The organism is Acinetobacter sp. NRRL B-65365, from assembly GCF_001605865.1.
Classification (GTDB): Bacteria; Pseudomonadota; Gammaproteobacteria; order Pseudomonadales; family Moraxellaceae; genus Acinetobacter; species Acinetobacter vivianii.
This window is the reverse complement of record NZ_LRPD01000015.1, coordinates 1-57,671: the sequence shown is the minus strand read 5'-3', so window position 1 is coordinate 57,671 and position 57,671 is coordinate 1. Positions and strand designations below refer to the sequence as shown.

Annotated in this window: 43 protein-coding genes and 2 pseudogenes (1 of these 45 running past the window's edge); 25 read left to right on the top strand and 20 right to left on the bottom strand. The window is 41.8% G+C overall.

Going from position 1 to position 57,671, the window contains the following annotated elements; genetic code table 11:
• Together ilvC and AWW72_RS08150 are read left to right on the top strand one after the other, a co-directional pair.
• A protein-coding gene (gene ilvC, locus AWW72_RS08155) for a ketol-acid reductoisomerase (RefSeq protein WP_004774488.1) crosses the window boundary here: on the top strand, window positions 1-61 show its 3' end. 956 nt of this gene lie to the left of the window's left edge; only the last 61 of its 1,017 coding nucleotides appear in the window; its start codon lies beyond the left edge, outside the window; the stop codon is at window positions 59-61.
• Between the two features lie 936 nt (window positions 62-997).
• Complete coding sequence (locus AWW72_RS08150) at window positions 998-3,064, top strand: putative bifunctional diguanylate cyclase/phosphodiesterase (protein WP_005255210.1); 2,067 nt, start codon at window positions 998-1,000, stop codon at window positions 3,062-3,064.
• Window positions 3,065-3,123: 59 nt separating this feature from the next.
• Here the strand turns inward: AWW72_RS08150 and AWW72_RS08145 are convergent, their stop codons facing one another.
• A complete protein-coding gene (locus AWW72_RS08145) occupies window positions 3,124-4,266 on the bottom strand; it encodes an alpha/beta fold hydrolase (protein WP_062847024.1) in 1,143 nt (380 codons plus the stop codon).
• Between the two features lie 243 nt (window positions 4,267-4,509).
• On the opposite strand from AWW72_RS08145, the gene arsC reads away from it, so the two are divergent.
• From arsC to AWW72_RS08120, 5 genes are all read left to right on the top strand, one after another.
• Window positions 4,510-4,935 carry an arsenate reductase (glutaredoxin) gene (gene arsC / locus AWW72_RS08140; protein ID WP_062847023.1) on the top strand — a complete coding sequence of 142 codons (426 nt, stop codon included), beginning with the start codon at window positions 4,510-4,512 and terminating at the stop codon, window positions 4,933-4,935.
• A 41-nt stretch (window positions 4,936-4,976) separates the two neighbouring features.
• On the top strand, window positions 4,977-5,297 hold the full coding sequence (locus tag AWW72_RS08135; protein ID WP_062847022.1) for a metalloregulator ArsR/SmtB family transcription factor: 321 nt from the start codon (window positions 4,977-4,979) through the stop codon (window positions 5,295-5,297).
• Window positions 5,298-5,302: 5 nt separating this feature from the next.
• Window positions 5,303-6,343, top strand: a complete 1,041-nt coding sequence (gene arsB / locus AWW72_RS08130) for an ACR3 family arsenite efflux transporter (protein WP_062847021.1) — start codon at window positions 5,303-5,305, stop codon at window positions 6,341-6,343.
• Between the two features lie 192 nt (window positions 6,344-6,535).
• Window positions 6,536-7,930, top strand: a complete 1,395-nt coding sequence (locus AWW72_RS08125; protein WP_062847020.1) for a hypothetical protein — start codon at window positions 6,536-6,538, stop codon at window positions 7,928-7,930.
• A 109-nt stretch (window positions 7,931-8,039) separates the two neighbouring features.
• On the top strand, window positions 8,040-8,654 hold the full coding sequence (locus tag AWW72_RS08120; RefSeq protein WP_062847019.1) for a TetR/AcrR family transcriptional regulator: 615 nt from the start codon (window positions 8,040-8,042) through the stop codon (window positions 8,652-8,654).
• A gap of 566 nt (window positions 8,655-9,220) precedes the next feature.
• On the opposite strand, the gene AWW72_RS08115 is transcribed toward AWW72_RS08120, so the two are convergent.
• On the bottom strand, window positions 9,221-10,309 hold the full coding sequence (locus tag AWW72_RS08115; protein ID WP_004774506.1) for an AraC family transcriptional regulator: 1,089 nt from the start codon (window positions 10,307-10,309) through the stop codon (window positions 9,221-9,223).
• A gap of 252 nt (window positions 10,310-10,561) precedes the next feature.
• On the opposite strand from AWW72_RS08115, the gene AWW72_RS08110 reads away from it, so the two are divergent.
• The 4 genes and pseudogenes from AWW72_RS08110 (at window position 10,562) to AWW72_RS08095 (ending at window position 22,757) form a co-directional block, all read left to right on the top strand.
• The gene (locus tag AWW72_RS08110; protein ID WP_062847018.1) at window positions 10,562-20,356 is read left to right on the top strand and encodes an ESPR-type extended signal peptide-containing protein; all 9,795 of its coding nucleotides are present in this window, start codon (window positions 10,562-10,564) and stop codon (window positions 20,354-20,356) included.
• Between the two features lie 72 nt (window positions 20,357-20,428).
• A pseudogene (locus AWW72_RS08105) lies at window positions 20,429-20,821 on the top strand (outer membrane protein assembly factor BamE); the annotation flags it as partial.
• A gap of 296 nt (window positions 20,822-21,117) precedes the next feature.
• On the top strand, window positions 21,118-21,843 hold the full coding sequence (locus AWW72_RS08100) for a helix-turn-helix domain-containing protein (protein ID WP_004774577.1): 726 nt from the start codon (window positions 21,118-21,120) through the stop codon (window positions 21,841-21,843).
• Between the two features lie 20 nt (window positions 21,844-21,863).
• Complete coding sequence (locus tag AWW72_RS08095; protein WP_004774579.1) at window positions 21,864-22,757, top strand: LysR family transcriptional regulator; 894 nt, start codon at window positions 21,864-21,866, stop codon at window positions 22,755-22,757.
• 179 nt (window positions 22,758-22,936) lie between these two features.
• Here AWW72_RS08095 and AWW72_RS08090 read toward each other — a convergent pair whose 3' ends face one another.
• The 4 genes from AWW72_RS08090 to AWW72_RS08075 form a co-directional block, all read right to left on the bottom strand.
• The gene (locus AWW72_RS08090; protein WP_004774581.1) at window positions 22,937-23,323 is read right to left on the bottom strand and encodes a carboxymuconolactone decarboxylase family protein; all 387 of its coding nucleotides are present in this window, start codon (window positions 23,321-23,323) and stop codon (window positions 22,937-22,939) included.
• 266 nt (window positions 23,324-23,589) lie between these two features.
• Entirely contained in the window at window positions 23,590-24,081 is a 492-nt protein-coding gene (locus AWW72_RS08085; protein WP_062847043.1) for a flavin reductase, read from the bottom strand.
• Between the two features lie 87 nt (window positions 24,082-24,168).
• On the bottom strand, window positions 24,169-25,197 hold the full coding sequence (locus AWW72_RS08080) for a methionine synthase (protein WP_062847017.1): 1,029 nt from the start codon (window positions 25,195-25,197) through the stop codon (window positions 24,169-24,171).
• A gap of 36 nt (window positions 25,198-25,233) precedes the next feature.
• The gene (locus AWW72_RS08075; RefSeq protein ID WP_032810990.1) at window positions 25,234-26,202 is read right to left on the bottom strand and encodes a DUF1852 domain-containing protein; all 969 of its coding nucleotides are present in this window, start codon (window positions 26,200-26,202) and stop codon (window positions 25,234-25,236) included.
• 408 nt (window positions 26,203-26,610) lie between these two features.
• On the opposite strand from AWW72_RS08075, the gene AWW72_RS08070 reads away from it, so the two are divergent.
• The gene (locus tag AWW72_RS08070; RefSeq protein WP_081410371.1) at window positions 26,611-28,020 is read left to right on the top strand and encodes a methylenetetrahydrofolate reductase C-terminal domain-containing protein; all 1,410 of its coding nucleotides are present in this window, start codon (window positions 26,611-26,613) and stop codon (window positions 28,018-28,020) included.
• A gap of 16 nt (window positions 28,021-28,036) precedes the next feature.
• Here AWW72_RS08070 and AWW72_RS08065 read toward each other — a convergent pair whose 3' ends face one another.
• Window positions 28,037-28,729: an alpha/beta fold hydrolase gene (locus AWW72_RS08065; protein WP_062847015.1), complete on the bottom strand. Its 693-nt coding sequence runs from the start codon at window positions 28,727-28,729 to the stop codon at window positions 28,037-28,039.
• Window positions 28,730-28,851: 122 nt separating this feature from the next.
• Window positions 28,852-29,085: a hypothetical protein gene (locus AWW72_RS19550; protein ID WP_016542013.1), complete on the bottom strand. Its 234-nt coding sequence runs from the start codon at window positions 29,083-29,085 to the stop codon at window positions 28,852-28,854.
• 273 nt (window positions 29,086-29,358) lie between these two features.
• Between AWW72_RS19550 and AWW72_RS08055 the strand changes: the two genes are divergently transcribed.
• The 5 genes from AWW72_RS08055 (at window position 29,359) to acnA (ending at window position 36,565) form a co-directional block, all read left to right on the top strand.
• A complete protein-coding gene (locus tag AWW72_RS08055) occupies window positions 29,359-30,948 on the top strand; it encodes a peptide chain release factor 3 (RefSeq protein WP_005255155.1) in 1,590 nt (529 codons plus the stop codon).
• 69 nt (window positions 30,949-31,017) lie between these two features.
• Window positions 31,018-31,842 carry a hypothetical protein gene (locus AWW72_RS08050; protein WP_171254698.1) on the top strand — a complete coding sequence of 275 codons (825 nt, stop codon included), beginning with the start codon at window positions 31,018-31,020 and terminating at the stop codon, window positions 31,840-31,842.
• A 119-nt stretch (window positions 31,843-31,961) separates the two neighbouring features.
• Window positions 31,962-32,870: an RsiV family protein gene (locus AWW72_RS08045; RefSeq protein WP_062847013.1), complete on the top strand. Its 909-nt coding sequence runs from the start codon at window positions 31,962-31,964 to the stop codon at window positions 32,868-32,870.
• A 6-nt stretch (window positions 32,871-32,876) separates the two neighbouring features.
• Entirely contained in the window at window positions 32,877-33,695 is an 819-nt protein-coding gene (locus tag AWW72_RS08040) for a TatD family hydrolase (protein ID WP_005255151.1), read from the top strand.
• 113 nt (window positions 33,696-33,808) lie between these two features.
• Window positions 33,809-36,565, top strand: a complete 2,757-nt coding sequence (gene acnA, locus AWW72_RS08035) for an aconitate hydratase AcnA (RefSeq protein WP_062847012.1) — start codon at window positions 33,809-33,811, stop codon at window positions 36,563-36,565.
• A 47-nt stretch (window positions 36,566-36,612) separates the two neighbouring features.
• On the opposite strand, the gene AWW72_RS08030 is transcribed toward acnA, so the two are convergent.
• Window positions 36,613-37,368: a DUF4261 domain-containing protein gene (locus AWW72_RS08030; protein WP_062847042.1), complete on the bottom strand. Its 756-nt coding sequence runs from the start codon at window positions 37,366-37,368 to the stop codon at window positions 36,613-36,615.
• A gap of 231 nt (window positions 37,369-37,599) precedes the next feature.
• On the opposite strand from AWW72_RS08030, the gene AWW72_RS08025 reads away from it, so the two are divergent.
• Window positions 37,600-38,793: an MFS transporter gene (locus AWW72_RS08025; protein ID WP_062847011.1), complete on the top strand. Its 1,194-nt coding sequence runs from the start codon at window positions 37,600-37,602 to the stop codon at window positions 38,791-38,793.
• 61 nt (window positions 38,794-38,854) lie between these two features.
• Entirely contained in the window at window positions 38,855-39,619 is a 765-nt protein-coding gene (locus AWW72_RS08020; protein ID WP_004774601.1) for a tRNA threonylcarbamoyladenosine dehydratase, read from the top strand.
• Window positions 39,620-39,632: 13 nt separating this feature from the next.
• On the opposite strand, the gene AWW72_RS08015 is transcribed toward AWW72_RS08020, so the two are convergent.
• The 4 genes from AWW72_RS08015 to AWW72_RS08000 all read right to left on the bottom strand — a co-directional run bounded on the left by AWW72_RS08015 (window position 39,633) and on the right by AWW72_RS08000 (window position 43,126).
• A complete protein-coding gene (locus tag AWW72_RS08015; RefSeq protein ID WP_004774602.1) occupies window positions 39,633-40,112 on the bottom strand; it encodes a CHAP domain-containing protein in 480 nt (159 codons plus the stop codon).
• A gap of 261 nt (window positions 40,113-40,373) precedes the next feature.
• Window positions 40,374-41,378, bottom strand: coding sequence for a tRNA dihydrouridine(20/20a) synthase DusA (gene dusA / locus AWW72_RS08010; RefSeq protein ID WP_062847010.1), 1,005 nt, complete (start codon window positions 41,376-41,378; stop codon window positions 40,374-40,376).
• Window positions 41,379-41,491: 113 nt separating this feature from the next.
• A complete protein-coding gene (locus AWW72_RS08005) occupies window positions 41,492-42,688 on the bottom strand; it encodes an MFS transporter (RefSeq protein ID WP_062847009.1) in 1,197 nt (398 codons plus the stop codon).
• Between the two features lie 18 nt (window positions 42,689-42,706).
• On the bottom strand, window positions 42,707-43,126 hold the full coding sequence (locus AWW72_RS08000; protein ID WP_062847008.1) for a RidA family protein: 420 nt from the start codon (window positions 43,124-43,126) through the stop codon (window positions 42,707-42,709).
• 68 nt (window positions 43,127-43,194) lie between these two features.
• Here AWW72_RS08000 and soxR point away from each other — a divergent pair, with 68 nt between their 5' ends.
• From soxR to AWW72_RS07980, 4 genes are all read left to right on the top strand, one after another.
• Entirely contained in the window at window positions 43,195-43,689 is a 495-nt protein-coding gene (gene soxR, locus AWW72_RS07995) for a redox-sensitive transcriptional activator SoxR (protein ID WP_155757784.1), read from the top strand.
• Window positions 43,690-44,387: 698 nt separating this feature from the next.
• Window positions 44,388-45,515: a Re/Si-specific NAD(P)(+) transhydrogenase subunit alpha gene (locus tag AWW72_RS07990; protein ID WP_004774655.1), complete on the top strand. Its 1,128-nt coding sequence runs from the start codon at window positions 44,388-44,390 to the stop codon at window positions 45,513-45,515.
• Between the two features lie 11 nt (window positions 45,516-45,526).
• Window positions 45,527-45,850, top strand: a complete 324-nt coding sequence (locus tag AWW72_RS07985; RefSeq protein ID WP_004774657.1) for a proton-translocating transhydrogenase family protein — start codon at window positions 45,527-45,529, stop codon at window positions 45,848-45,850.
• Window positions 45,851-45,853: 3 nt separating this feature from the next.
• The gene (locus AWW72_RS07980; protein ID WP_009509823.1) at window positions 45,854-47,308 is read left to right on the top strand and encodes an NAD(P)(+) transhydrogenase (Re/Si-specific) subunit beta; all 1,455 of its coding nucleotides are present in this window, start codon (window positions 45,854-45,856) and stop codon (window positions 47,306-47,308) included.
• Between the two features lie 67 nt (window positions 47,309-47,375).
• Here AWW72_RS07980 and AWW72_RS07975 read toward each other — a convergent pair whose 3' ends face one another.
• Both AWW72_RS07975 and AWW72_RS07970 read right to left on the bottom strand, forming a co-directional pair.
• On the bottom strand, window positions 47,376-48,197 hold the full coding sequence (locus tag AWW72_RS07975; RefSeq protein ID WP_062847007.1) for an SDR family NAD(P)-dependent oxidoreductase: 822 nt from the start codon (window positions 48,195-48,197) through the stop codon (window positions 47,376-47,378).
• 181 nt (window positions 48,198-48,378) lie between these two features.
• Window positions 48,379-48,999, bottom strand: a pseudogene (locus tag AWW72_RS07970) (NUDIX hydrolase).
• Between the two features lie 348 nt (window positions 49,000-49,347).
• Here AWW72_RS07970 and AWW72_RS07960 point away from each other — a divergent pair.
• On the top strand, window positions 49,348-50,619 hold the full coding sequence (locus AWW72_RS07960) for a hypothetical protein (RefSeq protein WP_062847005.1): 1,272 nt from the start codon (window positions 49,348-49,350) through the stop codon (window positions 50,617-50,619).
• Window positions 50,620-50,660: 41 nt separating this feature from the next.
• Here the strand turns inward: AWW72_RS07960 and rsfS are convergent, their stop codons facing one another.
• The 5 genes from rsfS to AWW72_RS07935 all read right to left on the bottom strand — a co-directional run bounded on the left by rsfS (window position 50,661) and on the right by AWW72_RS07935 (window position 56,528).
• Entirely contained in the window at window positions 50,661-51,059 is a 399-nt protein-coding gene (rsfS, locus tag AWW72_RS07955; protein WP_004774663.1) for a ribosome silencing factor, read from the bottom strand.
• A gap of 81 nt (window positions 51,060-51,140) precedes the next feature.
• A complete protein-coding gene (locus AWW72_RS07950; RefSeq protein ID WP_062847004.1) occupies window positions 51,141-51,935 on the bottom strand; it encodes a hydroxypyruvate isomerase family protein in 795 nt (264 codons plus the stop codon).
• Between the two features lie 30 nt (window positions 51,936-51,965).
• Window positions 51,966-52,832, bottom strand: coding sequence for an NAD(P)-dependent oxidoreductase (locus AWW72_RS07945; protein WP_062847003.1), 867 nt, complete (start codon window positions 52,830-52,832; stop codon window positions 51,966-51,968).
• A gap of 21 nt (window positions 52,833-52,853) precedes the next feature.
• Window positions 52,854-53,642 (bottom strand): crotonase/enoyl-CoA hydratase family protein, encoded by a 789-nt coding sequence (locus AWW72_RS07940; protein ID WP_047431694.1) that lies wholly within the window; start codon window positions 53,640-53,642, stop codon window positions 52,854-52,856.
• A gap of 75 nt (window positions 53,643-53,717) precedes the next feature.
• Window positions 53,718-56,528 (bottom strand): GacS-like sensor histidine kinase, encoded by a 2,811-nt coding sequence (locus tag AWW72_RS07935; RefSeq protein ID WP_062847002.1) that lies wholly within the window; start codon window positions 56,526-56,528, stop codon window positions 53,718-53,720.
• Window positions 56,529-56,677: 149 nt separating this feature from the next.
• Here AWW72_RS07935 and cysM point away from each other — a divergent pair, with 149 nt between their 5' ends.
• The gene (cysM, locus tag AWW72_RS07930) at window positions 56,678-57,601 is read left to right on the top strand and encodes a cysteine synthase CysM (RefSeq protein WP_062847041.1); all 924 of its coding nucleotides are present in this window, start codon (window positions 56,678-56,680) and stop codon (window positions 57,599-57,601) included.
• The last annotated feature ends 70 nt before the right edge of the window (window positions 57,602-57,671 follow it).

Below are 57,671 nucleotides of genomic sequence, written 5' to 3'. Positions count from 1 at the left end.
ATTACGTGCGATGATGCCTTGGATTCAAGCAAACAAGATTGTTGATAAAGAGAAAAACTAATTTCTCGAATCAATTGATTTGAATGCGGAGACCCACTCTATTTGAGTGGGTTTTTTATATTTATCTTTACGTGCCTCAAAAAGATGAAAGCAGTGCTTTTATTTTTTTTCGTACCTTGGATTCAAGCGAACAAAATCGTAGACAAAGAGAAAAACTAAGTTTTTTCTTTAGCTTGAAACGTGCGTTAGCGAAGTAAGACTTCGCTCTTGCACTCGGGCAGAGCGGTGCTCTGCTAGTCCTCGTTTATACCTTGGATTCAAGCGAACAAGATTGTTGATAAAGAGAAAAACTAATTTCTCGAATCAATTGATTTGAATGCGGAGACCCACTCTATTTGAGTGGGTTTTTTATATTTATCTTTACGTGCCTCAAAAAGATGAAAGCAGTGCTTTCATCTTTTTTCGTACCTTGGATTCAAGCAAACAAGATTGTTGATAAAGAGAAAAACTAAGTTTTGGTTTAATCTTTAAAAAGCCCTTGTTTATGCAAGGGCTTTTTTTGTGATTGGATACAGAGTTATAACAATATGGGCAAAAAATCAGATTAGTATTGTTTGAGTTTTAAGCATTTTTTATGAGAGATTGATCACTGATTGAGAATAACAATGCGCTATGATTTTTGCATAGAGATACGATTGAAAACAAATAAAAATCAATAAAGTGAAAATTAAATAAACGCTGATAAAGATAAATGGGTCTCTAGGAAATAGTTGAAATAAAAAAATAAGGTTTTTCATCGGTTTGAATTTAACATTTGCTTTTATTCTATTGATTTATAAAGTGAAAAGGACTTGACCTTATGTGAGATGATGCTATTGTTAAGGAAAGTTTATGAATCACAGATTCATTGCTTTTTGGGGTGTGGAAGGTCGTTCGGATTTCGAGCATTTTTGCTCATCAAATAAAAAAAAGTACTGAATAATCATGGAAGTCCTTTATGGTTCACGTTGATTACGATAGCACATTGGTCATCGTTTCCATTTTGGTTGCAATAGCGACATGCTATGCTGCAGTTTCAATGGAAGAACTCGTTTTTAAAGTTGCTTATAAAAAATTTGAAAAAAGCATTTTAGTGGCGAGTGGGCTAATCTTGGGATTAGCGATATGGTCAATGCACTTTGTGGGAATGCTGGCTAGCCATTTGCCAGAAGGGTATCATTTTGATGTTAATTTAACTGTACTGTCCTATCTGGTGGGTGCGGTGGCTTCCATTTTTGCAGTATGGTTAACCTCACGACCCACGTTACCGTTGCCCCGTTTGATTCTCGGTGCCGTTTTTATGGGCCTTGGAATATCGGGTATGCATTACACCGGCATGCTGGCGTTAACGGTTGAACACCACCGCATGCATTATGATCCACTGTTGGTGATTTGCTCGGTACTGATTGCGATTAGTGGTTCTGGTTTAAGTTTCTTTTTCATTTTCAAATATAAAAGCGCTGTCAAATATCGAACTTTACTTAAAGCAATCATCGCTGTCCTGATGGCATTTAGTATTGTTGGCATGCATTATACGGGCATGGCAGCCACCTATTTTGATGAAAGTCTGGCTCAAATCCTGACCTCGGATCAGACCGAACAAAGCGTCTTACTCTTTACCATTATTTTTATTACCAGTCTGGTTTTTGTTGCTGGTTTTGCAGTTGCTGTGTTGGAAGCTCGTTTGGAAGAACGCAATGAACAGCTCACAAAAATTAATAAAGAGTTGGCCACACAGTCCTTACATGATGCACTGACAAAATTACCCAATCGTTTATTCCTAACTGATTATGCTGAAGTCGTATTTAGTCACCATCGTCTGCATGAACAAAAAGCGGCATTTTTATATATCGATCTAGACCGTTTCAAGTCGGTGAATGATGCTTTTGGGCATCATATTGGTGATCAGCTTCTGATTCAGATGGCGAACCGTTTGCATAATAAATTAGACAATAGCCGCCATAAGCTGTTCCGGATTGGTGGTGATGAGTTTGTCTTAATTGCCGAAAATACGGATATCAATGAAGCGATGCAGCTTGCAGAAAATATTCTGCATTACATTCAGGAAACTTATTTAATTGCGACCAAAGATATCAATATCTCTGCCAGTGTCGGGATTGCCATGTATCCTGAACATGCCACAAATGTGCAGGACATTTTAATTAATGCTGATGTCGCGATGCTGATCTCCAAAGAGCAGGGCCGCAATACCTATACCATGTTCCACTCAATGTCTGACCAGCACGATGTCCGCAGTCAGTCCAAATTGATTAATGATTTATATAAAGCGGTCGATGAGCAGCAATTTGTTTTATTTTACCAGCCTAAATTTACGGCTAACTATGAAGTTTGTGGTGTCGAAGCCTTGATTCGTTGGAAACATCCAAGTCTAGGATTGTTAACGCCGCAAATGTTTATCGAAGGGGCAGAAAAAACTGGTTTGATTATTCCAATGGGATACTGGGCACTCGAGCAAGCATGTCAGCAGATCCAGAAATGGGAACGAAATAACAGTGCGTTTTACCCGATAGCAGTCAATCTGTCGGCCCTTCAGTTTGAAAATAAAAAGTTATTTAGTGTACTGGAACAACTGCTCGAGCAATATCAAATCCAGCCACATCATTTGATCCTTGAAATTACCGAATCAACAGCGATGCATCATATTGATTCCAGTATCCGTACTTTGGAACGCTTGCGGAAGTTAGGGATTCGTATCGCCATTGATGATTTTGGGACAGGTTATTCGAGTTTCCTGTATTTAAAAGATTTACCTGTGGATGAGCTTAAAATTGATCGGGGCTTTTTGATTGACTTGCAGCCGAATTCAAAAGAAGAAGCGATTTTAGAAAGCATTATCCATTTAGCTGCAAAGCTGGGTTTAACTGTGACCGCAGAAGGCGTAGAAACGCAACAACAAGCCGATATCTTGACCAGTTTAGGCTGCAATCAGTTACAAGGCTATCTGTTGGGAACACCTGTAAATGTTGAAAGTCTGGTGCTGCATCGCCAGCAGCATTTTGCCTGAATTATCTATATAGGCTGCTCGGTTTATTTAAACCTTACAGCCTGATCTTGCTGAAATGATTAATCAGAACGTTGTGCCAACCACTTGGTCACCACGGGCCAAACGGAATGGGGTGCCTGATTACCTGAGACAAGTCCCATATGTCCGCCAGGGACGATTTCAAATTGTTTATCGGTACTGCTAATTAAATCCATCAGCGGACGTACCGCCTCAGCAGTCACAATAATATCGGTGCTGCCACCCACTGCCAGTACCGAACAATCAATATCTTTTAGATTCGCGGTTTGCTCGCCGAATTTAACCATTCCTGTGGAAAGTTCATTATCAATCCAGAAACGTAAAATGATATCGCGCATGACGCCCCCAGGGTAAGCCAGCATATTGTCGACAAAAGAGCTGGAAGTAGCGTGATTAATCACAAACTGACGGTCATTCAGATTTTTAACCAGTTCCCAGTAATTTTTAAAGTTTCCAATCGGATCGGTCAGTTTAAATCCCAAGGTATTTTGCCAGCCGTGGATATGGAAGACGCGACTAGGCACCTGATAGATACGGAACTTGGTATTGCTACGAATCCATTGCGCGGGTGCGGTCAGTTTTTGATAAAACTTGCCCATATAACCTGATTTATGCGTATTAATGGGTGATGCTAGAATCACGATATTTTGAATATTCTTATCTTTAAAGAGAGAGGTGTAGCAAAGCGAAAGTGCACCACCTAAACTCCATCCATAGAGTGAAAGTTGTTGTTGACCGCTATGCTGGCGGATCTGTTCAATAAAATCTGGCATAAAGGTTTTGACATAAGTACCGAGATTATATTTTGCCTGTCGCAGACTCGGCGTACCCCAATCAATTAAATAAACATCAAAACCTTGTGCAAGAAAATAACGGACTAAACTACGATTTGGAAATAAATCATAGATCAGCATGTTGGCTGCAAGGGGAGGCACAATGACGAGAGGAATTCGATGTTTTGCTGTCGTATGATCCGTGGTGTAGTGGCGCAAGCTGATAATTTCACGTTGATAGACGATGTCAAAAGGTGTCTTGCCTGAAAGGGCAAGTTGTTGTCCACGAAAGACACGATCTACAGCATTTGAAAAGATATGACGTGCTTGGTGGCCTTTACTGCTATGCAAAATTCTTTTCGCCGTTTGTGTACTCAACAAAGTACGTTTCGCTTTTGGTAATTGAGTCATTGTGAACCTAAAACGTTAAGCTATTACTATTCAGTAGCGGCATATTAGAAGAAAAAGTGCCGCAGCTCAGTGACTCATTCGCTTAACTTATATTCCAAAATGATCAATTTTCTATAAAGCGTCTGGCCCAAAAAGGTGAGGAGGATTGATTTGATTAGAAATAATCAAAATCAAAATATATGGAATTGCATATATATGGAGAATCATATATAAAGATTATATTATTCTTTGGATGTCTTTCTCATGGCAGAAATCAAGATTTATCACAATCCCGCTTGTGGAACCTCACGTAATACCTTGGCGTTGATTCGAAATACTGGAATTGAACCCACCATCATTGAATATTTAATTCATCCCCCGACACAAAATGAATTGGTACAACTGATTCAGGATGCGCAGTTAACTGTACGAGATGCGATTCGAAAAAATGTCGAGCCCTATCATGCACTGAACTTGAATCGTGATGACTGGACGGATGAACAACTGCTCCAGTTTATGCTTGAGCATCCAATTCTGATCAATCGTCCTTTTGTAGTGACCCCAACGGGAACCCGTCTTTGTCGTCCGTCAGAAGTTGTACTCGATATTTTAGTGCTTGCTCAAAAAGGTGCTTTCTATAAAGAAGATGGCGAGCAGATCATTGATGAAAATGGACAGCGTATCCAGTAAACCCTGTTGAATGAAATGAATAATTTAAGTCGGAGATAGAGATGGATGCCGTCAATTTTTTTAAATGCTTATCGGATGAAACAAGGCTGAGTATTGTGATGCTCGTTGCGGAGCATAAAGAATTATGCGTCTGTGATTTAACTGAAAAATTACAATTAAGTCAGCCAAAGATTTCTCGCCATTTAGCTTTATTACGTGCAAGTGGAATATTGCAAGATCGCCGTCAGGGACAATGGGTGTACTACAGTATTGCGGCCCATTTACCAAGTTGGTGTAACGAAATCTTCGACGTTTTGAAGTTACAGCACACAACAATTTTCCCTCAATTACACCGCTTAGATCGCAAAAGCTGTTGCGAATAAAACCTATGAAAAAGTTATCCTTTTTAGATCGTCATCTGACCGCGTGGATTTTTCTTGCAATGGGCTTAGGCGTTGCAATAGGTGTATTTTTCCCACAAGCCTCTATTGCTCTGGATCGGATGCATGTTGATTCGGTCAATATTCCGATTGCAATCGGACTGATTTTGATGATGTTTCCTCCTTTGGCAAAAGTGGACTATGCAAGCCTGCCCGAGGTATTTAAAGATAAAAAGACGTTGAGCTTATCTTTGATCCAGAACTGGCTGATTGCACCAAGCTTGATGTTTGGTCTGGCGATTATTTTTTTGCATCATTATCCTGAATATATGACGGGGCTCATTCTTATTGGTTTGGCGCGTTGTATTGCGATGGTTTTGGTCTGGAATGATTTGGCTTGTGGTGACAACCAGTATGTCGCTGCTCTTGTGGCCTTTAATAGTGTGTTTCAGATTCTATTTTTTAGTACCTATGCCTGGTTGTTTCTGAGTGTCTTACCGCCGTATTTTGGTATTGCAGGACAAGTGATCCATGTCGATTTCTGGACAATTACCCATGCCGTACTGGTTTATTTAGGGATTCCATTTTTTCTTGGATTTATGACTCGTTTGGTTTTGGTGAAAACTAAAGGGCTGGAATGGTATCAGCACCATTTTATTCCCAAGATTAGTCCATTTAGTTTATTGGCTTTGCTGTTCACGATTGTCGCTATGTTTAGCCTGAAAGGTGGTGAGGTGATTGGCCTGCCTTTAGATGTGATCCGTATTGCGATTCCGCTGACAATTTACTTTGTTGTAATGTTCTTCATTAGCTTTTTTATGAGCAAATGGATGGGGAATGATTATCCCAAAACAACAGCAATATCTTTTACCGCTGCGGGGAATAATTTCGAACTAGCCCTTGCTGTTGCGATTGCAACATTTGGCTTGGCTTCACCTGTGGCTTTTACAACGGTGATTGGCCCATTGGTTGAAGTTCCTGTGTTGATTGCATTAGTCAGTGTGTCTTTGTGGTTAAGAAAGAGATTATTTTCTCAATCAAGCACCTAAAATGACTATTTAAAAAGTTAAAAAATTCAATCAGCTAAGTTTTATTTTTGACATAAATTGTAAATCGCTTGAAATTTAATCCATTTGGATTATTATTTTAATCTAGATGGATTAGATCTTAAGTGAGCAAGATCCATAATCATAAAACCAGTGGATAGGTTGATTAGAAATTGATTAAAAAGGAAAAAATTTATGGAAAAACGCAATAAAGTAAAAACGGCAATTTTTTTAACGGTAATGGGTTCTGCCGGGCTAACTGCATGTAATGACGATGATCATTCAAGTTCGGCCAGCAATCCGCCACCTCCAGTCACTGAACTCACTGATTGTATGTGGCAAAACTCGGTTACCAGTAAATCACATACTGGTGAAGATCCACTTAATTTTGCATTTCCTGATACCAATGTAAATTACTGGTCATCTGAGTTTACGGTACCTGAAGGTGCCAAAGTAATGATTGATGGAGATTATCCTTATTCTCGTCATTTTTCTCTGGTTAGCTATACCGCAAAAGGTGAGCGGGTCAATTCGTTGCTTGATCGGGCGATTGAACCAAATCAAGGGGCAACCAATCCTTTTGTTGAAGGCAATAATCGTTTAGGAAAAGAGCGCGCATATTCAGCACAATTACAACTGGCAAATTTACCTGCTACACCAGCCAAAAATACCCTTTATGCGCCTAAAACAGCCGATAATAAAGTTGCCATTTTATATCGTGTCTATGTTCCTAACAAAAATATGAATGAGAAAGGCAATGTAAGTTTTCCACGTTTTAAAGTTCAGCTTGCCAATGGTGAGGTGAAAAAGGGCAATGAGGTGTGTAATCTTTTACAGGTCAAACAAGGACCGATTGATCGTACAACAACATTGCCTTTACAAGCGACTTTAGCTGCATTCAATCAAAATCGTTATGAAGGTTTCCCGGCACAGTTGGAACCGAAGTGGTACAAGGCTTTTAGTGGTTTAGATAATTTTAAATGTACTTATAAGTTTGACCCAGTGACCAAGCAACCTTTAGAAAAGTGTGAGGGTTTAACGGTTACGCCGAAACTCAATTATTGGGCGACACCAGACAATGAATATGTGTTTGCAGCAACCAGTCGTAGACTGGGTAAAGTGATTGAGCTTCGTGGTAAAGTACCAAACACTGAAAAAACCTTTAATAATGATCAATTTGTTCAAAAGACAGATGTACGTTATTGGTCGATTTGTAGTAATGAAATCATAAGTACCGCAACCAATTATTGCCTGTATGATGAAAATATTCAGAAAGTTGATAAAGATGGATTCTATACCATTGTCGCATCTTTAGCCGAAGATAGACCTGCAAATGCACGTGAAGAATGTGGTGTATATTTCCTTGAGCTCAGTCCGAGAGGCTCTGGTTATACTGCTGAAGATGGAAAAGCATTTGGACACACTGATTTTGGTCTATTGATCATGCGTAATTTACTGCCTGACCCTGCATTTAAGCACGCCGTACAAAATGTTAAAGCATGGGGTGATGAAAAAACAGTGATGGGGGATTACTTACCAGATATTCGCTATACCTCTAAAGCTGCTTTTGAAGACAAAGGCTGTGTTTAAGCTGTTACATCTACCTCACGCATTAAACCAATCTTGTTGAAAGATTGGTTTAATTTTGATGCCTTATGATATAAAAGCAATCGATTCAAATCTTTCCCTGTGAAATAGCATGACCAATCAAACGAAAGAGAAGCTGATCGAAGCAGCTATTGTTCTTTTTTCGCAGAACAATGTTGAAACGCTTTCTGTTCAGAAAATAAATGAAACTGCTGGGGTTGCAAATAAATCTGCACTTTATTATCACTTCAAAAATAAGTGGGGATTGGTCGAAGCTGCATTGGCACATGTAATGCAACCTTACGTCAGTGATAGCTTGGCTCTGCTCAATGCAATACAGCCAGAACAGGTACAAGTCTCAGATGTTGTCGATGCGCTCATGAAACCCATGGTCAACATCCTCTTACAGGAAAATGGTATTCATTATTTGAAATTCTTCTCCAAGACAATCAGTGCAGGAGATGAGGGGCGAATGATCGTTGCCAAGACACTGGTACCCATTTCAAATAAAGCAGTTGAACTTCTAATGCTTGCTTTACCTGAAGCAGAGCAGGATGCGCTATCGCTCAAAGTGTTGTTCACCTTCAATACAATCTTAAATATTATTAGTGACATTGGGCTTGAACATTTCTGGCCAACCAATGTGAAAGATCATCGATTGATTGGTAAATATTTGAAAGATTATATTGAGGGGGCAATACGTTTCAAATCAAATCATACTTATTGATTTTCAACCGCAAATATATAGATTGTTAAAGTTGAGTTTATCATTTTTTATCGAATTTAAAGTTTGATAAACCGAAATTGGAATAATCTGTCTGGTTTGTAATCTTGGTTTTTATTTTACCAAATGGTTAAATTAAATAATTGTAAAATATTAATAAGATTTTCTCTTTTCTTCTTGGCTCTGTCGATCTTATTTAATGCTGTTGAGTTAGACAGATTGTGGGAGTAATTTATTTTTTTCATTAATTGAGTAATAGAATAAAAGATCTAAAATCATGCTGTAAAAATAAGAGCTAAAAATAATAATAAAATAGATTTCTTAATTTGATTGACGAATATTGAGATTATTTAAATTTTTATTTGGTATGTGTTAATTTTATACAAATACTTTAGCCATAAAAAAACCTCAGCTAACGAAAAATGCTGAGGTGAAAAGGAGGTTGCATCATAATTATATTGCTATTTGTTTTTTAATTAAAGGGTTTGGAGTTATAAAAGCATAATGTGTTTATTTTTAGAAGCAAAAGTGTTTTTAATTTTTTGTCTTAATTTTTGCTTCTGTTTTAATCAAGAAATTTTTTTAGACTGTTTTAGATAATAGTCTTTAAAAGAAACTCTTTGTTCACGGATATAATCACTAGGTTTTTTTCCTGTCCAGCCAATAAATGCTCTTGAAAAAGCACTAATATGGCTATAACCCAATAAATCTGATATTTCCTGAATATTTCGGTTCGAGTTAATTAACTTTTTAGCTAACTCAAATTTTTTGGATTGTAGCAAGGATGAGAATGTTGTATTGGCGCTTGATAGTTCCCGCTTTAATGTTCTTTCAGAAATTTTTAACTTTGTTGCGACATCCGTTAAGCTTGGAAAGCCAAAACCAGGTATAAATTTAAGTTGTTGATTTACCTTTAAAATAATCTTGTTGTCTTGATCTTGATAGAAAAGATATTCTTTATTGACCAGTTCCATTGCAATCATATAAGCACTAGGTGAGCTAAACGTTAGGGGTAAATCCAAACACTTGGTATCAAAACTGATCTGGTTATATTCTTCATTAAAATGAATAATTGGTAAGCGCTTTTCATAGAATTGATGATAATCTGCTTGATCCCAAGTGACATTAATGTTTATGCCTGTTAAGTTGTAATTGGTAATAAGTTGAAGATTATTTACAATGTCAATTAATGCACTTTCAATAAAAAACTTATTAACAATATTTTTTTTGCTTTCATTTAAATGGTTAGGTAATTGGTAGAGTGGGTTGAGTCGAATAATGATTTTATTGTTTTTATTTAAAATGGATAAATCCATTTTGTGAAGACGCATATTATAATATTTTTGCAAGTCAACTAAAACTTTTCCAATGGTATTGTTGGTCAGTAAGGCAAAGCCCAAAGCACCATGAGTTGTAAGCTTACAGTTAAAACCTAACTGATAACCTAAACCTTTTTCTGGTAGGAGCTCTAACAGGCGAATCACAATATCAATCCATTGATTGAAACTCATGCGTTCATTCTGATTGACGTCAGTTAGCAAAGATAGAGGAATTTGACAATATCTGATGATTTCCCCTTTAGGGATTCCAAATCTAGAAGCTGTGTCGACAAGGATTTTTAGATAATCATTATGAACATTAAGTAACTGTTTTTTCATAGCAAAAAGAAGATATTGACCTAAAAATCCTTATACATTAGGTTATTATATTTTTTATGCTTTTATAAAACAAAGACCTGTTTTGTTAATTCCTGAGGTTTTTAATGTTTATTAATATTCCTTTGAGGAATAATGGATGAAAAATGATAAAAAAATGTCTTAATTGTTAAAACAGTGTATTAATTGTTAAATGTGTATAGGTTGTATTTCATTAGATTTATATGTGCTTGATCCCTTTTAAGGCACATAATTATGAATAAAATATACCGTTTAGTCTGGAATAAAAGTCTAAGTTTATGGACCGTTGTTTCTGAAAATGCACGAGGCGTCACAAAAAAACGTAATGTGACTACAATTCAAACAGTTACGGAGCTAACGTCCTCATCTCTTCAACAAAATAATAAACTCTTGAAGCTTAAGCCAAGCTTAATTGCACTGACCATCAGTACAGTGTTTTTGAGTACTGGTGCCTTTGCAGGAGCGAATATGGGTGGGGGTACATCCAACCAAGGCTCCAGTACTGCGATTTCACCGACCAATGACCAATGTGGTAGTGCTGGACAGGCGACTGTCAATGGTATGCCAAACAGCGTCGCGATTGGTTGTGGTTCGCGCGTTAACCAAACCAATAATCAGGTACAGGGTATTGCACAACGTCGCGGTGGTGGATCCAGTGAACCATACCCTGATGGCACGGCGAATCATGTTCCAAGCGCAGTTGCAATCGGCAATAAAAATGTGACAGGAGCGGGTGGCGGTGTTGCTATTGGTAATGCTAATGAATCGAACGCAACTTTCGCCAACGTTGCGATTGGTCAGGGTAACCGTGCGATTGGTGGCGGTTTTGGTACTGCATTGGGTATTGGTAACTTAACAGATGGAAGCTCCAACGTTGCGATTGGTGTCGCTAACCGCGCGCGTGGTAATACTGCGATTGCACTGGGTCGTCAGACGTATGCTGAGGCAGACTTTGCGATTGCACAGGGGAACACTGCAACTGTAGCAGCAGGTGCTACTGGTGGTATCGCGATGGGTAATGCTGCGACGACCAAAGGTGTGCGTGGTATTGCGATTGGTAGTGGGACGGGTGGTGCAAACTACGATGCCACCACAGCAGCAAATGCAGATGGTGCTGATTCGGTTGCGATTGGTACTGGCGCAAAAGGTACAGGAGATGGTTCAACGGCTGTTGGGCGTCAAGCGATTGCTTCTGGTGAAAGTTCAACCGCAATGGGTGATAAAGCGAAAGCGGAAGGAAATGGTGATGTTGCAATTGGTACAAATGCATATGCAAAAGGCCCCAATAATTTATCAGCCACAGCAGTAGGTCGTAACTCACATGCAGAAGGTGAGGATGCTTTAGCTGTCGGAAATAGCGCAAAAGCAACCGCCAATTATGCAGGTGCTTTCGGTAACTTTGCCCAAGCATCAGCTCAAAATGCAATGGCAGTAGGTAACTCAGCCAAAGCATCAGGTGATTTCTCAAGTGCATTTGGTAATTTCTCAGAAGCTGCGGGCCTACAGTCAGTTGCAAGTGGTAACCGGGCTAAAGCAACTGCCGACTACTCAAGTGCCTACGGTAATTTAGCAGAGGCTTCTGGTATTCAATCGACAGCATTGGGTAATGGTGCAAAATCAACCGGTCTTCGTTCAACTGCTGTGGGGCATGTTGCAACAGCTTCTGGTGCTGACTCCGTTGCGACAGGTCCAAACGCTCAAGCAATAGGTGATTCAACGATTGCAACAGGGAATAATGCTCAAGCGCAAGGTGAGAATGACATTGCAATCGGTCGTGATGCTGCAACGTCAAGTGGCACAACTGACAACATCGCGATTGGTCATGGTGTGACTACAGGAGACACAGGCCAAAATGTGGCAATGGGTTCAGGCACAACCAGTGCCAATGCAGCTTCCTCAGAAGGTGGTGCAGTGGCGATTGGTCGTGATCAGGTGGCTCGTGGTGATGGTGCGGTTGCGATTGGTGACCCGAACAATGCCAATGGTAATGGTGCAGTTGCGCTAGGCCGAAATAATACCGCGGCGGGCAATGATGATGCGACAGAAGCTGCAAATGGCGCGATTGCAATTGGTAATGAAAACAAGGCGATTGGTCAAGGTTCAGTTGCCTTGGGTAACGCATCTACAGCAGCAGAAGCAGGTGCAATTGCCTTAGGTGACTCAGCAAATGCACAAGCAGCGCGAGGCATTGCTTTAGGTTCAAATGCTGTAGCGACCAACGCTGATGATGTTGCTTTAGGTGCTGGTAGCGTTACTTCTACAGCAACAGGTGACAGTTTCTTAACTGGAATAGCCGCACCAAGCTCTGTGGTTTCTGTTGGATCGGCAGGCAATGAACGTCGTATTCAACATCTTTCTGATGGTGCAGAAGACACTGATGCTGTGAATGTGCGCCAATTAAAACACGTTAAAGGCGTAGTGGATGAACAGGGCGAAAGCACAGCCAATGCGTTAGGTGGTGGTTCTACTTATGACCCAGAAACTGGGGCAGTTTCAAACCCAACTTATAATATTAATGGCAACGACATGAATAATGTCGGTGAGGCGCTTGCTGAGTTAGACAAAGGCTGGACGTTACAGACCAATGGTGAAAATGCTGGCGCAGTCAAAGCTGGCGATACTGTTGATATTGGTACGGCAGATGGCGAAGAAAACTTACAGGTTGAGAAAGAAGGCAACAACATTAAGTACAGCCTGAATCGTGACCTGAAAGTAGATAGCGTGACTGCTGGCGATACCGTGATGAATAATGACGGGATGACCATTGCAGGTGGTCCAAGTGTGACCAAGTCTGGTATCGATGCAGGTGGTAACAAAATTACCAATGTTGCAGAAGGAACAGAAGGCACAGATGCCGTTAACAAAGACCAGTTAGACAGTGCAACAGCAGCAGCAAAAACTGAAGTTGAAGCTGGCAAGAACATGACTGTTGAAAGTGAAACAGGTGCAGATGGACAAACCATTTATACCGTTGCGACAGCGGATGATGTTGAGTTCGATTCAGTCAAAGTCGGTGATGTGAGCATTGATGGTGCAACAGGCAAAATCACAGGTGTGACAGCAGGTGATGTCAATCCAGACTCAACCGATGCCATCAACGGTGGTCAATTGGCGGGTACAGCACAAAGCGTATCAGATGCCTTGGGTGGTGGTTCAACTGTAAATCCAGACGGCACAGTGACTGCACCAAATTACAATATCAATGGCACCGACGTGAATAATGTCGGCGATGCTTTAGCTGAGTTAGATAAAGGATGGACATTACAAAGCAACGGTGAAAATGCCGGTGCAGTCAAAGCTGGCGATACCGTTGATATCGGTACAGCCGACGGTGAGGAAAACTTACAGGTTGTGAAAGAAGGCAATGACATCAAGTACAGCCTGAACCGTGACCTGAAAGTGGATAGTGTGACAGCTGGCGATACTGTGATGAACACAGATGGCATGACCATTGCAGGTGGTCCAAGTGTGACCAAGTCTGGTATCGATGCAGGCGGTAATAAAATTACCAATGTTGCAGAAGGAACAGAAGGCACAGATGCAGTTAATAAAGACCAGTTAGACAGTGCAGCAGCGGCAGCAAAAACCGAGGTTGAAGCTGGCAAGAACATGACCGTTGAAAGTGAAACGGGTGCCGATGGACAAACCATTTATACCGTTGCAACAGCGGATGATGTTGAGTTCGATTCAGTCAAAGTTGGTGACGTGAGCATCGATGGTGCAACAGGCAAAATCACAGGTGTGACAGCAGGTGATGTCAATCCTGATTCAACCGATGCCATCAACGGTAGTCAATTGGCAGGTACAGCACAAAGCGTATCGGATGCCTTGGGTGGTGGGTCAACTGTAAATCCAGACGGTACAGTGACTGCTCCGAACTACAGTGTAAATGGCACTGACGTGAACAATGTCGGTGATGCGATTGCCGAGTTAGACAAAGGCTGGACCTTACAAAGTAATGGTGAAAATGCAGGAGCGGTGAAAGCAGGCGATACCGTTGATATTGGTACAGCAGATGGCGAAGAAAACTTACAAGTTGTGAAAGAAGGCAATGACATCAAATACAGCCTGAACCGTGACCTGAAAGTAGATAGTGTGACTGCTGGCGATACCGTGATGAACACAGATGGTATGACGATCGCGGGTGGTCCAAGCGTGACCAAAGATGGTATTGATGCTGCAGGTAATAAGATTACCAATGTCGCGGATGGTGAAGTGGCAGCGGGTTCTAAAGATGCAGTCAATGGTGGTCAGCTCAATGACAGCGTGGGTTCTGTCGGTGACATGCTTGGTGGAGGTGTAACCAATGAAGGCGGCAAGCTGAATGGTCCATTCACTGTCAATGACAATGGCTATGCCAACGTTGCAGATGCGATTGAAGGTGAAACTGCGGCAGCGAAAACCGAGGTTGAAGCTGGCAAAAACATGACTGTTGAAAGCGAAACAGGTGCCAATGGACAAACCATTTATACCGTTGCGACAGCGGATGATGTTGAGTTTGATTCGGTTAAAGTTGGCGATGTCAGCATCGATGGTGCGACAGGCAAAATCACAGGTGTGACTGCAGGTGATGTGAATCCTGATTCAACCGATGCGATTAACGGTAGCCAATTGGCAGGTACAGCACAAAGCGTATCGGATGCGTTGGGCGGTGGTTCAACTGTAAATCCAGACGGTACAGTGACTGCACCGAACTACAGTGTAAATGGCACTGATGTGAACAATGTTGGTGATGCATTAGCTGAGTTGGACAAAGGCTGGACCTTACAAAGCAATGGTGAAAATGCAGCTGCGGTGAAAGCTGGCGATACCGTTGATATTGGTACCGCAGATGGCGAAGAAAACTTACAGGTTGTGAAAGAAGGCAATGACATCAAGTACAGCCTGAACCGTGACCTGAAAGTAGATAGCGTGACTGCTGGCGATACTGTGATGAACACAGATGGTATGACCATCGCGGGTGGTCCAAGCGTGACCAAAGATGGCATTGATGCAGCGGGTAATAAAATTACCAATGTTGCTGATGGTGAAATTGCTGCTGGTTCTAAAGATGCAGTGAATGGTGGTCAGCTCAATGACAGCGTGGGTTCAGTTGGTGACATGCTTGGTGGTGGTGTAACCAATGAAGGCGGTAAGCTAAACGGTCCATTCACTGTAAATGACAATGGCTATGCCAATGTTGCAGATGCGATTGAAGGTGAAACAGCAGCAGCGAAAACTGAAGTTGAAGCTGGCAAGAACATGACCGTTGAAAGTGAAACAGGTGCAAATGGACAAACCATTTATACCGTTGCAACAGCGGATGATGTTGAGTTCAATTCAGTCAAAGTTGGTGACGTGAGCATTGATGGTGCTACGGGCAAAATTACTGGCGTGACAGCTGGTGATGTCAATCCTGATTCAACCGATGCAATCAACGGTAGCCAGTTAGCGGGTACAGCACAAAGCGTATCAGATGCGTTGGGCGGTGGTTCAACGGTCAATCCAGATGGCACAGTGACTGCACCGAACTACACCGTAAATGGTGACAGTGTTAATAATGTCGGTGATGCAATCACTGCATTAGACAAAGGCTGGACACTACAAAGCAATGGTGAAAATGCTGCTGCGGTGAAAGCGGGTGACACCGTTGATATCGGTACAGCAGATGGCGAAGAAAATCTACAGGTTGTGAAAGAAGGCAATGACATCAAGTACAGCCTGAACCGTGACTTGAAAGTAGATAGCGTGACTGCTGGCGATACCGTGATGAACACAGATGGTATGACCATTGCTGGTGGCCCAAGCGTCACTAAAGATGGCATTGATGCTGGTGGTAATAAGATCACTAATGTTGCACCAGGCACTGTTAGCCCAGACTCAACCGATGCGATCAATGGTAGTCAGTTAAACGCACAAGGCGAAGGTGTGAGAGACATTATTGGTGGTGACACTGTTTATGATCCAGAAACAGGTCGTTATACCAACCCGAACATCGGTGGTACAGGTCAAGACAACATCAATGATGCGATTGGTTCTATCGGACAAGCAGCACGTGAAGCGAAAACAACGGTTTCAGAAGGTGAAAACATTGTTGTCACTGAATCGAAGAATGCTGATGGCAGTACCAACTATGAAGTTGCGACAGCACGTGATGTGAACTTTGATTCGGTGCAAGTGGGTGACGTGAACATTGATGGTGCGACAGGCAAGATCAGTGGCGTGACAGCAGGTACTGTGAGCCCGGATTCAACCGATGCCATTAACGGCAGTCAATTGGCTGGCACAGCACAAAGCGTTTCGGATGCCTTGGGTGGTGGTTCAACCGTGAACCCAGATGGCACAGTGACTGCACCGAACTACACGGTGAATGGTAGTGATGTTAATAATGTGGGTGACGCGATCACCGCATTAGACAAAGGCTGGACACTCCAAAGCAATGGTGTGAATGCCGGTGCGGTGAAAGCAGGTGACACCGTTGATATTGGTACCGCAGATGGCGAAGAAAACTTACAAGTCGCGAAGGATGGTAATGACATTAAGTACAGCTTGAACCGTGACCTGAAAGTAGACAGCGTAACAGCAGGCAATACCCGTGTGGATAACAGCGGTGTTGAAGTGAAAGATGCTGTGGGCAACTCAACCACAATGGTGGCTGGTGGTACCATTGTTAAAGATGCGCAAGGCAACAGCACTGCAACGACAGCTGCTGGCACGACCATCAAAGATGCACAAGGCAATAGTACGATTCTGAATGGTACGGGTCTAGCATTTACAGATGCATCAGGTGCACCAGTTGGTCCAAGCGTGAGCCGTACAGGTATCGATGCGGGTGGTGAGAAAATTACCAATGTCGCAGATGGCGAAGTTGCTGCGGGTTCTAAAGATGCAGTGAATGGTGGTCAGCTCAATGACAGTGTGGGTTCAGTTGGTGACATGCTTGGTGGTGGTGTGACCAATGAAGGCGGCAAGCTGAATGGTCCATTCACGGTCAATGACAATGGCTATGCCAACGTTGCAGATGCGATTGAAGGTGAAACTGCGGCAGCAAAAACCGAGGTTGAAGCTGGTAAAAACATGACCGTTGAAAGCGAAACAGGTGCCAATGGACAAACCATTTATACCGTTGCGACAGCGGATGATGTTGAGTTTGATTCGGTTAAAGTTGGCGACGTGAACATTGATGGCGCAACAGGCAAAATCAGTGGTGTGACTGCGGGCACGGTAAGTGCAGATTCAACTGACGCGATCAACGGTAGTCAATTACACGCACAAGGCGAAGGTGTGAAAGACATTATCGGTGGTGACACTGCTTATGATCCAAACACTGGTCGTTACACCAATCCAGACATCGGCGGTACAGGTAAAGACAACATCAATGATGCGATTGGTGCCGTCGGTGCTGCTGCAACGAAAGCGAAAACTACAGTGACCGAAGGTGACAACATTGTTGTGACTGAATCAACCAATGCCGATGGCAGTACCAACTATGAAGTTGCAACTGCAAAAGACTTGGTTGTGGATAGTGTGACTGCGGGAGATACCGTTGTTAATACAGATGGTCTAACCATTGCGGGTGGCCCAAGTGTGACTAAAGAAGGTATCAATGCTGGCGATAAGAAAATCACAGGTGTTGCAGCAGGTGATGTCAATCCAGACTCAACTGATGCGATTAACGGTAGCCAATTGGCAGGCACAGCACAAAGCGTATCAGATGCCTTGGGCGGTGGTTCAACTGTCAATCCAGACGGTACTGTGACTGCACCGAACTACACCGTGAATGGCACTGATGTGAACAATGTCGGCGATGCGATTACTGCATTAGACAAAGGCTGGACACTCCAAAGCAATGGTGAAAATGCAGCTGCGGTGAAAGCAGGTGACACCGTTGATATAGGTACAGCAGATGGTGAAGAAAACCTACAGGTTAGCAAAGAAGGCAATGACATCAAGTATAGCCTGAACCGTGATCTGAAAGTGGATAGCGTCACTGCTGGCGATACCGTCATCAACACAGATGGACTAACCATTGCAGGTGGCCCAAGCGTGACCAAAGAGGGCATTGATGCAGGCGGTAAAAAACTCACCAATGTTGCCCCAGGTACGGTGAGCTCAGACTCAACCGATGCCATCAACGGCAGCCAGCTTCATGCCCAAGGCGAAGGTGTGAAAAACATCATTGGTGGGAACACCACCTATGATCCGAACACAGGTCGCTACACCAACCCGAACATTGGAGGTACAGGCAAAGACAACATCAATGATGCCATTGGCGCAGTGGGCGATGCAGCGAAAGCCGCGAAAACCACAGTGACCGAAGGCGACAACATCGTTGTCAGCGAAACCAAAAATGCTGATGGCAGCACCAACTATGAAGTTGCTACTGCCAAAGACGTGAAGTTCGACAGCGTGACCTCAACCGATGACGAAGGCAACGAAACCGTACTCACTGCCAAAGGCACCCAAGTCAAAGATGGCGAAGGTAACGAAGCAGAATACGGTGCTAAAGGCATCACCCTGCAAGACAAAGACGGCAATGGCACGATTCTGAACCAAGGTGGCCTCAGCTTCGTTGATCCAATGGGCAACAACATCGGACCAAGCATCACCGCAGGTGGTATTAACGCAGGCAATACCGTGATTGGTGGTGTCGCAGCAGGACGAGTTGCCGCGGATTCCCAAGACGCGATTAACGGTGGACAACTCAGAGGCGTATCGGACAGCGTTCGGGATGCAATCGGAGGCAATACTAAAGTCAATGACGATGGCACGATTACGACAGGCAATGTGGGTAACACAGGCAAAGACAATGTCCATGATGCGATTGACTCAGTTCGTGATGCAGCAGAAAAAGCCAAATCAACGGTGAGTGAAGGCAAAAACATTGTGGTGAAAGAAAGCACCAATGATGACGGCAGCACCAACTACGAAGTATCAACCTCACCAGATATGGAAGTGGACAGCATCACAGCTGGCGATACCCGAGTCGATGGTGATGGCTTACACATCGAAGGTGGCCCAAGTGTGACCAAAGACGGCATTGACGCAGGTGACAAGAAAATCACAGGTGTCGAAGACGGTGAGATCGCAAAAGGCTCGAAAGATGCCATCAATGGCGGTCAAGTCGACGAAATCATGGGCAGTGTTGCGGGTGCAATTGGAGGCAACACCACCGTCAATGAAGACGGCACGATCAACACCAAAGATGTTGGCGGAACAGGCTATGACACCATTGATGAAGCGATAGCATCTGTGAAGAAAGATGCCAAAGGTGCGAAATCAACGGTGAGCGAAGGTGACGAGAACGTCACCGTGAAAACCAAACAGAATGCCGATGGCAGCACAGACTACGAAGTCGGTTTAGCAGAAAAGATCAAGGTGAAAGAAGTTGAAGCTGATCAAGTCAATGCTGGGCAGGTTAATGTCAAAGGAGACAACGGTTCAACAACGATCACAGGAGGAGGTGTGAGCGTTACAGGTCCGAACGGAGAAAAAGGCCCGAGCATGACAACCGATGGCATTAATGCTGGCGGGAAGAAAGTGAAAGGTGTTGCAGACGGACGGATTGAGAAAGGCTCACAAGAAGCGATCAACGGTGGCCAGTTACATCAATCCTATGAAGATGTTGGTGCTGCGTTGGGTGGTGGAGCAGGTTATGACCCAGAGAAAGGCTGGAAAGGACCGAGCTACAACGTTGCAGGTGGCAGTTATAACAATGTTGGCGATGCGTTGGGTGCGATTGATGACCGTGTGACGAATCTGAGTGATCAAATGCAACAAGCTTTCTACGATACCAACCAACGTATTGATGATGTTAAAAAGCATGCCAATGCTGGTATTGCGGCAGCAATGGCGTTGGAAGCAGCACCTTATCTTGCGGGTAAATATACCTATGCAGTGGGCGCGGCTTATCACGGTGGAGAAAATGCAGTTGGTGTCACGCTGCGTAAGACAGCCGATAATGGACGTTGGTCTCTTTCAGGTGGTGTTGCAGCCGCATCGCAAGGTGATCCAAGTTTCCGTGTTGGCTTAAGTGGTTCATTTGATTAATCCTAAATTTATCTATGAAGGAGAGCCGTCAGGTTCTCCTTTCTTCCCAACAATAAAGAAGTGAGAACAGATATGAATAAGATTCAAACTTTAATGATGATTGCACTTGCGGGCATTGCATTTAATAGTCAGGCAAATACGGAAGCTCAAGCAGGATTAGAACAATCTCAGGAAATCACTTTCCCAGAAATAAACAAGAGTTATCTGAAACAGGTAAAACGTTATGAATATAACGACGTTGCCCGTTTGGATGTCGGACTGAATAAGGATCAGCTTCGCCATCTGCTTGGAAATCCGCATTTTAATGAAGGATTGTTTGCTGTTAAAACATGGAATTACGTGCTGGATATTCGTGTACCGAATACACAGGATTATAAACGGTGTGAATTACGTATTGATTTTAATAAAGAATATATTGCTGAACGTCTATCTTGGAAAGAAGATGGGTGTCAGGGATTGATAAGTTAGAATTTTTAATTCAGTTGAATACATTGCTTATGGTTTATTGAAACAAGACAGGCCAATAAGATTGAGCTTTTATATCAATAAGCCATAAGTGTTGAGGATTTATTTTAATAAGAATATGAATTATATAAATTAAATATATTTCTTATCGTTTTGCTCTACATGAAAGTGAATGTACGGTTCACTATATTTTTATTTAATTTTCCTAAAATGTTTATTCTGTTGTTCTAAACTGTTTAAGATCAATTTTAAAAGTCTGTTACGCTTTAGTAAGAGATGAAAATGAGATAAATAATATGTTTCATACTTTTTCACATAGTGAAAAAAATATAAAGCTGCATATTATTGAAATTGGAAATAAAGAGCTAAAACATGCAGTTATCTTTTTTCTGTTAGAGGTAGAGACCTTTTTTTCTATAATTAATAAATTATCTTTAGATTATTTTAGAGTGGTATTGATCTATCGATGTGATGTATTAAGTCGGGAGTTTTTACTTAAGGAATTTGAAAAAAGTATTAAATATTTACTTGATCATCTCAATATGGAAAGTACGCATTGTATTCTAGAGTCAGGTCTTGATGATATTTATAAAACCTCATTGTGTTCAAGACAGATATTTGATTTTACTACGGTTTGTAAAACCTTTGATGAGTTTAGTATCGAGGATTTTTTTAGATTATATCCACGAGGACACAAAGACTCTGTTGGTTTTATTGAAAAGGTAAATGAACAAATCAATGAGACATTGTCAGAAGGAGAGCCTTATCTTTTCAAAGTTGCAAAAAAAATGAGATTAACACCACGAGTGTTATCTAAAAAAATAATCACTGAAGGCGAGGAATTTAAAGCGCTCGTCAAACAAAAAAGATATGAAAAAGCATTAATTTTACTGCAAGATAAAGATGTGAGCCTATCTGATATCGCGTATACGTTAGGTTACACAGAGCACAGCGCATTTACACGTGCTTTTAGGGGTTGGACAGGGTGCTCACCTGGCCAATTTAGAAAGTATTTCAGGTAACTATTGTGAGGTGTATAAATTTGGATATTAGGGATCTAAAAGCTTTTATATACGTTGTTGATAATCAATCAATAACGATTGCTTCAGAGAAGTTAGGCGTGAAGCAATCAACAGTCACCAAGCGCATTTATAATGTTGAAGGAAAAGTAAAAGGTGCGCTACTAAATAGAAAAACGCGACCCCTGCAGTTGACACGGTTAGGGGAAAAAGTTTACTTCAAAGGATGCTTTATCTTAAAGCAATTAGAATTACTCAAAAGTTTTCACTATGAAAACAATGAAATTTTTGAAAAAGTAGTAAAGATTGGAATACCACAAACACTGATTGATGATTTATTAGATACAGTTATCTATGAATCGAAACAGGTGACTCATCTCTCTGAAATTGATATTTCGAGTGGTTGGGGACGTAGTCTGGTTCAACAAATTCATGAGGGTGAAATTGATCTGGCTGCATTGATGATTCCATCAAATCTCCAGCTTCCGGAAAATATAAATTTCTCAAAGATTGGAACACTTCCTTTTGTGATTGTGGGTAAAAAAGGAGAAGCTTATAAATATAATAGTCTGGAAAAATGTAGTAAAAAAGGTTGGATTTTACATCCAGAAGGATGTTGCTTCAGAGAAAGTTTGGCTAAAGTTTTATACGATAAGCAGTTAGGATTTTATATCAACAAAGAAATCTTTGGCGTTGAATTTCAATTACAAAGTATTTTGAAAGGTGAAGGCTTAGGTGTCTTTCCTAAACCTTTTTTCGACAAATTCGCATTAGAAAATAGTGATTTAGAAGTTATTGAGTTAAATGATTTTTCTCTACATTTAAATGTTGGTGTCGTGATCTCTCAGTATATAGGCATTGATCAAGCCGATTCTTTTATTAAAATCATTAAAAAACATTATTTTAATGATAATTAAGTAAACGGTATAAAAGTATACCTAAGAGACTGATTACGTTATCCATCGCAAAAACAAGCCATTATTCTGGAATAGCATCATCTTTTAAAGTTTACACAATATATTTAAAAAGCCCTTAATATATAAGGGCTTTTTTATAAAATAACGTTATATCTTATTGAAAATATATAATAAATTTCTTATAGATCCTTTTGATGTTCATTAATCACTTCAAGTGCCGCCCGAAAAGCTTCCTGAGTTGCAGGTGCGCCGCAATATGGCAGGCTATGTAACAAGACTTCCTGAATTTCCTCAACACTGGCGCCATTATTTAAAGCTCCGCGAATATGTCCTTTGAGTTCAGTTGGACTTTTCAGTGCGGTTAAGAAAGCGATTGTCACCAGAGAGCGATATTTACGCGGTAATACACCTTCACGTTGCCAGGTTGATCCCCAAGCATGTTCATTAATCCAGTCTTGTAACGGTTGAGTGAAAGGCACGGTATTGTCTTGTGCACGCTTTACAAATGATTCGCCCATAACTTCAGTACGAACTTTTAATCCATTTTCAAAATCTTGTTGTGACATATTTTTTACTCTTTTAAGAATGCAACAGAAGAGATGACGTTTCGAAACCTACTTCATCCTAACTGAATCAGGCGATAAGCTAAAGTCATCGCGTTTGACTGGCGGTTCTCAAGTTGGATGATAGATATTCTGCAAAGAAGATGATGAGCCATTGAAGATCAGCAGGGGTGCACTTGTGGATAAATGAAGACATATCCACATTAGGTGGAGTGCTAAACAGAAGATTTTAATTTAAGGCGGAAATAGGATTGATACAAAAGCTGAAGTTAAGCGATTTCCGTCAGCCCCACTTGATGATAAGCACGATTAAAATAAACCAGACTTTGATCATGATGGCTTTTCTTAATCGCCACAATACGACAAATAAAGATGGTATGGGTTCCGACTTCTTGAATCTGCTCGATTTCACAATCAAAATTGACCAGCGCATCTTCTAAGACTGGTGCACCTGTTTCTAATTCTGTCCAGATGCCATGTTTGAATCTTTCTTCTGGGCTTAATCGGGATGAAAACGCTTTAGAAATATGTTCATGCTGAGCGCTTAATACATTTACGGTGAGGATTTTATTTTCCACAAAATGTGTATGGGAACTCGATGCTTTATTCATGCAGACCAATAATGTCGGAGGCGTGTCGGTAACGCTACACACAGCAGAGGCCGTGAATCCATAACGACCAGACAGGCCAGCCGTGGTAATGACATTGACGGCACTGGTTAATAAAGACATTGCATTTCTAAAGTCTGTCGCTTCAATCATCACTTTATTCCCAAATTGAACCTGATCTTTTGAAGAAGCCAAGGGCTAGCTGATGTAACCCTTTAGCCCTCAAGAGATTGGTAAATATTAAGCTGATAGCTCTTTTCGAACGATTTCTGCACCAGCGCTTAAGGCATGCAGTTTACCTGTCGCGACGCGACGTGATAAAGGCGCCATACCACAGTTGGTTGAAGGGTAGAGCTTGTCGGCATCAACAAACTGAAGTGCTTTACGGAGCGTATTGGCAACGTCTTCAGGTGTTTCAATCTGATCTGTTGCAACATCAATCGCACCGACCATTACTTTTTTGCCGCGAATCAGTTCAATCAGATCCATTGGCACACGCGAGTTCTGACACTCGAGTGAGATGATATCGATTTTAGATTGTTGTAACTTCGGAAAGGCTTCTTCATATTGGCGCCATTCCGAACCGAGTGTTTTTTTCCAGTCAGTATTGGCTTTGATGCCGTAACCGTAGCAAATGTGTACGGCCGTTTCACATTTCAGCCCTTCCAGTGCACGCTCTAAAGTCGCCACACCCCAGTCATTTACTTCATCAAAAAATACATTAAATGCAGGTTCATCAAATTGAATAATATCGACGCCAGCAGCTTCTAGTTCTCTTGCTTCCTGATTCAGGATTTTGGCGAATTCCCAAGCCAGTTTTTCACGGCTTTTATAGTGACCATCATAAAGTGTATCAATCATGGTCATTGGGCCAGGTAGCGCCCATTTGATCGGTTGATTGGTTTGCTGGCGTAAAAACTTGGCATCTTCAACAAACACTGGTTTTTGACGAGACACTGCACCGACGACCGATGGCACGCTTGCATCATAGCGGTTACGGATTCGGACTGTTTCGCGTTTTTCAAAGTCGACACCATCAAGATGTTCAATGAAGGTGGTGACAAAATGTTGGCGGGTTTGCTCGCCATCGCTGACAATATCAATCCCTGCATGGCGTTGTTCTTGTAAGGACAGACGCAATGCATCCTGTTTGCCTTCAATTAATTGCTCATCTTGCAACTTCCAAGGTGACCAAAGTTTTTCTGGCTCTGCCAGCCAAGAGGGTTTCGGTAAGCTGCCAGCAGTTGAAGTCGGTAATAATATTTTCATAATCAATAATCTTGTTTATCTAGGTGAATAAAGTAATTAGTTTGCAGCCCATTGCTGAAGAATCGTTTGATAAGGCTTGATGAACTGTTCTTCAGTAAATTTGCCTTGTTTAATCGCCAACTGGCTGCGTTCTTCCCGGTCATAAACAATACGTGTTAATGAATAGTCCTGATGCTTTAAGCTTGGCTGGTAGGTTTTTCCTGCTGCCGAATTCGCGTTATAGATTTCTGGACGATAGATTTTCTGGAAAGTTTCCATCGTGCTAATGGTGCCGATCAGTTCAAGATCGGTGTAATCATCAAGTAGATCCCCGCGATGATAAAACGCTAACGGTGCAACGCTATTTGGCGGCATGAAATAGCGAACCTTCAAGCCCATTTTCTCGAAATATTGATCCGTTAAAGAATATTCATCTTGTTGATATTCAACCCCCAAGACCGGATGCTGATTTGCAGTTTGATGATAAGTCTTACTACTTGAAACGCTCAGGCAAATCACAGGAGATTTCTGGAAATTACTGCTATAAGTTTTTGAATCCAAGAATGATTTAAAGATTTTCCCATGTAGCTCGCCATAGTTTTCTGGAAGGCTAAATTGCGGTTTATCTTTATTATGTTCGAGCAGTAATACGCTAAAATCATAATCACGGACATATGAGGAAAAATTGTTTCCTACGATGCCATCAATGCGTTGATTGTTTTTATGATCAACAATATTTGTTTTCAGGATTTCAATGGTAGGGAAGGTCTCACCTTTGCCTTCAACATCAATATCAACTGAAATGATTTCAAGCTCAACAGAATAACGGTCTGCTGTCGGGTTATCCCAATGCGCCAGACTATTAAAACGATTGTTAATCATCTTTAAGGTATTGCGCAGATTCTCTTGACGACTTTCACCTCTTGCCAAATTGGCAAAGTTGGTGGTGATACGCGTATTGTCTGAGGGCTGATAGTTTTCATCGAAACTAATGCGCTTAATCGTAAATGTAAACTCTTTGCTCATGATGATCTGATACCCTAATTTCTGAGATAAAACCTTATTTCTGTGTTGCCCTTTCTGGATGTTCCAATTTTTTGGATCTTCCCAGTCAATCGGATTTTCAGTCTGTTCTGATGTTTGCCGAAGCAGTTCAATCAGAATCAACGTTCAGATTGTCTCGTATGAAGAGCATGAGTTAATTTATACTTGAAACATGACATGAATAAAAATGATTTTGTTTCAATGGAAAGTGAGTAAAATTCATGTTTATGTTTTTCATTAGGCGTAGCGGGCATTTCACGACGATAGCGTGCCCATAATTTGAAGCCACTGAACCCAAAATTATTCTAAGGTTTACTTTCAAAGCGTATCACTTATAATTTCAGGCCAGCAGTATTTGTCTGACTTCTTCCTTTTTAAATCTCTTTCATTATGTCTTTATTTTCTCAGTGTTTAGAGCAGAAACGATTCTGTATTCTGGTGGAATATCTTTGCTCTAAGCGTGATACCTTGGCTGTAACACAAAGTCTGGCTGGCTTTCCAGCAATGATGACTTTGGCCGATCGCGTGCACAGTGACGAAGATCCAGCGCCATTAGAATTGGCACAAAGATATTCTTCTGAAATTGAAAAACTTCTACATTTTTCAGGTAAAGGTCGAGATATTAAAGAATTTGAACACTTTCTCGATCAGGCCGAGCAGCAGGGATATCACAATCTTCTTTTATTAACTGGAGATAAGCTGAAGAACCATAATTTTGGGCGGGAAATTCCTGCACAACGCTCTCGTTATTTAGAGTCTGTGAGTGCCGTGATGGCAGCCAAACAACGGAATGTGTTTAATATTGGAGTGGCTTTTAATCCATTTAAATATACTGAGGCTGAGCGGGATGCCCAATATCTAAAATTGCATAAAAAGATAAAAGCGGGTGCAGATTTTCTGATTACTCAGCTTGGATTTGATCTAGATTGTCTTCAGCATAGCCAATCCTTTATCTCTCAGAATTATAACGAATTTCCTTTAATTGCTTGCGTAATGCCACTGACTTTAAAACGCGCGCAATTTATGGTGAAAAATCAGATCGCTGGACTGGTGATTGCTCCACATATTGTGGATGTTCTTGAGCGTGAGTATGCGGCGGATCCTGTTCAGGCGGAAGCAAATGTCTACGCGCGTTGTGCATTGCAGATATTGCTCTGTAAACATCTCGGTTATGTTGGTGTGCATTTATCGGCTTGTCATAAGCCACAAGAACAACAGAAACTGGAACAGTTTTTAAAGCAATTTGAAAACTGGTCTTTAGAAGCTTGTGAAAAAGCATGGAAAGAGCTGTGGAAAATGGATTCAGGCCTTGAGCTTAAACCTGAGCTGTCCACTTTTTCAAAACCTGTTTCCCAGATTCAAATTCTTAAATATAAGAAAATGCATTTAATGCACCACATTTTTTTTGCTTCTCAGGCTGCCTTAGGGGTTGGACGTTTTATTTTTAAAGCCAATTTCTGGAATAAACCACGACCGCAGCATCTTTTACTGAAAATGGAACATTGGAGCAAACAACAGCTGGTGGGTTGCGAAAGCTGTGGTCACTGCCGACTGGATGATACGCTTTATATCTGCCCTGAAACCTGCCCCAAAGGTCTTGCCAATGGTCCATGTGGCGGCACAACCCTAGATCGATGTGAATTTGGGGATCGTGAATGTATCCATTCAGTCAAAGCCCGATTGGCAAAAAGCATAGATCAAACCGAGGTTTTAAGAAGCAAATTGATCCCAGCGATTTCAATTGAAACCCGCTATACCAGTTCATGGAAAAACTGGTTTAGAAATTCAGATCTCAATTGATTGGAGTCATTTGTACTTATTGGTTGCCCCATTCTGAAATGACCTGAGCCAATTGTTCAGGCTGCTCAAGGGGGATCATATGTCCAGAATTTTCGATTACTGCTAATTTTGAATCACGAATTTTATGAGAAAACTCCAGTGCTTCTTCTTTTGAGCGGAGTTGATCTTGAGCAGCAGAGATAATAAGTGTTGGGCAGCTTATTTTATTGATATCTCCACATTTTCTGTTTAATAGAGATTGCCTCACGAAAGCCTCATAACCAAGGTTGATCCCCATTTTTTGAATGCGTTTAATCAGCTGCTTATTTTGTGCATCCGCTGGATGAAGGGTTTTGGCGATAGAAATTGAACTCAAACCATGAAATTTTTCTTTGGTGCTGAGTCGGATCGCGGTGAGCTTTTGTTGTTTCTGTTCTTCTGTGTCAGGTCGTAAAGATGAGGCAATAAGAATTAAGCTAGAAACTTTCTCTGGAAATTGTTCAGTTAAAGATCGGGCAATATAGCCGCCTAATGAAAACCCGACGAGTATAAATTCCTTAGGCGCATCTTTTGCAATGTTCTGAGCAATTTCAGCAATTGTCTCGCCCTGTAATAAATTGGCTCTCCTGATATTCCATGTTTCCGGGAGCAGTGGAACAAGTTCATCCCAAAGTGATTCGTCTAACATAAAGCCGGGAATGAGCACAATGGATATGCTTTTTTGATTCATGGGATTGAGAGGTCTTACTCATTTTATTCAGTATTACCTAAATCAATAGAGTGGGCAACCTGAGGAATCTTGGCTCAGGATTGGGTTGATTAGATGCTCTGCTTAGAGCGGTAGGTATCGGGTTACTCGAGTTCCAGTTGATGATCGTCCTTGGTCACTTTAATTTTTAGTTTTTTATACTTACGTTTATTGGGATCAAGGGCTGAGTTTTTGATTTCATTTGCAAAACTTTGATCTTGCATCAGCTCTGTATAGGCTTTATAGCCAAGTAGGATTTGAGTCGGTTGAGAGCCATTTCTTATAAAATAATGGTCAATCATCGCATTTAGCTCAGCTAAAAGTACTGATTTACTCACTCTTATGTCCTTAACGATTTTTAGGCAAAGGGAGTATATGGCTAAAAAATTCTGCTGAATATAAAGTGAGCTTTTGATGATGAGATTGTCATAAAAGGTTAATAAATAAGGTGGATTTTAACTGTGATGTGGATAACTCAAGATCTATCAACAATCAATCAATATCTTCTCTAAATCTGCTACAATTGCGCCAATTTTGAATTACCACTTTTTCAGTTCAAGTACATATTTATAAATGTGTACATAACTGTGTACATATTGAAGATTTTCCCTATGTTTAAAGAGCAATTAGCTAAAGAAGTCGCAAGTCGCAGGACTTTTGCGATCATTTCCCACCCCGATGCTGGTAAGACCACCATGACAGAAAAACTGTTGTTATGGGGTAAGGCAATTCAGGTTGCTGGGATGGTAAAAAGCCGTAAGTCTGACCGTTCTGCCACATCTGACTGGATGGAAATGGAAAAAGAGCGTGGCATCTCGATTACCACGTCAGTGATGCAGTTTCCTTATAAAAAGCACACGATCAACTTGCTGGATACGCCGGGACATGAAGACTTCTCGGAAGATACATACCGTACCTTAACGGCGGTTGACTCTGCATTGATGGTGATCGACGGTGCAAAAGGTGTCGAAGAACGTACCATTAAATTGATGGAAGTGTGTCGTATGCGCGACACGCCAATCATTTCATTCGTGAACAAAATGGACCGTGAAATCCGTGAGCCATTAGAGTTACTGGATGAAATTGAAAATGTTCTAAACATCCGTTGTGTACCAATCACATGGCCTTTAGGTATGGGACGTGACTTTGCAGGTGTCTATAACCTGCTGGAAGACAAGCTTTATGTCTATAAGGCTGGTTTTGGTTCAACCATTACCGATATCGATGTTCGTGATGGTTATGATCATCCAGATATCCGTGAAAAAGTGGGTGAGTTGGCATGGGCTTCTTTTGAAGAATCTCTTGAGCTGGTTCAAATGGCCAATGAACCACTAGACCGTGAATTATTCTTACAAGGCAAGCAAACGCCTGTGCTTTTTGGTACCGCATTGGGTAACTTCGCGGTTGACCATGTTTTGGATACCTTTATTAACTGGGCACCAGAACCAAAAGCGCATCCAACCCAAGAACGTGTGGTTGAAGCGAAAGAAGAAGGTTTTACTGGCTTTGTCTTTAAGATTCAGGCCAATATGGACCCGAAACACCGTGACCGTATTGCCTTCATGCGTATTTGCTCAGGTAAATATGAAAAAGGCTTGAAAATGAATCATGTACGTATCGGTAAAGACGTGCGTATCAGTGATGCATTGACTTTCCTTGCGGGTGAGCGTGAGCATCTGGAAGAAGCTTGGCCGGGTGATATCATTGGTTTGCATAACCACGGTACCATCCAGATTGGTGATACCTTTACCAGCGGTGAAAACTTACACTTTACCGGTATTCCACACTTCGCACCTGAAATGTTCCGCCGTGTACGCTTGAAAGATCCTTTGAAATCGAAGCAATTGCAAAAAGGTTTGAAAGAGTTATCTGAAGAAGGTGCAACACAGGTGTTTATGCCACAAATCAGTAATGACCTGATTGTTGGTGCAGTCGGTGTGTTACAGTTTGATGTGGTCGCATATCGCTTAAAAGAAGAATATAAAGTGGACTGTATTTATGAGCCTGTGAGTGTTCATACGGTACGCTGGATTCATTGTGATGATGACAAAATCCTGAATGAGTTTAAGAAAAAGGCGCATGATCAGCTTTCTGTTGATGGTGGCGGTCACCTAACTTATTTGGCACCAAGCCGTGTAAACTTGCAGTTGATGCAAGAACGTTGGCCTGATATCCAGTTCCGTAACACACGAGAACACTAAATTGCATAAAAACAGCTTCTAATTAGAGGCTGTTTTTAATTGAATGATCTAAAAATAAAGGATGATGAAATGAATGCTTTAAAACCACTTTTTGCTGTCAGTGTCTTGATTGGAATGATGGCTTTAACCGCATGTGATCATCCAGATAAAAATAAAGCCGATACCGCCGAAAGCAAACAGGCTGCGGCACCCGTCGAAAAAGCTGAAGTCCTGCCTTACTTAAATATGAAAGAGGCCAAGGCAGACTATGCTTTGCCATTTTGTGAAAAGAAAAACTGTATTGATGTCGATATCCAGACGGTAAAAACTCAGGACGAATGGCTAAATGCATGGATTGCAAAAAATCAGTCCAAAGTGATTCAGCAACAAATTGAACTGGATAAAAACCTGACCTTGCAACAAGCCATTAATGCCTATGTGAAAAAGTCAGATGAGTGGCAGGACAAATATTCAAAAAATAAGGCTTATGAGCTGCACCTGAATACCCGAATCGCTTCACAGCGCAATCAATATGTACTGTTACAAGTTGGGGTTAATGCCCAGCAAGAAGATATGGCAGTGAAAGATCGCTTCTATTTCTTTGTTGCAGACCGTAAGTTGCAGAAGAGTCTCAGCGTGCTAGATGTGATCCAGAAAGACCAGCAAAATGCATTAAACGAAATTGTTCAGGCGCATTATCAACAATGGATTGCAAAACAATCGGCAGAAGTAAAAAAACAGGTACCGAAAAAACTGTATTGGGGGCAAGCAGACTGGTTCTTTGATGGGGAAGGCATTGGCTTACATTATCGTGCCAATGAAATCAGTAAAGATGCCCCACAACTGGATATTTATTTAACCACTGAACAGACTCAAAAAATGCTGCAAGCTGAAATTTATCAACGCATGTTTTGATTCCGTTTAGAACAGCTTTTTTGAGTTTCGTATAGAAATTGCATGTGCTTCTAGCAGTTTTGCACTAACTTCGATAGCATTTAAAAATCTTGTGTAATAACAATGCTTATAGGTCTCAGATGAAAACATTTTATAAATATAGCGTTCTTGCATGTGCTGTTTTGCTTGCAGCATGCCAGCCGAAATCAGAGCCAAAAGAATCACAGGATAAGCCGCAAAATCCACCTGCGGTGCAGCAGCAGGCTGAACCTGTTTTACAAGGGGAAACTGTTAAGATTCAGGTGAAATTACCTGAATGCAAAGGCAATACCTGCCCAGATTTTACTGTTGAACGCTTGCAAAGTAATTTCCCATTTATCGATCAATTACTGGATCAACAAATTCTTAACCAGCTTGGTCGGATGCTAGAGGTGGTGGATGCAGATACACCTGCGGCTTCAACACCCAAAAACACTGAATCCAAATCAGATCTGGACAGTCAGGCGCAGTTATATGCAGATTCATTTGTCAAAATTGATGAAGAGCTGAAAGCCTTAAGTAGTAGCCATCAAATCAGCTTAATGATCAAGCCGAAGATCCTGCAGCCGAAAGGTAAGCTGGCAACAGTGGTGCTCAATAGCAGCAGTTATTTAGGTGGGGCACATGGTGCAACCTCACAACGTTATTACAACTTTGATTTGGCAAATCAGAAACAGGTTCAGTTGCATGATCTGTTATTGCCAAAACAAAAAGCGACTTTAGAGAAGCTGGCACATGAAGCATTTAAAACATGGATTGTGGATTCAAAGCTAGCTACTGATCCTAAAGAATATGAGCAGGCTTGGCCATTTCAGCTGACAGATAATTTCTTATTGGGCGAACAGGGCTTGATCCTGCAATATGGTGAATATGACATTGGCCCTTATGTGGTCGGTTTACCGCGTCTGGTGATTCCATTTAGTGAATTACAAGGAGTATTAAAACCTGAATATTTACCAAAGGTGGACGCGCCAGCTGCATCTACCCCTGTCGCAAATGAGAACAAGTAAGCGCTAATGCAACTGTTCGATACCCATACCCATTTTGATGTTGCCGATTTCGATCATGATCGGCAACATCTGGCTGAGCAGGCCAAACGGGTTGGGGTCGATGCATTGGTATTAATCGGATTTCTACAATCACGATTTAATGACCTGATCCAGACACATCAGCAATTACAAAGCTGGGAGAATGTGCCGCAGTCTTATCTTGCGCCTGGATTACATCCATTTTATATCGAACAACATCAGCCAGAACATTTACAAGATTTAGAACAGATTTTGCAGCAGCATGATTGTGTGGCGGTGGGTGAAATTGGTCTGGATACTTTTTTAAAAGAACATAAACAGCCAGAATTATTTAGCAAACAACAGCATTATTTTATTGAGCAATTGCAACTCGCCAAGCAATATCAGAAACCGGTGTTATTACATATCCGTAAAGCGCATGCTGATACGATTGCAATTTTAAAAACTCAAAAATTCAAATTGGGTGGGATTGCGCATGCCTTCAGCGGCGGTGTTGAAGAAGCCAAAGCCATGATCAAGCTGGGTTTTAAAATCGGCATCACAGGGCAAATTACCAATCCAAATGCCAAAAAACTACATCAGGTGGTTCATGCCATTGGTTCGGAACATCTGGTCATTGAAACCGATTGTCCAGATATGACGCCGTTGTGCTGCCAGACTTCAACTGAACATCGAACCCGCAATACACCTGTTAATTTACCTTATGTTTTAGACAGTCTGGCGCAAATACTTGAGCGACCTCAAGCACAACTTGCCCAGCAACTTTGGCAAAACTCATGTGCCGCCTTACATCTCGGATCACAATAATAATCCCGTTAAAAATAAGGTAACTAAAAGGGAACACATCCTTTTTCAAACAGGGGTACATTAAAGAAAGAACTTCATAATAAACAATCAGCCAATACTGGGAGGGTAACCTTATGGCCAGATATAGCAAAATCAATAGTTTCAATGCATTACAAACACTAACAGTCGGTTCGAAATCCTATCAAATTTTTAACCTCACCCGAGCCGCGCAGACACTGGGTAACATTGACCGTTTACCCAAATCACTCAAGGTTTTGCTAGAAAATTTACTGCGCTTTGAAGATGGAAAAAGTGTAAAAGTTGAGCATATTCAGGCGCTGGTAGACTGGCAGAAAAGCAAACGCTCCGATCAGGAAATTCAATATCGTCCTGCCCGTGTATTGATGCAGGATTTCACTGGTGTTCCCGCCGTCGTTGATCTGGCTGCCATGCGTGCAGCAATGGCGCAAGCAGGAGGGGATCCGAACCGTATTAACCCACTTTCGCCAGTGGATCTGGTCATTGACCATTCGGTGATGGTGGATTATTTCGCCAATGATCAGGCCTTTGCCGAGAACGTTGAAATTGAAATGCAGCGTAATGGTGAGCGCTATCAATTCCTGCGTTGGGGACAGTCTGCATTTAATAACTTTAGTGTTGTTCCCCCAGGTACAGGGATTTGCCATCAGGTCAATCTGGAGTATCTGGCGCAAGCGGTGTGGCTGGGAGAAGATGAAGGGCAAAACTTTGCTTTTCCAGATACTTTGGTCGGCACAGACTCACATACCACCATGATTAATGGATTGGGTGTACTTGGTTGGGGTGTGGGTGGGATTGAAGCTGAAGCGGCAATGCTGGGACAGCCTGTATCGATGTTGATTCCAGAAGTGATTGGTTTCAAATTGACGGGTAAATTGAATGAAGGCATTACTGCAACTGATCTGGTATTGACCATTACCCAGATGCTACGTCAAAAAGGTGTAGTGGGTAAATTTGTTGAATTCTATGGCGATGGTCTGGCTGATTTACCGTTGGCAGACCGTGCCACGATTGCCAATATGGCACCAGAGTATGGTGCGACCTGTGGTTTCTTCCCAATCGATGAAGTCACACTCGGTTATTTAGCTCTGACAGGCCGCCAGCAAGAACGTATTGATTTGGTTGAAGCATATAGTAAAGCTCAGGGGCTGTGGCGTAATGCAGGCGATGAGCCTGTTTTTACCGACACTTTGAGTCTGGATATGGGCACGGTGCAAGCCAGTCTGGCAGGGCCGAAACGTCCCCAAGATCGGGTGTTGTTGTCTGATGTACCAAAAACCTTTAATGCCTTAATGGAGCTGAACCTGAAACCTGCCAAAGAAGCCAAAGAGCGTTTGGAAAATGAAGGTGGTGGCGGTACGGCAGTAGAGGCCAAGAAAGCCAATCTTGCGCATGAAGAACCATCTTGTACCATTGATGGAAAATCTTATCCTTTAAACGATGGTGATGTCGTCATTTCTGCGATCACCTCTTGTACCAATACCTCAAACCCAAGTGTGATGCTGGCTGCGGGTCTACTGGCTAAAAAAGCGATTGAAAAAGGCTTGCAGCGTAAACCTTGGGTCAAAAGCTCACTTGCGCCGGGCTCTAAAGTGGTGACGGATTATCTGGCAGCAGCAGGTTTAACGCCTTATCTGGATCAATTGGGCTATAACTTAGTGGGATATGGGTGTACAACCTGTATCGGCAACTCGGGGCCGCTACCTGAACCGATTGAAGCAGCCATTCAATGTCATGACTTAAATGTGGCATCGGTACTTTCAGGAAACCGTAACTTTGAAGGACGTGTGCATCCATTGGTGAAAACCAATTGGCTGGCATCACCACCATTAGTCGTTGCTTATGGCCTAACAGGCAATATCCGTACCGATTTAACCACTCAGCCAATTGGACAAGGCAAAGATGGGCAAGATGTTTATCTCAAAGATATTTGGCCAAGTCAGTCTGAAATTGATACCGTCTTAAAGAAAGTGAATACAGACATGTTCCATAAGGAATATGCCGCGGTCTTTGATGGAGATGCGACATGGCAAGCGATCCAGATTCCACAGAGCCAGACTTACGCTTGGCAAAACAACTCAACCTATATTCGCCATCCTCCATTTTTTGAGGAAATTAACCAGCCGCCGAAAGCCATCCGCAATATTGAACAGGCGAATATTCTGGCTGTGCTGGGAGACTCGGTTACAACCGACCATATCTCACCTGCGGGTAATATCAAGAAAGATAGTCCTGCTGGACGTTATTTACAGGATCTGGGCGTTGAGCCGAAAGACTTTAACTCTTATGGATCGCGACGTGGTAACCATGAAGTGATGATGCGCGGTACCTTTGCCAATATCCGGATTAAAAATGAGATGCTTGGTGGAGAAGAAGGTGGTAATACGCTTTATATCCCGACAGGCGAAAAGATGGCGATTTATGATGCCGCTATGCGTTATCAGCAGCAACACACGCCATTGGTGATTATTGCCGGTAAGGAATATGGTACAGGTTCTTCACGGGACTGGGCTGCCAAAGGAACCAACTTACTTGGCGTTAAAGCCGTTATCGCAGAAAGTTTTGAACGGATCCACCGCTCGAATCTGGTGGGAATGGGCGTGTTGCCATTGCAATTTGTAGATGGACAAACTCGTCAATCCTTGAACTTAACTGGGCATGAAGTTATTTCTATTCATGGCTTGTCCGATGATATCCAACCGCATCAGACACTCGATGTTGAAGTGGTTCGGGAAGATGGCAGTCAGGCCAAATTTAAAGTGCTCTGTCGAATCGACACCTTGAATGAGGTGGAATACTTTAAGGCAGGCGGTATCTTGCATTATGTATTACGCAATTTGATTGCTGCTTAGTTTGATATGGCCCTGTAAATTTACAGGGCTTTTTTTCACGTCAAAATTTAGCTAAATTTGAATAACTTCTTTAAGCTAAAGTTCGGCTTCAACCACCAAACACCCCATCGATTAAAATATAGTGAGTCCTTCTCGAAGAAATCACTCGATTCTTTTCTATGAAGTTTTAATACTTCGGCACCTTCTTCTACAGAAAAAGTTTGTTTCTCTAAAAGTGTTGGGTTTTCTATAAGGAGATAGAGTAAAAATTGATTCAAAATATATGAAGCATGTTCTACTTTTAAATCTATACATCCATCAGATTTCCCAAATTGATGCATGCCACAAGAATAAAGTGAGTCCTGATCATAAACAGTTGCAATAAATGCCTTATATAAATCAAATAGATTCTCTGCATCGAACTTTAGCCAATCAGATCGAAGATGAGTTATTCCAGATGTTTCAATTTTAATGGCTAAGCCACCCGCTTTGAGTAGAGCCTGACCCAATAATAAAGCGTGTTGTGCTAACGCTATTGATCCAGCTTCGCAAATCACATAAATGACCATATGATGTTGTTCGATTTCTTGTAATTCTCGCTCTGAAAAACGATTCATACTCTGCTGCCTAAATACCTGACTGACGTTAGGATCATTTTGATATTCTTCAATTTCAGCAAAATAATCACTGGTTAAAGATTTAATAATTACACCTGCGTAAATATATCCTGTGTCATAAGTAAGGAGAGCATGTAATAAGTCTTGATGATTTTTCCAGATACCAGGAATACATAAGATAATATTTTGTTGATCTTGTTTATTCATAATTATGTTTTCGAATGAATTATTTTTTATCATACAATAATCCTTGTTAGTTTCCTTTTTTATTTACGATGCAATGGATTCTAATAACTTGAGTTAGGTTGTTGGGCTAGTTACTTTTTTAATAAAATCTCTAAAATAAGAGTTAAAAAAATGAAAGGTTAATTTCCTTATTTTTTTGTTTAAATTTTAGCGGTTCAGAGTTAAGGTGTTTTTAATTAATCATTAAGGATGATGGCTTTGAATCAACTGCCACGATATGTTTATTATTTATTGGTTGCACAAGCATTTAATTTAATTGCAGCAGTATTATCGGTAACGGTTTCAGCAATTGTGGGGTTAAAACTTGCACCCACGCAGGCCTTGGCGACAGTGCCCTATGGTTTGCAGTTTTTAGCGATATTAATGACCACCTTTATCTTTTCATTTTTAATGAAAAAGCTAGGGCGACATCTGGTGTTCCAGTTGGGATGCATTTGTCTGTTTCTGGCAGGTGTGTTTGGTTATCTTGCCTTACAGACTGAACAGTTTTATTTATTGTGTCTCAGTCACTTTTCACTCGGTTTATTCATTTCTACGGCTAACTTTTACCGCTTTGCTGCCTCGGATCGTCTAGCATCAGATTTAATCCCGAAAGCGACAGCGATGGTCATTTCTGGTGGTGTAGTTGCCGCTGTAATTGCACCGATGTTAGCGATTCAGTTTCAACAGATACAAGGCTTACCTGATTTTACTGCGATCTATTTAATTTTCAGTGTATTGGCTGTGTTGTTATCGCCAATTTTGTATTTATGGAATCAGAAATTTAAATTACAGCAGGCACAGCAAGTTGTGATTGATAGCATACAGCGCGCTAAATTACCGATTAATCTGATTATCTCGGCTGTGATCAGTGGGGCATTTGCCTATTATGTGATGAATGTCATGATGATTATGTCTTCTTTACATTTAAAGGAACATCATTCATTTCAGTACGCTTCGATCTCTATCCAGCTCCATGTCTTGGCCATGTTTATTCCTTCTTTCTTTGTGTCTAAGCTGATTCAACGTTGGGGAACGCATCGCACGATCTATGCGGGTTTTATTTTACTGATGTTGTCTTCTTTGATTCCAATGCTTGGACAAGAGGGGCTTTATATTAATGCTGCCCTGATTGTATTGGGTGTGGGCTGGAACTTTGCATATTCTGGTGCCTCTACCTTACTGGCTGGATTAAATGAACAGCAAAAGCATCGTGTACAAGGTATGAATGAAACAATCATTGCCTTATGCGCAACTTTAGGCGCTTTCCTGCCAGCACCGATTTTGACTCAGTTGGGCTGGGTGAATGCCAATCTGCTGGCGCTACTGTTGAGTGCTGCTATTTTTGTGGTCTTGCTGATGTTAAGCCGACGCCACCAATTCACGGGCAAAGTCTCATCTTCCTAACCCAAACCGCATGAAACACGTTAAAATAGTGCTTTGCTGAAATATATAGATCACCACTGTTATGACCGATGTACCTGTAAATGATGAATATGACCGCCGTTTTGCTGGTGTTGCCAAAATTTATGGAGAAAGTGCATTTGCTCATTATGAGCAAAGCCATGTCATGGTCATCGGGATTGGTGGTGTAGGAAGCTGGGCAGTTGAAGCACTGGCACGTACGGGAATTGGTGAGCTCACTTTAGTCGATATGGATGTCGTTGCGGCATCGAATATTAACCGTCAATTGCCTGCAATGAGTTCGACACTGGGACAAGAGAAAATTGAAGTGATGGCTGAACGTTGCCGTCAGATTAATCCACGCATGAAAGTGAATGTGATTGATGACTATCTCACACCAGAAAATGTCAAAGAAATATTAGATCCAGTTCCGACGATCATTTTAGATTGTATTGATGATGTCAAAGCCAAGCTTGCTTTGATGTTGCATTGTCGCTTTAACAAGATTCCCTTGATTGTTTCGGGCGGTGCAGGCGGTAAGCTGGACCCACTGAAAATTCGTGTCGCAGATTTGTCGAAGACCGAGCAAGATCCGATGTTGGCAAAGTTGCGTACTCAACTTCGATCTATGGGGATTTGTAAAAAGCCAAAAGAGAAATTTGGCATCACTTGCGTTTATTCGATCGATAATCCATTTTCGAGCGCAGAGGTGTGTCCAAGTGCGGGTCTACGTTGTGGGGGCTATGGTTCTGCAGTGGTGGTGACGTCAAGCTTTGCGATGGTTGCCGTTGCGGAAGTCCTGAAAAAACTGGATAAGCTCAGGACTTAAATCTTCTGAACGATTAAGCTTGTGGATATTGCGGTGCTAAGCGGTAATAGCTGTAAGTGACATTGGGATCTTTATAAACGTCATAGCTGCGTTGCTTATAGTCAGACACCCATTGTGAACCTGTGAAGCCTGCAATATGGCCGTAACGATGTTTTTTAGTGCGGTGAATAATATAAATATCACCTGGCTGAGGGTTATTAAAATCAGGCGTAATTTGTTGATAGCCGATTTGTTTTAAGGTGCCACCCCAGTCTGAAGCTGCGACAGGGTGTTGTACGATTTTAGCCCCTGCGGATTGTAAAGCGATTCTGACGAATTTGGCACATTGAGATGAGCTGCGATACGATGCTCTTTTAGCGAGCTTTTGAGAGAATTTATCTACATCAATCCCTGCTACTGATGGAGGCTTCGGCATTTCTCGATAAGGGATAACCACCTGTTGCGAGGGTGGGTGAATCATACTGTGATCAACTGAAGGTACATCATAAATCATTGTGAATCTCTACCGCATTTTCAAAACAACTGAACGTGTGCCAGAATCTATTACGCGGCACATAGTAAGCGATAAAACTCAAAAAAACCAAAATGTAATGTAATAATATAACAATTTTTGCGATTTATAATGAAATCTTAATGAAGATTTTTTGAAGATTACCTTAATTATAAGGAAGTTAAGTTCGACCCCAGAAAAAATTTCAGATTTGTAAAATCATATTTCACAGTGTGATTAAGTTGGCATTTTTTAAAGCATCAATCAGGATTGATGCTCTTTTAGGTAGTCTTCGGTACGTTGCATGGCGGCCTGAATATTTTGAATGGCATTTTCAATATCACTAATCGTTTTTGCATTACCACCACTGAGTGCCTGACGCCATTTTCGTGCACCTGGCAAGTTCTGGAATAGACCTAAAATATGGCGTGTGATAATGGATAATGGCGCACCCTCTGCAACACGTTGATGAATATACGGCATCATCTGTTGCATGATTTCGAAACGATCAGGCGCTTCTAGATTCCAGAGTTGTCCCATTTCTGCGAGAAGATACGGGTTGTGATAGGCTTCACGGCCAATCATCACCCCATCAACATGCTGTAAATGTTGCTGGGTTTCTTCAAAGGTTTTAATGCCACCATTGATTTCAATGGTCAGGTGAGGACGTTGCAGTTTCAGGCGATATACATCTTCATAACGTAAAGGGGGTACATCACGGTTTTCTTTTGGTGAGAGACCCTGCAAGATCGCAATACGCGCATGCACGATAAAATGAGTACAACCCGTTGCCGCTACAGTATCGACAAAATGCAGCATTTCTTCATAAGACTGCATATCATCAATCCCGATACGATGTTTGACCGTCACAGGAATCGATACGGCTTTTTGCATGCTATGAATACACTCGGCGACCAGATTAGGCTCCGCCATTAAGCATGCACCAATTTTATTATTCTGAACGCGATCGCTTGGACAGCCGACATTTAAGTTGACTTCATCATAACCCCAGTCCTCTGCCATTTTGGTACAGGTCGCGAGTTCTTGTGGGTTTGAACCACCGAGTTGTAACACGATTGGGTGTTCTTCTTTGTTGAAGTCAAGATGACGATTGGCACCACCGTAAATAATCGCACCCGTTGTCACCATTTCGGTATAGAGCACCACATTTGGATTAAACAGGCGTGCAAAAAAACGATAGTCTTTTGTTGTCCAATCCATCATTGGCGCAACGGAAATACGTGGCTTTAATGATTCTAGTGATTGCATAAAGGGCTCTCGGATGTGGACAAGAAAAGAAAGGGCAGCATTATACGAGTTTTAAGAAAATTTCACCAATGCTCATCCCGATCACTTCAATTTTTAAGCATCAATATGAAAATTCAAGACGCTACAATCTTGTTTTGCTTGGTCGCAAGATAATCTATAAAACTAAATAACATGCAGGCAAAGACCAGACTGAAGCCCGCCAGACAGGTTGCACTCCAGCCGCCATGATTCCATGCAAAAATCCCTAACGCAGAACCGCCAGCACCGCCAGTGAAGTAGGCCGTCATATAAATGGCATTAATCCGTGATTTGGCATCAGGGCGTAAACGGAAAATAATACTCTGGTTACTGGTATGGACTAATGCTAAGGCCAACTGGATCAATGCAAAACCAAGAATATAGCTCACTAAAGTCGTTTGACCGAAATAGAAAAATATCCAGCTGAGAATGAATAAGGCACAACCGATCCAAGTCAGTCTGCTGGTATAGCCCTGATCTGCATATTTACCAATATATTGGGTAGAAAGCGCCCCAAAAATACCGACCAGCGGTACCATACCAATCAGCAGGTCTTGTAGATGATGGGCTGAAGTCAATAATAGGGCGATGGTTGAATATAAAATACTGACTGCTGCAAAGGCAAAACCACCCGCAAGTGCGCGTAACACCAAGCGCTTTTCCTGTTTAAGCAGTTGTGCCATGGAGACAAAAACCTGACTATAATTCAGCTTCATACGCATGACATAAGGCAGACGGCTTTTCAAGGCATAGGCCAGAATCAGCATTAAAATGCCACTCACTACATAGATGACTTTCCAGTGAAACAGGTTGGAAAACAAGCCTGCGAGACTGGTTGAAAGTAAGATACCGACCAGTAAACCACTCATTAAAAAGCCAATCACTTCTCCTGTTTTTTCAGGCTTTACCGTCATGGTCGCGAGTGGAATTAGTACCTGAGCTGCCACTGAAAATAGACCCGCCATCACTGTGCCAAGCCATAACATCGGTAAATTTACTGAAAAGGCACTGATGAATAAGCCAATAGCACATAACCCCATGAGTAAAGGAATAAATCGGGTTTTATTGACCACATCGCCCATTGGAACAATGAACAAAAGACCGAGTGCATACGACACTTGAGCAAAGGTTACGGTCAGGGCAGCTTGACCTTCAGTAACAGAAAAGTATTGCTGAATCGAATGAATCAAAGGCTGACTATAATAGTTGGCACCCGCACATAAACCGCACGCTGCCGCCATAAACCAAAGTAAAGTTTTATTTTGACTGATATCTTCTTGGGGGATAGACATAGGATTCTCTATTCTGATTTATGCGGTATAAGCGGTGGCTTCGATTTCGACTTGCATGTTTTCTAGGGCTAGCGCAGGTACAGGAATCAGGGTGCAGGCCGGAAATGCTTGATCTTTCCATAAGCTTTGCATGATAGCTACCAGCGCCTGAAGCTTATCAGCATCATGATCGACCACCAGAATACGTAGCACGGCAATATCTGACTGTTGCGCTTGGGCTGAAGCTAATGCCTGCTGAATATTATAGAAGACTTGTTGTACCTGTTGGTCAAAATATTTAGAAAGCTCGCCATTTTTATTTTCTCCACCCTGACCTGCAATATGAATAATACGCATATTGGGTTTTATGATCGCAACGTGACTATAGCCATTGCTGCGCGGGTCATAGAGCGCATCGGGATTGATCAATTGAAATGCATCTGTATGGGGCTGATTCATGGCTAAAACTCATTCTGGTTGCTGTGGTATGTTAGTATCAAAGCTCAAGTTAACTAGAGGTCAAGCAGATTTTGAAAGAACAATTACAGACTTGGCTGAGTATTGGCGAACTGGCGAAAAGAAGTGGTGTTTCAGTACCAACCATTCGTTTCTATGAAGAAAAAGAATTGATTTGGGGTACGCGAACAGCAGGCAATCAACGCCGTTATCAACGGGCTATGTTAAGAAGGATTGCAATTATTAAAGCAGCCCAGCAAGTCGGGATTAGCTTGCAACAGATTAAAGAGACCTTTGCGACCCTACCTAAGCAGCAAGTTGCCACAAAAAAAGATTGGCAAATCATGTCACAACAATGGCAGGGACAGCTTGATCAGCAAATTATGATGTTGCTACAGCTACGTCAACAACTGGATCAATGTATTGGCTGTGGCTGCCTGTCTTTGGAGCAATGTCCGCTACGAAACCCAGAAGATTGTCTCGCAGAAGAGGCGATGGGGGCACATTTTCAGGAAATTTTACTGTTGCTAAACCAGAATGATGAAGCAGATAATTTAACTGTTTAATTTTTGCACCAATACTGTGCAAAAATGCGGCTTTTGCTAGACAAAACGATACAAATATCACTTGAAAAAATGCCTACTCAAGTTTTTACATTTCTTTTTGGTTTTTCTTAGGGTTCATATCAATTCAATTCAGATTTATTGATAAGGGAATTTGTCATTTCATCATAAGTCATCCAGCAAGTATTGCTGATACATTCATAAAGAAGTCGCCGAAACGACCACGAGAAAACGGAGATAAGCCAATCCCACTCTCTACCGGCATGTCTATGATGCTGATTCAACCCATTATTTTTGAACAACCAGAATAAAGAGCAAAGCGCTATAAATGGAACTTGGTTCAATGCTGTTCAAGATAAGGATGATGTGTGGATTTGTTGAATAAATACAGCGTAGACATGCCTTTTAATCGAGAATACTGCGCTTAAAACTGAACAGATGATGATTAATACTAATCAAAATTTCATATTGAGAATATATGAGTGGAGAGGTTTGCTTTACAAAAAGTCAAACATGCTGAGCATACAAGTTTTCAATATAAATGTGAATCATCAGTTCAAAATATGGGTATTTATTAAATAAATATTGGGTGGAAATTTAAAAAACTTCCATTAGAATCCAAATTTCTACAAAGAATACTCCTGGGGGAAACATTGCTATTTGCGATGTTTACTTAAGAAAAACTAGCTTGAGGGACGCTCATGCAGATCGGAATCCCAACCGAAACTGTCGCTGGTGAAAGTCGTGTAGCGGCTACACCGGAAACAGTAAAGAAGTTGATTAACGCAGGTCATAGCGTTGTCATTGAACGTGGTGCTGGTGTTAAAGCTGCGTATATTGACAGTGCTTATGAACAAGTTGGCGCAACCATTACGGACGATGCATATACAGGCAGCCAAATTATTTTGAAGGTACGTGCCCCTAAAGGCGATGAAATTCAAAAACTTGCGGCGAATACGACTGTGGTTGCAATGTTTGACCCTTACCGCAATCCAGAATTAGACCAGTTTGCTACTCAGCAAGTGTCTGCTTTTGCTTTAGAACTGCTTCCACGTACGCTGTCACGTGCACAAAACATGGATGTACTTTCTTCTCAGGCAAACTTGGCAGGCTATAAGTCTGTATTGTTAGCAGCGGCTGAATATCAACGTATGTTCCCAATGTTAATGACGGCAGCAGGTACAGTAAAACCTGCACGTGTTGTGATTATGGGTGTTGGTGTTGCTGGTCTTCAGGCGATTGCAACTGCGAAACGTTTGGGTGCTGTTGTGGAAGCAACAGACTTACGTCCGACCGCAAAAGAGCAAGTTGAATCTTTAGGCGGCAAATGGCTAGACGTGCCAATGTCCGATGAAGAAAAGCAACGTGCTGCTGAAGCTGCGAAAAGCGGTTATGGTTGGCAGCCAGGTGAGCAATACATCAAAGATCAAGCTGCGATTGTAGATAAAGCTGTATCAAATGCTGACATCGTAATCACCACTGCATTGATTCCAGGTCGTAATGCTCCGCGTTTAATTAAAGCTGAAACCGTTGCCAAAATGAAACCGGGTTCTGTCATTTTAGATATGGCAGTTGAGACGGGTGGTAACGTTGAAGGTTCTAAAGAAGGCGAAACTGTAACAACTGAAAATGGCGTGAAAATTTTGGGTATTCCAAACATTCCTGGCACGGTTGCAACAGAAGCATCGGCATTGTATGCGCGTAACGTTTTTAACTTCCTTGAGACATTATTCGACAAAGAGAAAGGCTTTGCGATTAATCAGGAAGATGAAATCCAGAAAGCGTTACTTGTGGCACATGGCGGTCAAGTACTGCTCAAGCGCGGTTAAGGAGAGTTCTCATGGTTGAAACGATTACAATTTTCGTCCTTGCCATCTTCGTAGGTTATTACGTGGTGTGGGGCGTAACACCTGCATTGCATACCCCTTTAATGGCGGTAACCAACGCGTTGTCTTCAATTATTGTAGTTGGCGCGATGATCCAGACAGTGGGTATGCCTGCGATTGGTGTTGATGCAAATGTTGCATTCCAAAGTGTCAATGTGGTGAGTGTGCTTGGTGCGATTGCTGTGTTCTTGGCGAGCATTAACATCTTCGGTGGCTTTGCTGTAACTGCTCGTATGCTTGAAATGTTCAAGCCGAAGCAAAAGAAAAAAGAGGGCTAAGCGATGGAATTCATTCGAGACTATGCGGATTGGTTCTACCTGATTGGTGCTGTCCTCTTTATCTTAACCTTACGTGGTTTGTCTGGTCCTAAGACTGCAATTGCGGGTAACCGTTACGGTATGATCGCAATGGCGATTGCTGTTGTGACGACTTTCTTTGTTGCTGAACATCCAGTGGTTTGGATGATTGGCGGTGCAATGGTGTTAGGGGCTGTTGTTGGTATAGCACGTGCGAAAACTGTTCCAATGACACAAATGCCTGAAACTGTAGCATTGATGCACTCTTTGGTCGGTTTGGCTGCGGTATTGATTGCGATTGCTGCGATCTTGCATAACAACCAGCTCACTGCATTGTTTGCGCAAAATGAAGCTGCTTTAACGGCTGCGGGTGTTCAACATGCACATATGAGTTCAGTTCATTTATTTGAATTGTTCGTAGGTTGCTTCGTTGGTGCGATTACATTCACTGCATCTGTATTTGCTTACGGTAAATTGGCTGCAAAGAAATGGGCAAAAACAATCTCTGGTGCATGGGTTAAACCTGTTCAGGCCATCATCTTTATTGCAATGCTGGCGTGTGGTTTCTACTTCTTTACCACAGGTAACATGACTGCGTTCTGGGCAATGACAGCACTTGCACTTGCATTTGGTTGGGTATGGATTGCACCAGTGGGCGGTGGTGATATGCCAGTCGTGGTATCACTGTTGAACTCATTCTCTGGTTGGGCAGCGGCAGGTATTGGTTTCACACTTGAAAACAATATGTTGATCGTTGCAGGTTCGCTGGTTGGTTCTTCAGGTGCGATTCTTTCTTACATCATGTGTAAGGCGATGAACCGTTCAATCATCAACGTATTGTTTGGTGGTGCAATGGGAGGTGCAGCAGTTGCGTCAGCAGACAAAGGTGAGCAAGTTCAACGTAACCACCGTTCTGGTTCAGCAGATGATGCAGGCTTCCTGATGTCAAATGCAGACAGCGTTGTGATTGTACCGGGTTACGGTATGGCGCAAGGTCGTGCACAGAATGCTGTTAAAGAGTTGTGTGAAATCTTGAAAGAGCAGGGTGTAAAAGTTCGCTTTGCGATTCACCCAGTTGCGGGCCGTATGCCTGGTCACATGAACGTATTGTTGGCAGAAGCAGATGTTGCGTATGAAGACATCTTGGAAATGGATGAGATCAACTCAGACTTCCCTGCAACAGACGTAGTACTTGTGATTGGTGCGAACGACGTTGTTAACCCAGCAGCGAAAGATGATCCAAGTTCACCAATTTACGGTATGCCGATCCTTGAAGCGCATAAAGCACGTACCATCATGGTGATCAAACGCTCTATGGCAACAGGTTATGCTGGCCTAGACAATGACTTGTTCTACAATGAAAAAACCATGATGATCTTTGGTGATGCCAAGAAAGTTGTGGAAGATATGACGAAAGCAATTAATGGTGGTGGTCACTAATCTGACCTCAATCAAGATTGTAAAAGCCACCCTTGGGTGGCTTTTTTTTATTTGAAGTTATTTTTGTTTAAATAAACTTTTCAACAAGGTTCATAGACTGTTGATATAGGTCACGTGCCAGTTGCTGATTTTTGGCATGTGAAGATTTCCAGTCAGGCATATGCGCACTGACATATTCTCCATTGCGTTTTGCCCATTCATCTCCAATCGCCATTTGGGTAATCAGTTTTGCTGGAACAGAGGTGGGAACTAAGCCGAGTTTCATTGCTGCATAAACAGGTTTAGGTAGGTCGCGATAAATATCAGAGGCAACCCCACCAGGGTGTAAGGCATTATTGGTGATTGAGCTATCTGCCAGTTGTTCTGCGAGGGCATTACTCAGCAATAAATTGGCAAGTTTGGATTGTCCATAATAAAACAAGGGGTTGTAAAAACCTTCTGCACGGAATTTATTGGGTTTGATTGAGCCTGCCCAATGTGCAATCGAGGCTAAATGGACAATCCGTGCTTGAGGAGATTGTTTTAAAACAGGAAGCAGTTTTTGCGTCAATAAAAAATGACCGAGATAATTGACACCAAATTGTTGCTCGAAGCCATCGGCTGTCAGCTGTTTGGTCTTGGCAAATAAGCCCGCATTGTTGATCAACACATCCAGCTTACCGTAACGATCTGCGATTTCATCGGCTGCTTTTCGGGTAAATTCAAGGCTGTTGAGGTCGAGGGAGATAAGATCGACTTGTCCTTGGTCGAGTGCGCGTAACTTGCTTTGTGCTTCTTGCGCCTTTTGTGGGTTTCTGCATGCGAGAATCACGTGTTGCCCTTGTTTAACCAACTGTTCTGCCGTGGCAAAACCAATGCCAGTATTGGCACCTGTAATCAGTATTTTCACTTCCTGTACTCCAGTTATGCTATTTATTGGTGGGATTGCAAGAATCTGTATAGTGCTAGAATTTTGACAATTTGTCATGTCAAAATTAGTTGTGGGTGATAACTGGTATTTGCTGGTCCTTAAGATGGCAAAGATATTGTTTTTTGGGATTATATTTTTTGATGAGTTTCAGAATTGAATGTTAATCGAAATAAGTACTCTCAGGTAGTTCTTGTCGTAACTCAAAAAATTGGTGGATTTGTGTTTCTGTAACACGAGCTGTCGAAATAGGAGGTAATTCATTTCTACCAAAGCATCCAACTTCAGATGTTTCAATACTTGGTTTTAACTCACCTCCAATGAGTTCACACCAAAAGAAAGCCTTATACACATGTAAAAACATGGCTGGATGAGGATGTTTTCTTCGATCCGTCAGTGCAAGAAGTCTTGTTGCTTTAACTTCTAATCCTGTTTACTCTAACACTTCTTTTTCAGCATTCTCTGCTGCTGAGTAGCCAATATCAGCCCAGCCGCCCGGAATGGACCATAAGCCATCTTGTGTTTCTTTGGCTAATAAGAGTTTATTTTCTTTAAATACAACTGCACGTACATCTATTTTAGGTGTTGCATATCCGACATCTTGAAGCACATCTGCAATAAAGTCTTGAGTGTCAATTTCTTTTAAATCAATTAACGTGCGGACATAACTAATAATTTGGTCATAACGTTCTTTGTCATAGACATCTTTTGAGTAGTACAAACCTGTTTGCGCGAGTCCAGTAATTTTGTTAAGCGTTTCAATCCATTCAGTTGAATCTTTCATATTGTTTTAGATTTAATGGGTGATGGGTGTATTTATACTAGCATTGTTGTGTTGATTGGCAATCAGAAGAAAAATTTGTGAAGCTAGAGAAGGGAGTAATAAAAACTGTGTGAAAGAGATTCTCGTGGGTGATCTAAATATAAAAAAAGCGACCGATTCGGTCGCTTTTTTGGAGAGCTTTACGCTACAGATCTGGGTGCGCGCCATAAGCTTTCTAGGCCAGAAGCTAAACATGATTATTACTATGCGGGTTAAAATTGATGAAATTCGTTTTCATTAACTTTCTATTTATTTATAAAACAGCTTTAATGTCTTGCAGTGATAATTTTATAAAATGTTTTGAATATAATGACTCCAGATAAGTTACAGAAGTATATTAACCAACTTTATTGGTATGATGGATACGAGCGTGAAGCTGCCTTGAAACACTTAAAGGGGTGTTTTGAACCAATCTTATTTCCGCATTTGTTGCGCAAATTAAGCGATTATGTACCTATTAACCGAAAACTAGCAGCTCAACATTTATTGAGATGGGGTGACCGGCCTGAATGTATAGATCTTTGTCTTGATTACTTTCTTGATATTTATGCGATTCAAAAAAGAATTCGTATCGTGGGTGAGATTGAAGATATATTGATGAGGAAAATATCCCAGAATTTGGATAAGGTAAAACCTGTATTACGTTTTAAGCAAGGAAAACTCAGTCGAACGCTTTATCACTATCTTTTAGATAAAAAATTACTTTCGGAGCTTGAGCTGGTAGAGATAGCACAATTCGCCAATGATCAAGGAATTCGTAAATACTGGATTTCTTTTGTTGTGAAGCAAGATGTTGCATTCATAAAGCAGCAGCTAATAAAAACGCAATACGCTGATGTTAAAAAAGCAATTTTATATGAATTGCAACAACGGGGTGAGTTGGATGAAGTTATTCTACTTCAAGCACTGAATAGTCAGTATTTATCAATCATCGATATTGCTATTTTTGAGTTAAAACAACGGAATTTTGATTTTTCTAAATACTTTGAAAAGTTCTTAATCCCTTCTTCTTTAACTGAACAAAAAGTTAGACTCGGGTTGATGCAAATGTTGTTATTAAAATGGGATAAGCAGGACTTTTATTCTTTGATTAAGTTTTTAAATCAACCTTCTGTTTTATTTGTTGTTTTATATAAGGCGATGAAGTTGGAATATTTTGATTTAAATGAAGTTGTGAAAGTGCTGGAAGAAAAACAACTAAGATTACCTTTTTATTTGTTGAGAAAATTTATTTTACTTGAACGTATTCAACCTAGACAGCTTGATAATCTTTATCAATTCAGTAATGAGCAGCTTGGTATAGCTCAACGTTTAGAGGCTTACGATCATTTTTCTTTTTGGAATAAGTTTGATTGGCTTATCTGCCTATGGAAATATGGTCATACCAACAGAGAAAAACAGATTCTAGTAGAAAAGGTTAAGGAATTATTAAGTGAGGTCCAGTATCAGTACTATAAGCCAATTTGGACGAATGAAGAGAAATCGGAGCGGGCTGCTTTATTTGCTACCTTTTGTCAGGTTTTTAATCTCACAGAACAATATCAAGTGGAATGTGAAAAAGTCCAGGAGTTACTTACTTAAATATAAAAAAGCGACCGATTCGGTCGCTTTTTTGGAGAGCTTTACGCTACAGATTCGGGTGCACGCCATAAGCTTTCTAGGTCATAGAACTTACGCGCGGTTGGTAACATCACATGTACCACAACGAAACCGAGATCAATTAAGATCCATTCAGCATCGCGTTCACCTTCGACACCGATTGGGCGGAAACCTGCTTTACGTGCTTCATCAGCAACATTATCTGCAAGGGCTTTAACATGACGAGTCGATGTACCGCTTGCAATTACAATTGCATCGGCAACATTGCTGATCGTACTTACGTCAAGTTCAAGAATATCTTTGGCTTTTACATCAGTGAGAGCTTCATGTACAACTTTAAGGCAAGCCTGTACATCTTTGTTCGCTGTTTTGATTTTTAGGTCGTGAGAATTAGAAGCGCTGGGCGATGGTTCTAAATTCATAGAGGGTATATTTTCCTGACAATTGCTCATTGTCAAATATACCGTTTTTCTCTAAAAAGTTCAAATTTTAGCAGTAACAGTTTATGTATTCACATCATTGGAAAAGTACTTCTTTTTCCATGCAAAAGATTGATCTGACTGGGTTTTTGGTCGATATTCCGCCGCAATGAGACCTCGATAGTCACTTTGTAGCAACCAGTCAAAGATCTGTTTATACGGGATATTTCCTGTATCTGGCTCATGGCGGCCGGGACAGTCGGCAAATTGGATATGTCCAATCTGGTGTAGATTTTCTTGTAGCCCAGCTAAAACATCTTCACCCATCATCGCCATATGGTAGCAATCATATTGCATCTTTAAGGCAGGGTGGTGGACGGCCTCCAGCATTTCCTGACCTTGTGCAATGTTCTGGATCAAAAAGCGTGGCATATCGGTACCATTAATCATCTCAAAAACAGGCTCAATTCCTTGCTCGGTGAACATGTGGCAAGCAAGCTTCAAGTTGCTGGCCAGTGTATTCAGGCAAGGCAGCAGATCCGCATCCAGCGGTTGTTTACCAGCCAGAATATTAACGCGCGGCACATTGAGTGCATTGGCATAGCGAATTGCCAGTTCAAGTGCTTGATGGAATTCAATTTCACGGCCGGGAATCCCAGCTAGACCATTACCACCTTGCATCAGATCGCCAGCAGGAACATTGATCAGGCATAAAGAAAGATTATATTGTTCGAGTTGGGTACGGATATCAATAATGTCTAATTCATAAGGAAATTGAATTTCAACCTGTTGAAATCCGTGTGCATGGGCTAAAGCAAAACGCTCAATTAAAGGGACTTCCGTAAAAATCATTGATAAATTGACTGCGAGATGGCTCATATTCTGACTCCCTGAATCAATAGACCCTGTTTATTGTTCTATAACTTTGATAATAGTAGCTAAATCCTTCTCGGCAAAGCCATTTTCTTGGTGGGCTTGTAACTGTAGTAGAGCTTTTTGTGCCACAGGTATCTTTAAGTTAAAACTTTGTGCGAGTTGTAGTGCATTGTTGAGGTCTTTTGACAAAGTTTGCACTTTCCATTGCACAGGTTCAAAGGTATCAGTTGCCATACGAGGGGCAAGAATCTGGAACGGTTTTGAGTCGGCAAAGCCGCCTGCAAGGGCGGGTGCCAGTAGTGTGGTGTCAACGCCTGCCTGATCTGCCAGTGCCACCGCTTCAGCAATTAAAGTGCTGTTGGCAGCCACAATCAGTTGATTGCAAATCTTGGTGGCCTGACCTGTACCAGATTCACCCATACGGGTCACCCGCTGAGAAAGAACTTGATAAATTGGACTAAGTTGCTGGATAGTTGCTGTATCTCCACCCGCAAAAATGACTAAGCTTCCTTGTTCAGCGCCCATGGTTCCGCCTGATACAGGAGAGTCAATCCATGTTACTCCCTGTTGCTGTGCTGCTTGTGCGAGGTTTAGCGTAGCGGCAACGGACAAGCTGGAAAAATCAACAATGATTTGCTGCGCTTTTAAGTTAGGTTGAATCTGGGAAAAGACACTTTGAACGGCCTGATCATCTGCCAGACAAGTCAAAATGACGGGATAATTTCCAATTTTTTTTAATTCTAGACTTTGAGCACCTTGTTGGATCAGTGCTTCACATGCATGTGGGCTACGGTTCCAGACTGCCACGTGATAACCTGCTTGCAGTAGCCTGCTCGCCATACGTGTCCCCATTAAACCCATACCTAGAAATGCGATTGGTGTTTGTTGATTAACATGCATGTGAATGTACTCTGGTTGTGCTTATTTATATTGACGAGGCAGGAACTCAACCTCTGGATTTTTGTCTTTCTTACGCGCAAGACTGCTATTTTTACCTAATAGTAGTTTAAGTTGCCAAAGCTTTTCTAGGCGTAATGCTTTTTCTGGCTGGTGTTCCATTGCATCCAGAACGCGTTTTGCTGCCATAATCGCATCTGGTGAACGCTGTAAAATCTCTTCCGCAATGAGATTTGCCTTTGCCAATGGATCATTGTCTAAATGTGTCACTAGACCAATTTCTTTGGCGTATTCAGCATCAAAAATACGCGCAGTCAAGGTAAGTTCTTTGGCAAGATCAACGCCAATCAGACCTTTGAGCGAACGGGTCAGTCCCATATCTGGGACGAGGCCCCAGCGGCTTTCCATAATTGACATTTTAGTGGTTGGTGTTGCAATGCGAATGTCCGCTGCAAGTGCCAGTTGCATGCCCGCGCCAAAGCAATAGCCTTCAATGGCTGCAATCACAGGGATCGGCAGGTTCTGCCAGATTAAAAATGCTTTTTGAAACAGGCTTTGTCCAGGCTTGATCAATTCCCATGCTGCAAATGCTGTATTCTTCGGATTATTTAGATCAGACAGATCGATGCCAGCACTAAATACATTGGCTTCACCTGTTAAGATGACACAACGGATTGAACGGTCTTTTTCAATTTTTTTTGCGGTTGCAACCAGTTCTTTTAGCAAAGCAAAGCTCATTGCATTGCGTTTGTCTGGCCGGTTTAAAGAAACGGTTGCAATTCCATTGTTCTTTTCAACGCGTAAAAGTGCCATCTGTCTTACTCTTATTGTGTTCGATGAGGCAGCATAGCATGAGTGTCAGAGTTGAAACATGACACCCCAGTCACGTTAACTGTCGTGCGCATGCAAGATTAAATTTGCTGCCAGTCTGACTTGTTCAATGGCAGTATTTAGCTCACTGAAACGATGATTGGTTTCACGGATAAATTGATCATCTGCTTTGCGACGCTCTTTACGTAAGGTCGAGACAAATTGTTCAAATTCACCTGAAACCTGTTGCAGGTTTGGCGTGCCGACATAACGCGTTGCGCCATATAAACGATGCAGCACATGCTCAAGTTGTGGAAAGTCTTCCATTTCAATCAACTGCTGCATTTCAGCAAGTTCAGTATCAAAACTATCGACCAGCATGCCTAACAGGTCTTGCGCCAGATCTTCTTTATTGGCAGCCAACTGAATACTTTGTTGCCAGTTGAGAATATTTGGATCAATCGATTCGATTGGACGTTTTTGTTCAATATTGACTGGCTGGGCACTAAAGTTATTCTTGGTCCAATGTGTCAGGATTTGAATGATCTGTTCCATCTGAATCGGTTTGGTTACGTAATCGTTCATACCGACTTTGAGTAACTTCTGCTTTTCGTCTGCCAGTGCATGTGCGGTGAGGGCAATGATTGGCAGTTGCATGCCATTATCTAGAGTTGATTCTAAAGAGCGAATCGCACGGGTCGTATCAATACCAGACATCACAGGCATTTGAATATCCATAAACACCAGATCGAATGGTGGTGATTTTTGTTCAATACGTTCCTGAATAATGTCGATGGCTTTCTGTCCGCTTAACGCTTTGGTAGTGGTGACATTGAGTTCACCCAGTAAAGCTTCAAGCACAATCAGGTTGGGTAGATGATCATCGACAGCTAGGACGTGTAGACCTTGACCATTAAAGTCTTCAGGTTCCTGTTCAAAAATAGGCTGGTTGCCGAGCAACTGAACCAGTTCACGACGACTGAGCGGTTGATAGAGCGGACGTGCGCGATATTCATTAAGCATATTCGGATCAAGGCTCATCTGGTAGCCATAAACCGCAAGATTGCCGTGATAACGCTGACGGATTTCTTTTAGTAATGCTTCGGTATCGCCGCTGTGATCCACAATCAGCCAAGTGCTTTCTTGCTGGTTGAGATGATTTAAACGACTGAACAGATCCAGAATAGATTGGGTTTCAATATGTGAAACACGATAATTTTCCAGATATGAGCGCAGAACGCTGGCTGTTGCAGGATGGGCCAGATAAGACACTACTTGCAAATGGTCAAAATGAGGATGTTCCACAAACTCATCTTGTTCTTCCACTTTAAAGGATGCGGTAAACCAGAAGGTCGAACCTTTTTCTGTTGGCGCGCGCTCCTGATTATCCTCAAAGCCAATCTGACCATGCATCAAATGTACGAGCTGCTTGGAAATAGCCAGACCGAGTCCAGTACCACCAAATTGACGGGTAACCGAGGCATCCCCTTGAGAAAAGGATTCAAATAATTTTTTACGGTCAGTACCACTTAAGCCAATACCACTGTCCTGTACGCTGAAATGCAATAAACATTGTCCAATCTCATCATCTTCCATACGCACCCGTACGATGATTTCACCATCAGGGGTAAATTTGATCGCATTGGAAATTAGGTTGGTCAGAATCTGTTTAAAGCGTAGCGCATCACCAACCACATGCTGTGGAATGTTTTCAGCATAATAGAAGGCCATATTGATATGCTTTTGTGCCGCCAGAGGCGAGAGCATATCCATCACATCGAAGATGGCTTCTTCAAGGTCAAACGGGGCGGTTTCGAGTTCTAATTTGCCCGCATCAATTTTAGAAAAGTCTAGTACATCATTAATCAGTGCCAGTAGGTGCGCAGAGGATTTTCGAATCGTTTGCAGATAGAGATTTTGTTCATTGCTCAGGTTTTGCTGACGCAGCAACAAATGAATAAAGCCATCAATACTGTTCAGTGGCGTTCTAAGCTCATGACTGATATTGGCCAGGAAAACAGACTTGGATTGATTCGATGAAATTGCTTGGTCACGCGCCTGACGATAAGTAATGTTCTGAACTTCTAAGGTATCTAAGGTTCTGCGTAAATCTTCTTCGGTTTGTTCGGTATGTTCTTTTAATTCGAGAAAGCTAAAGTGTAGACGTTTCACCACGTTGGCAATGTCACGCTGGAGTAAACGCAGTTCACCGGTACTGTTTACGACAATGTGCTGATCGAGTGTATCCGCATTGAGACGTTGCATTTGCATACGAATCTCATAGATCGGTGCGAGCCAGCGGCGGGAGAACACATTCAGGCAGAACAGTAAAATGAGAATGGTCAATAAGCCTGTGACCACCAATGACAGTAAAACTTTATAACGAGCCAGTTCCAGCGGTTGATTATCCAGCTCAATCATCAGCCAGACAGAGTCAGGATTGCCGCTGTCCAGTTTTGCACCATAAATATTGTTGTGATTATGAGAAATGGGGCCAAAAAAATTACTGTTATTGGGGAAATTAGGCCAGAAACGGTTGTTTTGATAACCGACACTTAAATAGGTCTGTCCTTTATTATCAATCAGCACCGCACGTTGTAAATTCTTTTCATCAAACATTTTTTGCATGATGTTTTGCGCGCGATCATATTGATCAGGTTGCTCTTGAACCAGCTTTAATAAATCATTTGCCGTTTGATGATAGCGTGCCAAAATCGCAGAAGCATCTGAGCGCTGTTGTTGTTTGGCTGAGTTGGTCGTTTCGGCTAAAACCCAAAGAATTCCTACACTTGTCAAAATCGCAATTGGCACAAGAATAAGTGCAATCAACTGCCCATAAGCATGATTGAGGCGTAAACGTTTCGATATGGTCTTATTGAAATTTGACATAGTTCGGTCAGATTTATCATTCTGCGCAATATCTTAGCATGCTTTCTGATAAGCGCAGACATCTGCTTGCCAATAAAAAGCAGAGTGAAATGGTGCAGTATTTCTGTTTTTTTCATACAATAGTCGCCACCTTAATATCGGTGTCGATCATGACGAATACGCAAACTGATTTTTTAGCAGATGAATTTTTACTTGATTATTATGTCGGTAAAACCCCTTTAGTACGTTTGCAGCGTTTAGCGTGTCATACCCAGGCCACGGTATTAGCCAAATTAGAAGGTAACAATCCAGCAGGTTCAGTCAAGGATCGTCCTGCTTATAACATGATTGTACAGGCCGAAAAACGTGGGCAGATTCAGCCAGGCGATACCTTGATTGAAGCCACCAGTGGCAATACCGGTATTGCTTTGGCAATGGTTGCGGCAATGCGCGGTTATAAAATGAAACTGATCATGCCGAACAACATGAGTCAGGAACGTAAAGATGCCATGCTGGCCTATGGTGCAGAGTTGATTGAAGTGACTCAGCAGCAAGGGATGGAAGGCGCACGTGACCTCGCTATGCAAATGCAGGCAGAAGGTAAGGGTTTTGTTCTGAACCAGTTTGGTAACCCTGATAATGTTGAAGCGCATTACCTGACTACAGGGCCTGAAATCTGGAAGCAAACAGGTGGCAAGATTACCCATTTTGTCAGCTCGATGGGCACCACCGGTACCATCATGGGTGTTTCTAAATATTTGAAAGAACAAAACCCTGATATTCAGATTGTTGGTTTACAACCTTCAGATGGTTCAAGCATCGCGGGGATTCGCCGCTGGCCTGAAGAATATCTGCCAACTATTTTTGATCGTCGTCGTGTCGACCGTATTATTGATATTCCCCAGATTGAAGCTGAAAAAACCATGCGTAAGCTTGCGCGTACTGAAGGTATCAGTGCAGGTACATCATCAGGTGGTGCAGTTTGGGCATCGGTTAAAATTGCCGAAGAAACACCTGATGCCGTGATTGTCTGCATTATCTGTGACCGCGGTGACCGTTATTTATCAACAGGTTTATTTTCAGTTCAAGATTAGAATCTCCCCCTAACCCTCGTCTTTAAAAAAGAGGGGGAACTCCTCCCTTTTATAAAAGGGGGGGTGGGAG

Bases quoted from the DNA above. Each gene is read 5' to 3' on its own strand.
- AWW72_RS08150 (WP_005255210.1), top strand. From the start codon at position 998: ATGGTTCACGTTGATTACGATAGCACATTGGTCATCGTTTCCATTTTG.
- AWW72_RS08145 (WP_062847024.1), bottom strand. From the start codon at position 4,266: ATGACTCAATTACCAAAAGCGAAACGTACTTTGTTGAGTACACAAACG.
- arsC (WP_062847023.1), top strand. From the start codon at position 4,510: ATGGCAGAAATCAAGATTTATCACAATCCCGCTTGTGGAACCTCACGT.
- AWW72_RS08135 (WP_062847022.1), top strand. From the start codon at position 4,977: ATGGATGCCGTCAATTTTTTTAAATGCTTATCGGATGAAACAAGGCTG.
- arsB (WP_062847021.1), top strand. From the start codon at position 5,303: ATGAAAAAGTTATCCTTTTTAGATCGTCATCTGACCGCGTGGATTTTT.
- AWW72_RS08125 (WP_062847020.1), top strand. From the start codon at position 6,536: ATGGAAAAACGCAATAAAGTAAAAACGGCAATTTTTTTAACGGTAATG.
- AWW72_RS08120 (WP_062847019.1), top strand. From the start codon at position 8,040: ATGACCAATCAAACGAAAGAGAAGCTGATCGAAGCAGCTATTGTTCTT.
- AWW72_RS08115 (WP_004774506.1), bottom strand. From the start codon at position 10,309: ATGAAAAAACAGTTACTTAATGTTCATAATGATTATCTAAAAATCCTT.
- AWW72_RS08110 (WP_062847018.1), top strand. From the start codon at position 10,562: ATGAATAAAATATACCGTTTAGTCTGGAATAAAAGTCTAAGTTTATGG.
- AWW72_RS08100 (WP_004774577.1), top strand. From the start codon at position 21,118: ATGTTTCATACTTTTTCACATAGTGAAAAAAATATAAAGCTGCATATT.
- AWW72_RS08090 (WP_004774581.1), bottom strand. From the start codon at position 23,323: ATGTCACAACAAGATTTTGAAAATGGATTAAAAGTTCGTACTGAAGTT.
- AWW72_RS08085 (WP_062847043.1), bottom strand. From the start codon at position 24,081: ATGATTGAAGCGACAGACTTTAGAAATGCAATGTCTTTATTAACCAGT.
- AWW72_RS08080 (WP_062847017.1), bottom strand. From the start codon at position 25,197: ATGAAAATATTATTACCGACTTCAACTGCTGGCAGCTTACCGAAACCC.
- AWW72_RS08075 (WP_032810990.1), bottom strand. From the start codon at position 26,202: ATGAGCAAAGAGTTTACATTTACGATTAAGCGCATTAGTTTCGATGAA.
- AWW72_RS08070 (WP_081410371.1), top strand. From the start codon at position 26,611: ATGTCTTTATTTTCTCAGTGTTTAGAGCAGAAACGATTCTGTATTCTG.
- AWW72_RS08065 (WP_062847015.1), bottom strand. From the start codon at position 28,729: ATGAATCAAAAAAGCATATCCATTGTGCTCATTCCCGGCTTTATGTTA.
- AWW72_RS08055 (WP_005255155.1), top strand. From the start codon at position 29,359: ATGTTTAAAGAGCAATTAGCTAAAGAAGTCGCAAGTCGCAGGACTTTT.
- AWW72_RS08050 (WP_171254698.1), top strand. From the start codon at position 31,018: ATGAATGCTTTAAAACCACTTTTTGCTGTCAGTGTCTTGATTGGAATG.
- AWW72_RS08045 (WP_062847013.1), top strand. From the start codon at position 31,962: ATGAAAACATTTTATAAATATAGCGTTCTTGCATGTGCTGTTTTGCTT.
- AWW72_RS08040 (WP_005255151.1), top strand. From the start codon at position 32,877: ATGCAACTGTTCGATACCCATACCCATTTTGATGTTGCCGATTTCGAT.
- acnA (WP_062847012.1), top strand. From the start codon at position 33,809: ATGGCCAGATATAGCAAAATCAATAGTTTCAATGCATTACAAACACTA.
- AWW72_RS08030 (WP_062847042.1), bottom strand. From the start codon at position 37,368: ATGAATAAACAAGATCAACAAAATATTATCTTATGTATTCCTGGTATC.
- AWW72_RS08025 (WP_062847011.1), top strand. From the start codon at position 37,600: ATGGCTTTGAATCAACTGCCACGATATGTTTATTATTTATTGGTTGCA.
- AWW72_RS08020 (WP_004774601.1), top strand. From the start codon at position 38,855: ATGACCGATGTACCTGTAAATGATGAATATGACCGCCGTTTTGCTGGT.
- AWW72_RS08015 (WP_004774602.1), bottom strand. From the start codon at position 40,112: ATGATTTATGATGTACCTTCAGTTGATCACAGTATGATTCACCCACCC.
- dusA (WP_062847010.1), bottom strand. From the start codon at position 41,378: ATGCAATCACTAGAATCATTAAAGCCACGTATTTCCGTTGCGCCAATG.
- AWW72_RS08005 (WP_062847009.1), bottom strand. From the start codon at position 42,688: ATGTCTATCCCCCAAGAAGATATCAGTCAAAATAAAACTTTACTTTGG.
- AWW72_RS08000 (WP_062847008.1), bottom strand. From the start codon at position 43,126: ATGAATCAGCCCCATACAGATGCATTTCAATTGATCAATCCCGATGCG.
- AWW72_RS07990 (WP_004774655.1), top strand. From the start codon at position 44,388: ATGCAGATCGGAATCCCAACCGAAACTGTCGCTGGTGAAAGTCGTGTA.
- AWW72_RS07985 (WP_004774657.1), top strand. From the start codon at position 45,527: ATGGTTGAAACGATTACAATTTTCGTCCTTGCCATCTTCGTAGGTTAT.
- AWW72_RS07980 (WP_009509823.1), top strand. From the start codon at position 45,854: ATGGAATTCATTCGAGACTATGCGGATTGGTTCTACCTGATTGGTGCT.
- AWW72_RS07960 (WP_062847005.1), top strand. From the start codon at position 49,348: ATGACTCCAGATAAGTTACAGAAGTATATTAACCAACTTTATTGGTAT.
- rsfS (WP_004774663.1), bottom strand. From the start codon at position 51,059: ATGAATTTAGAACCATCGCCCAGCGCTTCTAATTCTCACGACCTAAAA.
- AWW72_RS07950 (WP_062847004.1), bottom strand. From the start codon at position 51,935: ATGAGCCATCTCGCAGTCAATTTATCAATGATTTTTACGGAAGTCCCT.
- AWW72_RS07945 (WP_062847003.1), bottom strand. From the start codon at position 52,832: ATGCATGTTAATCAACAAACACCAATCGCATTTCTAGGTATGGGTTTA.
- AWW72_RS07940 (WP_047431694.1), bottom strand. From the start codon at position 53,642: ATGGCACTTTTACGCGTTGAAAAGAACAATGGAATTGCAACCGTTTCT.
- AWW72_RS07935 (WP_062847002.1), bottom strand. From the start codon at position 56,528: ATGTCAAATTTCAATAAGACCATATCGAAACGTTTACGCCTCAATCAT.
- cysM (WP_062847041.1), top strand. From the start codon at position 56,678: ATGACGAATACGCAAACTGATTTTTTAGCAGATGAATTTTTACTTGAT.